Source organism: Picosynechococcus sp. NKBG042902, assembly GCF_963864045.1.
Lineage (GTDB): Bacteria > Cyanobacteriota > Cyanobacteriia > Cyanobacteriales > MRBY01 > MRBY01.
The window spans coordinates 1-56,049 of record NZ_CAWLTV010000059.1 but is presented as its reverse complement, the minus strand read 5'-3'; the positions used below and the strand labels follow the sequence as shown (position 1 = coordinate 56,049).

56 protein-coding genes, 2 tRNA genes and 2 pseudogenes are annotated in these 56,049 nt (G+C 50.4%); 30 read left to right on the top strand and 30 right to left on the bottom strand.

What is annotated here, in order from left to right:
• Positions 1–543: 543 nt before the first annotated feature.
• The 3 genes from AACR41_RS03815 to AACR41_RS03805 all read left to right on the top strand — a co-directional run bounded on the left by AACR41_RS03815 (position 544) and on the right by AACR41_RS03805 (position 3,631).
• Positions 544–2,505, top strand: a complete 1,962-nt coding sequence (locus AACR41_RS03815) for a LysM peptidoglycan-binding domain-containing M23 family metallopeptidase (RefSeq protein WP_030007756.1) — start codon at positions 544–546, stop codon at positions 2,503–2,505.
• 148 nt (positions 2,506–2,653) lie between these two features.
• Positions 2,654–3,391, top strand: coding sequence for a dienelactone hydrolase family protein (locus tag AACR41_RS03810; RefSeq protein WP_030007755.1), 738 nt, complete (start codon positions 2,654–2,656; stop codon positions 3,389–3,391).
• A 24-nt stretch (positions 3,392–3,415) separates the two neighbouring features.
• Positions 3,416–3,631: an RNA-binding S4 domain-containing protein gene (locus AACR41_RS03805; RefSeq protein WP_012308354.1), complete on the top strand. Its 216-nt coding sequence runs from the start codon at positions 3,416–3,418 to the stop codon at positions 3,629–3,631.
• Between the two features lie 16 nt (positions 3,632–3,647).
• On the opposite strand, the gene AACR41_RS03800 is transcribed toward AACR41_RS03805, so the two are convergent.
• The 8 genes from AACR41_RS03800 to AACR41_RS03765 all read right to left on the bottom strand — a co-directional run bounded on the left by AACR41_RS03800 (position 3,648) and on the right by AACR41_RS03765 (position 9,787).
• Positions 3,648–4,892, bottom strand: coding sequence for a vWA domain-containing protein (locus AACR41_RS03800; protein WP_030007754.1), 1,245 nt, complete (start codon positions 4,890–4,892; stop codon positions 3,648–3,650).
• Between the two features lie 137 nt (positions 4,893–5,029).
• Positions 5,030–6,031: an EAL domain-containing protein gene (locus AACR41_RS03795; RefSeq protein ID WP_052349707.1), complete on the bottom strand. Its 1,002-nt coding sequence runs from the start codon at positions 6,029–6,031 to the stop codon at positions 5,030–5,032.
• 23 nt (positions 6,032–6,054) lie between these two features.
• Positions 6,055–6,687 (bottom strand): CBS domain-containing protein, encoded by a 633-nt coding sequence (locus tag AACR41_RS03790; protein WP_052349706.1) that lies wholly within the window; start codon positions 6,685–6,687, stop codon positions 6,055–6,057.
• 142 nt (positions 6,688–6,829) lie between these two features.
• On the bottom strand, positions 6,830–7,507 hold the full coding sequence (locus AACR41_RS03785) for a cupin domain-containing protein (RefSeq protein WP_339367623.1): 678 nt from the start codon (positions 7,505–7,507) through the stop codon (positions 6,830–6,832).
• Positions 7,485–8,696 carry a M20 metallopeptidase family protein gene (locus AACR41_RS03780; RefSeq protein ID WP_030007752.1) on the bottom strand — a complete coding sequence of 404 codons (1,212 nt, stop codon included), beginning with the start codon at positions 8,694–8,696 and terminating at the stop codon, positions 7,485–7,487. The genes AACR41_RS03785 and AACR41_RS03780 overlap by 23 nt, the downstream gene beginning before the upstream one ends.
• A gap of 92 nt (positions 8,697–8,788) precedes the next feature.
• Complete coding sequence (locus AACR41_RS03775) at positions 8,789–9,076, bottom strand: TMEM165/GDT1 family protein (RefSeq protein WP_030007751.1); 288 nt, start codon at positions 9,074–9,076, stop codon at positions 8,789–8,791.
• A 79-nt stretch (positions 9,077–9,155) separates the two neighbouring features.
• Positions 9,156–9,473, bottom strand: coding sequence for a TMEM165/GDT1 family protein (locus tag AACR41_RS03770; protein WP_012308349.1), 318 nt, complete (start codon positions 9,471–9,473; stop codon positions 9,156–9,158).
• An 89-nt stretch (positions 9,474–9,562) separates the two neighbouring features.
• A complete protein-coding gene (locus AACR41_RS03765) occupies positions 9,563–9,787 on the bottom strand; it encodes a hypothetical protein (RefSeq protein ID WP_045442321.1) in 225 nt (74 codons plus the stop codon).
• A gap of 53 nt (positions 9,788–9,840) precedes the next feature.
• Between AACR41_RS03765 and AACR41_RS03760 the strand changes: the two genes are divergently transcribed.
• Entirely contained in the window at positions 9,841–10,884 is a 1,044-nt protein-coding gene (locus AACR41_RS03760) for a fatty acid desaturase (protein ID WP_030007750.1), read from the top strand.
• Positions 10,885–11,088: 204 nt separating this feature from the next.
• Here the strand turns inward: AACR41_RS03760 and AACR41_RS03755 are convergent, their stop codons facing one another.
• Positions 11,089–12,543, bottom strand: coding sequence for an ammonium transporter (locus tag AACR41_RS03755; RefSeq protein WP_030007749.1), 1,455 nt, complete (start codon positions 12,541–12,543; stop codon positions 11,089–11,091).
• Positions 12,544–12,839: 296 nt separating this feature from the next.
• On the opposite strand from AACR41_RS03755, the gene AACR41_RS03750 reads away from it, so the two are divergent.
• Positions 12,840–13,457, top strand: a complete 618-nt coding sequence (locus AACR41_RS03750) for a response regulator (protein ID WP_030007748.1) — start codon at positions 12,840–12,842, stop codon at positions 13,455–13,457.
• Positions 13,458–13,520: 63 nt separating this feature from the next.
• The gene (locus AACR41_RS03745; protein ID WP_030007747.1) at positions 13,521–14,006 is read left to right on the top strand and encodes a GNAT family N-acetyltransferase; all 486 of its coding nucleotides are present in this window, start codon (positions 13,521–13,523) and stop codon (positions 14,004–14,006) included.
• A gap of 16 nt (positions 14,007–14,022) precedes the next feature.
• Here AACR41_RS03745 and AACR41_RS03740 read toward each other — a convergent pair whose 3' ends face one another.
• The 5 genes from AACR41_RS03740 to AACR41_RS03720 all read right to left on the bottom strand — a co-directional run bounded on the left by AACR41_RS03740 (position 14,023) and on the right by AACR41_RS03720 (position 17,264).
• Positions 14,023–14,946 (bottom strand): hypothetical protein, encoded by a 924-nt coding sequence (locus AACR41_RS03740; RefSeq protein WP_052349705.1) that lies wholly within the window; start codon positions 14,944–14,946, stop codon positions 14,023–14,025.
• Positions 14,947–15,117: 171 nt separating this feature from the next.
• On the bottom strand, positions 15,118–15,642 hold the full coding sequence (locus tag AACR41_RS03735) for an NAD(P)H-quinone oxidoreductase subunit J (protein ID WP_012308342.1): 525 nt from the start codon (positions 15,640–15,642) through the stop codon (positions 15,118–15,120).
• Between the two features lie 3 nt (positions 15,643–15,645).
• The gene (gene ndhK / locus AACR41_RS03730; RefSeq protein WP_012308341.1) at positions 15,646–16,377 is read right to left on the bottom strand and encodes a photosynthetic/respiratory NAD(P)H-quinone oxidoreductase subunit K; all 732 of its coding nucleotides are present in this window, start codon (positions 16,375–16,377) and stop codon (positions 15,646–15,648) included.
• A complete protein-coding gene (gene ndhC, locus AACR41_RS03725; protein WP_012308340.1) occupies positions 16,368–16,730 on the bottom strand; it encodes a photosynthetic/respiratory NAD(P)H-quinone oxidoreductase subunit C in 363 nt (120 codons plus the stop codon). Before ndhC ends, ndhK begins: the two co-directional genes overlap by 10 nt.
• A gap of 219 nt (positions 16,731–16,949) precedes the next feature.
• Positions 16,950–17,264, bottom strand: a complete 315-nt coding sequence (locus tag AACR41_RS03720; protein ID WP_030007745.1) for a GIY-YIG nuclease family protein — start codon at positions 17,262–17,264, stop codon at positions 16,950–16,952.
• A 69-nt stretch (positions 17,265–17,333) separates the two neighbouring features.
• Between AACR41_RS03720 and AACR41_RS03715 the strand changes: the two genes are divergently transcribed.
• Complete coding sequence (locus AACR41_RS03715) at positions 17,334–17,564, top strand: hypothetical protein (protein WP_152551021.1); 231 nt, start codon at positions 17,334–17,336, stop codon at positions 17,562–17,564.
• A gap of 69 nt (positions 17,565–17,633) precedes the next feature.
• Positions 17,634–19,034, top strand: coding sequence for an ABC transporter substrate-binding protein (locus AACR41_RS03710; RefSeq protein ID WP_030007744.1), 1,401 nt, complete (start codon positions 17,634–17,636; stop codon positions 19,032–19,034).
• Here AACR41_RS03710 and selD read toward each other — a convergent pair.
• Positions 19,031–21,226, bottom strand: coding sequence for a selenide, water dikinase SelD (selD, locus tag AACR41_RS03705; RefSeq protein WP_030007743.1), 2,196 nt, complete (start codon positions 21,224–21,226; stop codon positions 19,031–19,033). The genes AACR41_RS03710 and selD overlap by 4 nt on opposite strands.
• Positions 21,227–21,336: 110 nt before the next feature.
• On the opposite strand from selD, the gene AACR41_RS03700 reads away from it, so the two are divergent.
• A complete protein-coding gene (locus AACR41_RS03700; protein ID WP_030007742.1) occupies positions 21,337–21,786 on the top strand; it encodes a hypothetical protein in 450 nt (149 codons plus the stop codon).
• A gap of 56 nt (positions 21,787–21,842) precedes the next feature.
• Positions 21,843–22,340, top strand: coding sequence for a YchJ family protein (locus tag AACR41_RS03695; protein ID WP_045442314.1), 498 nt, complete (start codon positions 21,843–21,845; stop codon positions 22,338–22,340).
• Here the strand turns inward: AACR41_RS03695 and mutY are convergent.
• The 3 genes from mutY to AACR41_RS03680 all read right to left on the bottom strand — a co-directional run bounded on the left by mutY (position 22,337) and on the right by AACR41_RS03680 (position 24,632).
• Positions 22,337–23,386 (bottom strand): A/G-specific adenine glycosylase, encoded by a 1,050-nt coding sequence (mutY, locus tag AACR41_RS03690; protein WP_030007740.1) that lies wholly within the window; start codon positions 23,384–23,386, stop codon positions 22,337–22,339. The two genes, AACR41_RS03695 and mutY, sit on opposite strands and share 4 nt — an antisense overlap.
• Before the next feature lie 67 nt (positions 23,387–23,453).
• Positions 23,454–23,526: transfer RNA gene (locus AACR41_RS03685), tRNA-Glu, on the bottom strand.
• Between the two features lie 116 nt (positions 23,527–23,642).
• Positions 23,643–24,632: a methyltransferase domain-containing protein gene (locus tag AACR41_RS03680; RefSeq protein ID WP_030007739.1), complete on the bottom strand. Its 990-nt coding sequence runs from the start codon at positions 24,630–24,632 to the stop codon at positions 23,643–23,645.
• Between the two features lie 238 nt (positions 24,633–24,870).
• Between AACR41_RS03680 and AACR41_RS03675 the strand changes: the two genes are divergently transcribed.
• Entirely contained in the window at positions 24,871–25,968 is a 1,098-nt protein-coding gene (locus AACR41_RS03675; RefSeq protein ID WP_030007738.1) for a mechanosensitive ion channel family protein, read from the top strand.
• A 127-nt stretch (positions 25,969–26,095) separates the two neighbouring features.
• The gene (locus AACR41_RS03670; RefSeq protein ID WP_030007737.1) at positions 26,096–27,295 is read left to right on the top strand and encodes a glutathione S-transferase family protein; all 1,200 of its coding nucleotides are present in this window, start codon (positions 26,096–26,098) and stop codon (positions 27,293–27,295) included.
• On the opposite strand, the gene AACR41_RS03665 is transcribed toward AACR41_RS03670, so the two are convergent.
• The 5 genes from AACR41_RS03665 to AACR41_RS03645 form a co-directional block, all read right to left on the bottom strand.
• The gene (locus AACR41_RS03665; RefSeq protein WP_030007736.1) at positions 27,292–29,223 is read right to left on the bottom strand and encodes a S9 family peptidase; all 1,932 of its coding nucleotides are present in this window, start codon (positions 29,221–29,223) and stop codon (positions 27,292–27,294) included. The two genes, AACR41_RS03670 and AACR41_RS03665, sit on opposite strands and share 4 nt — an antisense overlap.
• Positions 29,224–29,292: 69 nt before the next feature.
• A complete protein-coding gene (locus AACR41_RS03660; protein ID WP_012308328.1) occupies positions 29,293–30,909 on the bottom strand; it encodes a protein kinase domain-containing protein in 1,617 nt (538 codons plus the stop codon).
• Positions 30,910–31,081: 172 nt separating this feature from the next.
• The gene (locus AACR41_RS03655) at positions 31,082–31,522 is read right to left on the bottom strand and encodes a hypothetical protein (RefSeq protein WP_030007734.1); all 441 of its coding nucleotides are present in this window, start codon (positions 31,520–31,522) and stop codon (positions 31,082–31,084) included.
• Positions 31,519–33,471, bottom strand: a complete 1,953-nt coding sequence (locus AACR41_RS03650) for an FHA domain-containing protein (RefSeq protein WP_030007733.1) — start codon at positions 33,469–33,471, stop codon at positions 31,519–31,521. Before AACR41_RS03650 ends, AACR41_RS03655 begins: the two co-directional genes overlap by 4 nt.
• 33 nt (positions 33,472–33,504) lie before the next feature.
• Positions 33,505–34,032: an FHA domain-containing protein gene (locus AACR41_RS03645; protein WP_030007732.1), complete on the bottom strand. Its 528-nt coding sequence runs from the start codon at positions 34,030–34,032 to the stop codon at positions 33,505–33,507.
• A 408-nt stretch (positions 34,033–34,440) separates the two neighbouring features.
• On the opposite strand from AACR41_RS03645, the gene AACR41_RS03640 reads away from it, so the two are divergent.
• From AACR41_RS03640 to AACR41_RS03630, 3 genes are all read left to right on the top strand, one after another.
• Positions 34,441–34,941 carry a pentapeptide repeat-containing protein gene (locus AACR41_RS03640; RefSeq protein ID WP_030007731.1) on the top strand — a complete coding sequence of 167 codons (501 nt, stop codon included), beginning with the start codon at positions 34,441–34,443 and terminating at the stop codon, positions 34,939–34,941.
• A 149-nt stretch (positions 34,942–35,090) separates the two neighbouring features.
• Positions 35,091–35,729 (top strand): cofactor assembly of complex C subunit B, encoded by a 639-nt coding sequence (locus tag AACR41_RS03635; protein WP_030007730.1) that lies wholly within the window; start codon positions 35,091–35,093, stop codon positions 35,727–35,729.
• Positions 35,730–36,264: 535 nt separating this feature from the next.
• A complete protein-coding gene (locus tag AACR41_RS03630) occupies positions 36,265–36,918 on the top strand; it encodes an ABC transporter ATP-binding protein (RefSeq protein ID WP_030007729.1) in 654 nt (217 codons plus the stop codon).
• Here AACR41_RS03630 and bioD read toward each other — a convergent pair.
• Positions 36,878–37,591, bottom strand: a complete 714-nt coding sequence (bioD, locus tag AACR41_RS03625) for a dethiobiotin synthase (RefSeq protein ID WP_030007728.1) — start codon at positions 37,589–37,591, stop codon at positions 36,878–36,880. The genes AACR41_RS03630 and bioD overlap by 41 nt on opposite strands.
• Before the next feature lie 278 nt (positions 37,592–37,869).
• On the opposite strand from bioD, the pseudogene AACR41_RS03620 reads away from it, so the two are divergent.
• From AACR41_RS03620 to AACR41_RS03595, 6 genes and pseudogenes are all read left to right on the top strand, one after another.
• A pseudogene (locus AACR41_RS03620) lies at positions 37,870–38,863 on the top strand (ribose-phosphate pyrophosphokinase).
• 165 nt (positions 38,864–39,028) lie between these two features.
• Positions 39,029–40,327 carry a TldD/PmbA family protein gene (locus AACR41_RS03615; protein ID WP_030007727.1) on the top strand — a complete coding sequence of 433 codons (1,299 nt, stop codon included), beginning with the start codon at positions 39,029–39,031 and terminating at the stop codon, positions 40,325–40,327.
• 31 nt (positions 40,328–40,358) lie between these two features.
• Positions 40,359–41,096, top strand: a complete 738-nt coding sequence (locus AACR41_RS03610) for a DUF3153 domain-containing protein (protein WP_030007726.1) — start codon at positions 40,359–40,361, stop codon at positions 41,094–41,096.
• Between the two features lie 51 nt (positions 41,097–41,147).
• Positions 41,148–41,942: an ABC transporter ATP-binding protein gene (locus tag AACR41_RS03605; RefSeq protein ID WP_030007725.1), complete on the top strand. Its 795-nt coding sequence runs from the start codon at positions 41,148–41,150 to the stop codon at positions 41,940–41,942.
• Positions 41,943–41,999: 57 nt separating this feature from the next.
• The gene (locus tag AACR41_RS03600) at positions 42,000–43,253 is read left to right on the top strand and encodes an MlaD family protein (protein ID WP_030007724.1); all 1,254 of its coding nucleotides are present in this window, start codon (positions 42,000–42,002) and stop codon (positions 43,251–43,253) included.
• A gap of 127 nt (positions 43,254–43,380) precedes the next feature.
• Positions 43,381–43,462, top strand: a tRNA-Leu gene (locus AACR41_RS03595).
• A gap of 59 nt (positions 43,463–43,521) precedes the next feature.
• Here the strand turns inward: AACR41_RS03595 and AACR41_RS03590 are convergent.
• Positions 43,522–44,418, bottom strand: coding sequence for a LysR family transcriptional regulator (locus tag AACR41_RS03590; protein WP_030007723.1), 897 nt, complete (start codon positions 44,416–44,418; stop codon positions 43,522–43,524).
• A 121-nt stretch (positions 44,419–44,539) separates the two neighbouring features.
• Here AACR41_RS03590 and AACR41_RS03585 point away from each other — a divergent pair.
• A pseudogene (locus AACR41_RS03585) lies at positions 44,540–45,240 on the top strand (pirin family protein).
• A gap of 44 nt (positions 45,241–45,284) precedes the next feature.
• The gene (locus AACR41_RS03580) at positions 45,285–45,521 is read left to right on the top strand and encodes a CDGSH iron-sulfur domain-containing protein (protein WP_030007722.1); all 237 of its coding nucleotides are present in this window, start codon (positions 45,285–45,287) and stop codon (positions 45,519–45,521) included.
• Here the strand turns inward: AACR41_RS03580 and AACR41_RS03575 are convergent.
• Positions 45,516–45,698, bottom strand: coding sequence for a hypothetical protein (locus AACR41_RS03575; protein ID WP_152551020.1), 183 nt, complete (start codon positions 45,696–45,698; stop codon positions 45,516–45,518). The genes AACR41_RS03580 and AACR41_RS03575 overlap by 6 nt on opposite strands.
• A 279-nt stretch (positions 45,699–45,977) precedes the next feature.
• Here AACR41_RS03575 and AACR41_RS03570 point away from each other — a divergent pair, with 279 nt between their 5' ends.
• The 7 genes from AACR41_RS03570 (at position 45,978) to AACR41_RS03540 (ending at position 51,277) form a co-directional block, all read left to right on the top strand.
• The gene (locus tag AACR41_RS03570; RefSeq protein WP_030007721.1) at positions 45,978–47,189 is read left to right on the top strand and encodes a DNA cytosine methyltransferase; all 1,212 of its coding nucleotides are present in this window, start codon (positions 45,978–45,980) and stop codon (positions 47,187–47,189) included.
• Positions 47,165–47,848: a Bpu10I family restriction endonuclease gene (locus AACR41_RS03565; protein ID WP_229364890.1), complete on the top strand. Its 684-nt coding sequence runs from the start codon at positions 47,165–47,167 to the stop codon at positions 47,846–47,848. Before AACR41_RS03570 ends, AACR41_RS03565 begins: the two co-directional genes overlap by 25 nt.
• Before the next feature lie 252 nt (positions 47,849–48,100).
• On the top strand, positions 48,101–48,400 hold the full coding sequence (locus AACR41_RS03560) for a hypothetical protein (RefSeq protein ID WP_030007720.1): 300 nt from the start codon (positions 48,101–48,103) through the stop codon (positions 48,398–48,400).
• Positions 48,387–49,001, top strand: a complete 615-nt coding sequence (gene coaE, locus AACR41_RS03555) for a dephospho-CoA kinase (RefSeq protein ID WP_030007719.1) — start codon at positions 48,387–48,389, stop codon at positions 48,999–49,001. The genes AACR41_RS03560 and coaE overlap by 14 nt, the downstream gene beginning before the upstream one ends.
• 33 nt (positions 49,002–49,034) lie before the next feature.
• Positions 49,035–49,244 carry a hypothetical protein gene (locus AACR41_RS03550; protein ID WP_012308307.1) on the top strand — a complete coding sequence of 70 codons (210 nt, stop codon included), beginning with the start codon at positions 49,035–49,037 and terminating at the stop codon, positions 49,242–49,244.
• A gap of 72 nt (positions 49,245–49,316) precedes the next feature.
• Positions 49,317–50,192, top strand: a complete 876-nt coding sequence (locus tag AACR41_RS03545; protein ID WP_030007718.1) for a hypothetical protein — start codon at positions 49,317–49,319, stop codon at positions 50,190–50,192.
• 71 nt (positions 50,193–50,263) lie between these two features.
• On the top strand, positions 50,264–51,277 hold the full coding sequence (locus AACR41_RS03540; protein ID WP_030007717.1) for a VOC family protein: 1,014 nt from the start codon (positions 50,264–50,266) through the stop codon (positions 51,275–51,277).
• A 17-nt stretch (positions 51,278–51,294) separates the two neighbouring features.
• On the opposite strand, the gene mnmA is transcribed toward AACR41_RS03540, so the two are convergent.
• The 4 genes from mnmA to metG all read right to left on the bottom strand — a co-directional run bounded on the left by mnmA (position 51,295) and on the right by metG (position 56,046).
• Positions 51,295–52,356 carry a tRNA 2-thiouridine(34) synthase MnmA gene (gene mnmA / locus AACR41_RS03535; protein ID WP_030007716.1) on the bottom strand — a complete coding sequence of 354 codons (1,062 nt, stop codon included), beginning with the start codon at positions 52,354–52,356 and terminating at the stop codon, positions 51,295–51,297.
• A gap of 151 nt (positions 52,357–52,507) precedes the next feature.
• Positions 52,508–53,662, bottom strand: coding sequence for an LPS export ABC transporter periplasmic protein LptC (gene lptC, locus AACR41_RS03530; protein WP_223209947.1), 1,155 nt, complete (start codon positions 53,660–53,662; stop codon positions 52,508–52,510).
• Positions 53,663–53,671: 9 nt separating this feature from the next.
• Positions 53,672–54,286 carry a LabA-like NYN domain-containing protein gene (locus tag AACR41_RS03525; protein ID WP_012308301.1) on the bottom strand — a complete coding sequence of 205 codons (615 nt, stop codon included), beginning with the start codon at positions 54,284–54,286 and terminating at the stop codon, positions 53,672–53,674.
• A 167-nt stretch (positions 54,287–54,453) separates the two neighbouring features.
• Positions 54,454–56,046, bottom strand: a complete 1,593-nt coding sequence (gene metG, locus AACR41_RS03520) for a methionine--tRNA ligase (protein ID WP_030007714.1) — start codon at positions 56,044–56,046, stop codon at positions 54,454–54,456.
• Positions 56,047–56,049 lie beyond the last annotated feature (3 nt).

The following is a 56,049-nucleotide window of genomic DNA, read 5'->3' as shown; positions in this document are numbered from 1 at the left end:
AGTGGGGAAAAGTGCAACTAAATATTAACTGAAATCACCCTTGTTCTGTATCCTGGACTACCCATTGATCCCAGTGTTTTTCCCCCAGAAAAATCAAAATATATCAACCCAGACTTGTTAAAAAGAAGAAACCAGGGTAACCTTTCCTAGACATTCACCAAATGTCCAATTCAAGTGATCTCAATCACGAGAAGTCGGTAGAATTGTTACTTCAATTGTTTCAGTTGAAGCAGAATGAAACCACTGCTCGACACAAGTAGGAGGTTGTTTTTGAAGGACGTATCCCAAAAGCACCGCATTGTATCCCCTGAAGGTACTGCAGCTTTGGCAACGTCGGTAAAGTCGAACCAAGCATCTGTTTTCCCATCAGCCTGCTCCCCCTGGAGTCTTGTTGGTTTTCTGGAAAACGTGCCTCACTTCTCACATTTTTTGTCTTCCCATTGAGGGCTACGAAAAATTTCACCGATTTCGGTGTTGACCACGGAAGTAACGGCTTTGCCCAATTCACGAACAGACCGTCTTTTTTCCCAAGGAGAAACATTTATGATTCCTGCTCCAGTTACTTTAGCAACGGCTCCGGAGGTCGAATCCCCCCAACTCGTCGCTGCTGTAAGTTCAAATTCTGTCAGTAGGGTTGAGCCTGAACTACCCGCCATCAAGCACATTGTTGCTGAAGCTGATACGTTTTGGTCCATTGCTCAACGGTATGGCGTGGCCCCTGAGGCGATCGCCACCTTAAACGATCTCACTGTCGAAAGTACTCTAGTGGTTGGGCAAGCACTAAAAATTCCGGCCCCTTCCCAACAACCGATCGCCCGTTATGAGATTGACTCTCCGGCGATCGCCCCCAGTGAGCAACCCACGCTCCCCAAGCCCAGCGTCGAAGTTGCCGCCCTTGAGCTTCCTTCCCAAGCCCTCATGGATGCCGATTCTGCCCGCCTTGAGGCCGACGCACCTACCGCTACATTACGCGCCGAACAGGACAAACTCGTCGAAAGTATTCAAGCCCTAAAAAGCCAGCCTGTGGAAAAGGTGATTTTTGAGGCCAAAACAGAGGCACCTCAACCCGAAACCTTGGTTAGCTCCACTGCTTTGACTCCCCAGGCACCCACCGCTGCCCCCAAGGGCGTTGTCACAATTCCTGTACCGAAACCCCAGGACTTCAGTGCGCCCACGGCCAAAGCGGAACACACACCGGAAACCTTAATCGCTAACAATGCGGTTTCTAGCCCCCAGCGTTTACCGGAACCCCCCCAGCTCCAATCTCCTACCCCTGAATTGGTATTGGAAGCGAAAAAAGAAGAAAAAGCAGAACAGGCCCGCTCTGTCACCCTGACTGTTCCGCCAGCCCAGAGCAATGCCTCAACGCCTCTGGTGCGTCCCCAAGAAAAGGCCGCTACTCCAGCAGCCCCAGCGGAAGTCTTGGTTGCAGCAAACACCAATGCCGTGCCCAAAACCCATGTGGTTCGTCCCGGGGAAACTTTATATGCGATCGCCCGTCGTTATGGCATCTCAGGGCGTGAATTGATTACCGCCAATAAGCTGCTCAATCCCAACGTAATCTACGTCAACCAAAAGCTAGCGATTCCGGCTCGCGCCCAGCAACCCCAGCCCCAAAAAGAATTTGTGGCCCTTGTTCCCCAAATGGAGGTAACCCAAGGCGTGAATCGTAATAGTGCAACCCTAGCGAATGCCGTTTCTCTGCCGCAGCCCAAATTACAGGCAGAAACTAGTTCTGTAACCGCACCGGACAGCGACCGAATCACCACGGAAGCCGCCGTAGAAAAGCTTAAAACTGACATCGCGCGGCTACGTCGGGAATATCAACAGCAATCAACGCCCATTGCCCTCAAGGTTCCGGCTCCCAATGTCGAATTCACCAGCAATGAGCGCGCTGCGGCACCGGCCCCGGTAGTTAACCCAGAATGGCAAGGACAACCTGAGCCTTCTGCTGCGGCCCCCCGCACCGTGGAAGTGCCCGAAGCGCCCCAGGAAATTGCAGCGGCTTCTCCTGGCAACGTCGCCAACTACAACGCGCTTCTGCGTCTCTCTGTTGGTGAAACCGTGAGCCCGGATCTGCCTCCCCTGGCCTCTCCCGATGAATATTTACCGGGCGCTGAAATCTTCAATGGTTATATTTGGCCGGCGAAAGGAACCTTTACCTCTGGTTATGGCCCCCGCTGGGGTCGGATGCACCGGGGGATTGATATCGCTGCCCCCACAGGCACCCCCATTTTTGCAGCGGCCAATGGTGAAGTGATTACAGCTGGCTGGAACTCCGGCGGCTATGGCAACCTCGTCAAGATCCGCCACGGTGATGGCAGTGTCACGCTATATGCCCACAATAGCCGGATCATGGTACGCAAAGGCCAACAGGTCAAGCAAGGCCAACAAATTGCAGCCATGGGGAGCACTGGTTTTAGCACTGGCCCACACCTCCATTTTGAGATTCATCCGAAGGGTCAGGGAGCAGTTAACCCGATGGCCTTCTTGCCGAAGCGTTAGGGCAAAATATTTAACTTTTAAGTTCAATACATGGATTTTTTAAGAGAGGGAGTCTTTCCCTCTTTTTTTGTGACTATGGGCAAAGCAATTTCGCAGGGAGCACCTTCTAAAATGGGAACGACGAAGTTATTTATCCAGTGTTTTTGTGATGTCCCCACTCCAAACAGAAACGGTTCAAATTCCCAATGGTGATCTGCAGATTGCGGCTTACTTGAGCTATCCAGTTAGTGCGGAACCCTTGCCCGCTGTGATTGTGGTGCAGGAAATTTTTGGGGTTAATGGCCACATTCGTGATGTCACTGACCGCATTGCCCGCTTGGGTTATGTGGCGATCGCCCCGGCGATTTATCAACGGTTGGCCCCAGGATTTGAAACAGGGTACACCCCAGAAGACGTGAAAGTCGGACGGCAATACAAAGAACAGACTAAGGCCACAGAACTACTTAGTGATCTCCAGGCAACCATTGATTATCTTTATGATCTGCCCCAGGTGAAGCCCACGGGGGTTGGTAGCATTGGGTTTTGCTTTGGTGGTCATGTGGTCTATTTGGGGGCCAGTTTGCCGGAGATTAAGGCAACAGCGTCTTTTTATGGTGCTGGGATTACCACCTGGTGTCCTGGGGAAGCAACCCAGACAACCCTGGACTATACCCCTGAAATCCAAGGCAAACTCTACGGTTTCTTTGGGATGGCCGATGCGTCGATTCCGGCGGCTCAAGTAGATCAGATCGAGACGGCTTTAAAAACACACCAAGTCGAGCACAAGATTTTTCGCTATGAAGGGGCAGGCCATGGCTTCTTTTGCGATCGCCGTGCCAGTTACAATGAACAGGCCGCCCAAGCAGCATGGCAAGAGGTACAGACTCTCTTTGCTGAAACCCTCTAAATTTTTTATTTTTGTCTAACTCCGATGACCCAGATGCCGACCGACGACCCCACAATTCAGCTTGATCAATTTCTGAAAATTATGAACCTTGTGGCGACGGGGGGTCAGGCCAAAATGGTCATCCAGGGGGGCTTCGTGGAGGTCAATGGAGAAACAGAAACCCGCCGCAAACGGAAATTACGCCACGGGGATTTGGTCAGTTTTGAAGGGACAACGCTCCAAGTTGAATTTGACGAGTAGGGTGGTTTCCTAAAGATTAAGGTTGAATCATTGTCTTTGCGGCGATGCGGGTGCGTTTGCGATCGCCTTCGGAGAGGTCTTGGCCCCCTTGGAGTTGGGTGGCATTTTGCTGGAGGACGGTGGCGGCATTGGTGTCGCCCAATTGGATCGCCGTTTTTGCCGCCGTTTGGAGGAGGGTTGCGGCCCCTTGGCGATCACCCGCCTTGAGCTTGTCTTCGGCCAGTTGGGTTTGTCGGTATTTAGCAAGGGCGAGAATCGATTGCTGCACCACCGGATTCGGGGCTGGTTGATAGTTTTCTTGGACGTCTACGGTGATCGGAATCGCTTCCGAAATGAGCCGGGTTCGGCCCGTGGCCGGGTCATCGTAGCGGACTTGGGCCTGGGCGATGGCTTGGTGGCCGGGGGGCAGTTGGTCGATATAGAGATTGGCCAAAATAATCCGGGGCGCTTCGGTTAAGAGATCCCCAAGGCGGACACCGTAAAAATCGCCTTCCTTGACCACGGGCAACTCGATGGTTTCTGGGGCCACCTGGGCGAGGGGTTTGAGGTCTGCCAAGCGACTACCGGGAGAAAGTTGCAAAAGCAGTTGAGCATTGGTTAAACCAACCGATTGGGCGCGCTGGAGGAGTCGTTCAAATTCGGTGAGGGCCTGATTGGGGGTTTCAATATAAGCCAAGCTGCCATTGGCCGCATCAGCAATTTTTTCGAGGACATCTTGGTTCCAATTTTCGCCAAAACCGAGACTATTGAGGGTGACGCCATGTTCGGCAGCAACGGCGGCAATTTCCAAGCAGCGGCCATTATCGCCATGTTCATTTTCGCCATCGGTGAGCATAAACACCTGGGCGGCGCGTTTACCGGGGCTATTGGCCAGCTCCTGTAACCCAAGCTTAATACCATCGTCGATACAGGTGCCCCCGGCGGCCTCAAGGCGATCAATCTGGGCTTTAATGTGGGCTTTGTCCGTGACGTCTTGGTTGGGGACAATCACCTTTGCTTTGTGATCAAAGGCAATCACCGAGAGGCGATCGCCTTCCCGCAGTTGGTCAACCAGTTGTATTGCGGCTTCTTTAACGGTGCGGAGGGGTTGCCCAGCCATTGAACCACTGTGATCGAGCACTAAACAAAGATTGAGCGGCAGGGTGGCGTCTTGGAAATCACTGGCGATCGCCCCAATGGAGAGGGAGAGTTGCCGTTGACTCTGGGCCTGGGTGGCATCCAAATGGGCATCACTAAGGAGCGCTTGCAGTCCGACTTGCATCATGGCTATTTCTTGATAAGGCGTGAATTATTGGGGGCAAACCCCGCAGACAGAGGCAAATATTTTCGCAATTTCAGCATAACTGTTTCCCTCGGGGAACGGGCAACGACGACTGGGTTTCGTAATGATTCGGAGTTTTAGGCTGGATAATTTGCTAAAAATGTTTCGAAGGCCGCCGTCGGCAGGGGGCGACTAATGAAAAACCCCTGGAAGGTGTAACAGTGATGTTGGCGCAAAAATTCCATTTCTTCAGCCGTTTCTACCCCTTCAGCGACGACCGAAAAGTTAAGCTGCTGGGCCATGTTGATCAAGGCTTTGGTGATGGCGGCATTTTTAGGGTTTTGGTGAATATTTTCCACAAAGCAGCGATCAATTTTGAGGGTATCAAAGGGAAAATGTTGCAGGTACCCCAGGGAGGCATAACCCGTCCCAAAATCATCAATGGCGATCGCCACGCCTAGTTCCTTAATCAGCCGAAATTGGGCCATCGTAAAATCAACATTCTCCACTAGGGCACTTTCGGTCAGTTCTAGTTTGAGCCAGCGGGCCTCAAGCCCCGTTTCCGCCAAAATTGCCTTGAGGCAGGGCACCAGTTGGGGGCTTTGTAGTTGCTTACTCGAAAGATTGACCGAAATTTGCAAGGGAGTCAGGCCCCGTTGTTGCCATTGGACGGCTTGGGTACAGGCTGCTTTGAGGATCCATTCCCCCAGGGGCACAATAAAGCCTGTCATTTCGGCGAGGGGGATAAACTCCCCCGGTGAAACCAAACCCTGTTCTGGTGATTGCCAACGCACCAACACTTCCGCCCCAATGATCCGCTGACTTTCGATGTCGAGTTGGGGCTGGTAATAGAGTAAAAATTCGCCGTTTTTCAGGGCCTGTTGGAGGTGGAGATTTTTGTGGGGTAAGAGGCGATCGCGGTCTTCGCTCAGTTGTTTGACTCGATGCTGCAAAATTTCCAACATCCCGAACAGTTCTAGGGGATCGAGAATTTGGGAGAGATTACTTTCTGTCAAAATACCCCGTAATGCCCCGTCTTTTCCGGTAACAACGATCCGCCGCACCCGATGCCGTTGGAGTTTTTCTTGGGCGATCGCCAAGGAATCCCCAGGATGCAACTGGATGAGGGGCGCACTCATCACTTCCCCAACACCCAAGGCCTCTAAATCAGCACCAGAGCCTTGTAATTTGACGATATCTCTTTCTGTGACAATACCGATGGGCTTGAGAAATATCCAGCTTCGATGGCCACCACTATGCAGCTAATCCGTCGCCTCGCCATCAATTGCGCGACTTCGAGGACAGAGGTTTCTGGTGGGGCGGAAATCACTTGACTAGACATCACCTCCCGCACTTCCCGAAACCGGAGAAAATAGCCCAAATGTAACGCCTGCCGCAACAGACTAAGGGTTGTAACCCCAATCACAAGCTGCTGTTCATCCACGACGGGCAAATGGCGGATCTGATGCCGTCGCATTAAGTTATAGGCCGAAAAAACGTCGATTAAATTTTTCTGCTCAATGGTCACCACCGGGCTAGTCATAATTTCCCGCACCAAGGTTTGGTGGAGCGCTTTCGGTGAAAGGGACAGCCGCACCAAGTCCCGCTCCGTTAAAATTCCCACCATTTGTTCCTCCTCCGTAATGATTAAGCAACTTTGGGGAGAATCTTTTTCCTGGCCTGTCATGAGGGCGATCGCCTCGGTGAGGGACGTCTGACTATTCAGGAAAATCGGCTGCTCAAAGCTGATCCCTTGACCCGTAGCCAGGTCATCATTCTGCCAAAAAAAAGTCATATGGCTCCGGGGAAAATTACCTATGGTTTTACGGGTTAACGCTACTCAATGATAGTGTCTGCACCTATGTTGGGTTTTAGCACAGATTTTCAAAGCGAGATCCCACAAAAACGCAAAAATCCCCTGGTATTTGATGAATGCCTTACAAATGGCCCGTTTTCACATAAATAATGCAGCCTGCTCGACTAAAGGGAGTATGAATACTATCGGGGGGATTGCGTAACCAACTGCCGGCGGGGTAGCTGCCCTGCTCATCCTCAAAAGTCCCTTCCAGGACAAAAATTTCCTCACCCCCCCAATGGCGATGGGTTTGGAAATAAGTACCCGGTTCCCACCGCACCAGGGCAACATTTTCCCCCTGGAAATTATGCAACGGCAACACCGATAAACCTTTCACTAAGCCGGGTACCCAGGGCTGCACTTGGGTATTCACCCGCACAAAAGTTTGATCCGCCGGATCCATTTGCCAGAGCTTCACGAAAATCGTACAACCCGTTTTACTGTGGGGACGGTGACTGGAACCCACGGGATTACGCACATAGGTGCCGGGAGGATATTCCCCATGTTCATCGGCAAAGGTGCCTTCTAGGACAAAAAATTCTTCCCCACCGCCGTGGGTGTGTTCCGAAAAATAGCTATCGGGGGCATAGCGTACCAGGGAAGTGGCACGGGCCACTTCGGCCCCATCCCGGTCTAACATTCGCCGTTCGACCCCGGCCATGGGTGAGGCTTGCCAGGGTAAAGCGTTGGTATCGAGGACGACTCGTTCTTGTAAGTCAGCGTGGAGTTGCATGGGCTTAGGCGAGGTATTTTTCGACACAACGGACAAACATTTCCACCCCCATTCCCAGGGCTGTTTCATCAAAGTTAAAGCGGGGATGGTGGTGGGGATAGGCGAGATCAAAGTAGGGATTGGCTGAACCAAGGAAGAAGTAACAACCGGGCACTTCCCGCAGGAAAAAGGACATATCTTCGCTGCCCATGGTTTGACATTCGGGCATCACGCCTAGGGGCGTTTCGATGGTTGCCTCGGCGACGGAACGCACCAACTCAGCCATGGCGGGATCGTTGATCGTCGGTGGGTAAAGATGTACGTGGTCTAATTTGTAGCTGGCCCCATAGCTTTGGCAAATGCCGCTGACGATGGTTTCGAGGCGATCGCCAATGGTTTTTTCCAGTTGGGGGTTGAAGTAACGGATGGTGCCCTTGAGATCTGCATAATCGGCGATCACATTCATCGCGTGGCCCGCTTTAAATTCGCCCACCGTAACCACCGCCGCATCGAGGGGATTAACAATACGGGACACAAGGGTTTGCAAAGCACCGACAATTTGCGCCCCTACCACAATCGCATCGACAGTCTGGTGGGGGAGAGCACCATGGCCCCCTTTCCCCTGTACCCGCAGGTCAAAGCTTTCGACCGCCGCCATCAACGCCCCTGGCCGTACCCCCACCGTGCCCAGGGGAAGATTATTCCACAGGTGCAGGCCAATAATCGCATCCACATCGGGATTGTGAAGCACTCCAGCTTGGATCATTGGTTTTGCGCCACCGGGACTTTCTTCAGCGGGTTGGAAAATAATTTTCACAGCCCCCCGGAAACTGTCGCGGTTTTCCTGGAGGTATTTGGCCGTCCCCAAGGCGATCGCCACATGGCCATCGTGACCGCAGGCGTGCATTACTCCCGGATGTTGGGAGCGGTAATCCACCTCATTTTCCTCTTGGATCGGTAGGGCGTCCATATCGGCGCGAATGCCCAGCACTTTCCCCTTTTGATGACCCTCGATGAGGGCGACAATACCGGTTTCAGCGATGCCCGTTTGGTGGGGGATGCCCCATGCCGTGAGCTTATGGGCAATAAATTCTGCTGTCAGATTTTCCCGAAATGCCAGTTCTGGTTTCTGGTGGATCTGGCGACGCCACTGGACAATTTCTGATTGGAGCGCTTGAATCGTGGGACGAATCCGGTGTTTGTGGAGAACGGCATCTAAGCTAACGGTGGCAACCATGGGAAACCCAACGCAAGGGCGTAAAAATCTGCCCTTCTAGTGTAGAAGATTCTTTTTTCTCCCGTCGATCTGCGGACTGGGGAAATAGAGGCCTAATCTTCGTCTGCTGGGGTCGGGTGCCACAACAACCGCACGGCGAGGGTCGCAAAACCGATGGCCGCTAGACCCTTGAGAATTTGGGCAGGGATAAACGCAGCGAAAGCTCCCCCGGCAATGACACCCAAAAGACTGGTGGTAATCAAAGCCGTCACAGAGCCAAAAAATACAGCAATGGGTGATTTGGAACTGCCTCCTAAGGCGATCGCCGCCAGTTGACTCTTGTCACCAATCTCCGCCAAGAAGACGGTAATAAAAGTGAGACTTAGTAATTGCCAATCGATATCTACCATGGGTGAGAAAACTGTTTTATCGGTGAATCACGTTAATCAAAAACCAGGAACGGTCGCCTGGGAAAAGGCATTAGGCTGCCAGCATATCCACAATCAGAAGACCCGCAATCACGAGCAGCAGCACGCCAACAAACATGTCTAAAATATCGGGGGCCAGTTTCCGGGCGAGCCAGTAGCCAATGATTACCCCCAGTAAGCTCGTACTGACCAGGGCAAGGGCGGCCCCCAAAAAGACCACCCAGGGAGAAGCCGCTTGGGCCGAAATCAAGAGGGTGGCTAACTGGGTTTTGTCCCCCATTTCTGCAATGAAAATCGTCAAAAAAGTGGAGCCGAAAACAGTCCAAATACTCCAGGGTCTTTCCTGTTTGGGGGGGTGACTGGCCGTCATATTACTTGGGGAAAATCTCGCTTAAAACCATGGCTTAGTTTATCAGGTATGTTTCGTGAATATGAAACAAAAGTGAAAGTCTAGGGAAGCTAAAGGGGATGGTTCGGCGGACTTTTCTCAGGATCGGTGGGGGAATTATGAGGCGATCGCCCCAGGGCAAAAATGAGCGTTGGTGTCCCTCCCAAGAGGCCCCAACCCAACCAACGCCGGAAGCTGTAACCCTTGCGCCAAGAGACCAATGCCGCCATCACCCCCATCAAACAATGGAGGCTTGCCAAGAGCCAGACCCGGTAATCGAAAAAAAACGCTTGCATAGTGATCGTGGTATAACCTTTAGAAACCATGTTACATTTCGCAAACAATATCAATGACATCAGTTACTGTGCGCCCTAGTGCCACAACTCTTTTAGAAAAGCATCCAAATCTACGGCTCCGGGATATCCTCGATACATTGCCCCGGTCTGTCTACGAAATAAATCCGCTAAAAGCTTGGTCTAGGGTGCTGTTAAGTGTGGCGGCGGTGGTGGGTTGTTATGCCCTCTTGGCGATCGCCCCTTGGTATTTACTTTTACCCGTTTGGTTTTTAACTGGAACTGCCCTAACGGGTTTTTTTGTGATTGGCCATGATTGCGGCCACCGCTCCTTTTCCCGCAAAAATTGGGTCAATAATTTAGTCGGTCACCTGGCTTTCTTGCCGCTCATTTATCCTTTCCATAGCTGGCGCATTCTCCATAATCATCACCATCGCTACACCAACAACATGGATGAGGACAATGCCTGGGCTCCCTTTACCCCTGAGCTATACGATGACTCTCCGGCCTTTATCAAAGCCGTTTACCGGGCGATCCGGGGCAAACTCTGGTGGCTTGCTTCGGTGATTCACCAACTGAAATTACACTTTAACTGGTTCCAATTTACCGGGAAGCAACGGGAACAAGTGCGTTTTTCGGCCCTATTTGTGATTATCGCTGGGGCGATCGCCTTTCCGGTTATGTTCTACACCCTCGGCGTTTGGGGCGTCGTGAAATTCTGGCTGATGCCTTGGCTTGGCTACCATTTTTGGATGAGCACCTTCACCCTTGTGCACCACACCGTACCGGAAATTCCCTTTAGCTACCGGGACAAATGGAATGAGGCGATCGCCCAACTGTCTGGAACCGTCCATTGCGACTATCCCAAGTGGGTTGAAGTCCTTTGCCACGACATCAATGTCCATGTGCCCCACCACCTTTCTACCGGGATTCCCTCCTACAATCTCCGCAAAGCCTACGCCAGCATCAAGCAAAATTGGGGTGAATATCTCTACGAAACCAAATTTTCTTGGGAGTTGATGAAAGCAATTACTGAGCAATGTCACCTCTACGACGCTGAGCACAATTACATTTCCTTTGCGCAACATCAAAAACGCTAATTTCAGTAAAACAATTTTTTAAAAACGAAAATATTGCCGACTGAGCTTTTGTTTCGACACCCTAGGTTTTAGGGTGTTTTTTATGTAAAAAAAATCCCCTCTAAAGGAGATTTTGTTGGTTATGCTAAAGAGCCTCCTAACATTCTCTCTGGAGGGAGGTGCCGAAGGTGGCGGGTGAGTCCCTAAGGAAAGGAGGTGCTGAAATTACTCCCGGAAGAAGCGGTGGTACGCTTCCATACCATGTTCACCAATATCGAGACCTTCTAGTTCCTCTTCTTTGCTCACCCGGAGGCCCATACTCAGTTCTAGGACTAACCAGATGGCAAAGCTAAAGCCAGCGGTAAACATACCCACCACGACAACACCAATAAATTGACTGAGCAGTTGGGCAACGCCACCCCCAAAGAATAATCCGGCACTAGGGCCAGCATCGGCGGCATACCAAGGGTAAACATCGCCCCCCACACTGAATAAGCCCACGGCCAGGGTGCCCCAAATACCACAGACGAGATGCACCGAGAGAGCACCAACGGGGTCATCAAAGCGTAAACCCTCGAAGGTCAGCACCGAAAAAACCACGATCACCCCGGCGATCGCCCCGATCACGATGGCTGAAGGAACATTCACATAGGCACAGGTGGCAGTAATTCCCACCAACCCAGCCAGGACACCGTTAATGATCATCGAGAGGTCTGGTTTCCCAAATTGAATCCAGGAGGTAATGGTCGCGGCGATCGCCCCAGCGGCAGCAGCCATATTGGTCGTAACGATGATATGGCTAATGGCATCGGGATCAGCGGCCATCGTCGAACCTGGATTAAACCCAAACCAACCCAACCAGAGGATTAATCCCCCTAAAGTGGCGGTACTCATGTTGTGACCCGGAATGGCATTGATGCGATCGCCAGCAAATTTTTCGAGGCGTGGCCCCAAGAGGATCACCCCCATCAAAGCAGCCCAACCGCCCACCGAATGCACCACCGTTGATCCGGCAAAATCATAGAACCCGAGGGTCGCTAACCAACCGCCCCCCCAAACCCAGTGGCCGGTAATACCATAGGAAAATCCCACTAAGAACAGGCTAAAAATCACGAAAGAAGCAAACTTAATCCGTTCCGCCACGGCCCCAGAAACGATGGTGGCCGCCGTTCCCGCAAAGGCCAATTGGAAGAAAAACTTGGTGTAAAGGGGAATCCCCGCCCAGCTTAGGGACGAAAAAATCCCACTGTAGGCTGAATCCGTGAGGGGACTATTATCTGCCCCAGTAAGAAAAAAGCCATTCCAGCCTAAAACGGCATTGCCATCGCCAAACATCAGGGCAAAACCGATCGCCCAAAAAGCAAGGCTCGAAAGGGCAAAGACAATTAGGTTTTTCGCCAAAATATTGACGGTATTTTTCGCCCGACAAAAGCCGCTTTCTAACATCGCAAACCCCGCATTCATAAAGAACACGAGCATCGCCGCGAAAACCACCCAGAGGGTATCTAGGGTGACCTGAACGGCTGGGGGAATTTCACCAAGGCTCCCTTGGGCGATCGCCACCCCCTGCCAAAGGAGCGGTAACATACAGGCCAAAAGCAATAAGCGGCCCTGGCGGCGAAATGGGTAGCTAAGCCGAGGGGAAAGCCCCCGAAACCACGAATCAAATGAAAAAGTCATAGCAAAATAAAAATGAAGAACCCATAATTATGGTCCATGAGTGTATTGCCGTAATAATCTTGTATTACGTCATTAAAGCCGCGCAAAATGTAGCTTTCGTCACTAAGAAAAAAATTTATACTCCTTAAGATGAACCTTGGACTCAAGGATAATTTTTAATGAGCTGTATCTCCCCAGGGGATGTTGTTACCCACCAAGCCCTCAGCGGCCGTTGAGTCATATCCGTTGCATCACTTGGGTTTCTACCCTGTGGCGATCGCCCCTCCGCACACCCCTATGGATATTCATAAAAACCAATGCTGATGAACATTGCCGATAAAATCGTGATTCTCCATCAAGCGGAGTTGCAGGGGAACATCTGGGAAAAAATCCTCCATTCCCAAGGGCTACAGTCTGTGATCTTGCCCTTCAGCGTTGATCTGCAGGGAGAGCTCCTGGATTTGGCGGCGGCCCAACAATCTTTACCCAACTTGATTTTATTAGAGCAACAACTACCCAGTTTCGATACGGCGAAGTTTTGCCAGTGGATGCAAAGCTTTGAGCAACCAATTCCGGTGATTTTAATTGCGGCCCAAACCCGTAAGGTGGCCCCGGCTGATCGAGAAACGGCGATCGCCAATGGAGCAGCGGATCTTCTACCTCAATTTGATCTCAATAGCATTGCGATCGAAGCCGTCAGTGGCCTCAAAACCGTCGCCAAGGTGTTGGGAAATATCAACATCGTCAACAATACCCTCGTCACCTGCATCATGGAACTGAAACGGGAGCTAGAAGCGGGTCAAGAATTTCCCGTTGCTCCCCCTGTCGTGTCTTCAAATACACCTGAACTAAAACCGCCCGCGCCGACCGTTGCCTCACCACCACCGGAAGCCCCTGCCCCGAAAACCCGTAAATATCGAGGCCGCGATTATTAAACTCCAGAGCGATCAATAAAAACCATGGCATAATAGCTTCGCCTCAGGTTAAGGCTTTGCACTATGGATCAAGTTTGGCGAGATAAATTTTGGGTACGGGATTGGCAACCAGGCGATCGCGCCGATGCGGCCAAGGTCATTGAACAGGTTTTAAAAGAGTACGGTTTACCCTGGGAACCGGAAGGAGCCGACGAGGAATTATTTAATATCGAAACCTATTATTGGCAGCAGGGTAGTGAATTTTGGGTTATCGAGCAGGCCGGAACCATTGTCGGCACCGCCGCCTACTACCCCATTCCCAAAGGCAACAAGGCCGTCGAAATCCGCAAGATGTACCTTCTGCCTGAAGTGCGGGGCCAGGGTTTAGGAAAATATCTCCTGGAGGAACTCGAAAAGGCGATCGCCAACCGGGGCTTTGCAGAAATCTGGATCGAAACTGTTACTGTTCTCAAGGAAGCGGTTCAACTCTATGAAAGCCAAGGCTATCAACCGATCACCGATGTCGAAACCGCCCGCTGTGACCTCGCTTACATTAAATATTTACCGTGAGTTTTTCCCAGAAAAATTACTTGATTTCTCCTGCTGTTAAATAATTTGCTTCTTCTAGGAAGTCTTTGAGGGCTGCGGGGAAAGAATCATAGGTCAATAAGCTCCCCTCGCAATTGCCCTGATCATCAAAATTGCCCCGGCATTCTTCGAGGCCCCAATCACTGGTTCTGTCGTAGCGATTGAGCATTAAATTCCAGCCCGCTTGGGTTTCACCGAGGATGGCCTTTGTCGCCACATAGCCCGCCAGCATCCCATTCACTTCATAGCCTTCTGTTTCTGCATTTTGAATCGCGGCCCACATCGCTTGGAGTCGTTCCCGGTGGAGAGGGTAAAACCGTTCTTCTTGGGAGACATCCCGCAAGATTAAACCGTCTAGCTGCCAAACTTGCACGGGCGGAAAACTGCCAGCATAGCTGCTGTAGCGATAGAGAAACCGATTATCACTGGTGACATATTCATAAATACCGTTGTCGTCAGGATCTTCGACGGGAATTGGCCCCCCATCAAAGGCCCCTAAATCGACCACTTCCCAGGTATTGTTGTCGGGATTTTGGGTGAAAATTTGCACCATGGCACAGCAATGGGCACCACCGGAATATTGGGAAAAAATCACCTCTGGGAAGTCATTATTCGGATCCATCTCCGCGATTTGCACCAGGCTATACATCATAAAGGAACTGTCTTCTGTCCGCCGTAACACTTCTCGCTCATCCACCTGAATGGTCAAAGTCGGGACATAGTTGCTCCAGCCCTCTGGATTGGTTTGTTCGGCATAGCTGAGATTCGCCGTTACTCCCTGGCTGGTAATACTTCCAGAGTGATCGGGAGTTTCGTAATCAAATTCTAGGGTTGCGACCTTGGCCTGGGCACCACTGCTGAAGCCTAGGGGAAAAAGTGCTGTGCTAATAAAAAAAGTGGCGATCGCCTTTTTGATACCCATTGCTATCTCTAAATTCTCAGGAGTTTTCTTTCAAATGGTAGGCAACGCCGTTGGGCCACTGACCCAAAAGTTCAGAAAATGTTGTAGTCTCCCCCAAGCTACAAAATAAAAAACACCCCCATCTAGGAGGTGCCACCATAAATTCCAAGCCGTCAATGCGTTCGGTAGACCTTAATAAGCGTCCTGGAGTTCGTAAAAATCAGGGGAAACATAGTCTTTCCGCAGCGGCCAGCCGATCCAATCTTCCGGCATCAAAATCCGCTTAAGGTTGGGGTGTCCTTCATAGACAATGCCGTACATGTCATAGCTTTCCCGCTCTTGCCAGTCGGCCCCTTTCCAAATCCAATACACCGAAGGTACCACTGGATTTTCTCTCGGTAGAAATACCTTAACGCGGACTTCTTCTGGGTCGGTCACGTTGTCTCCGACCTTCAGCAAATGGTAAAAACTCACCAATTCTTTGCCTGGCCCCAAATCATAGGCCCCTTGACATTGGAGATAATTAAACCCAAAAGCATAGAGGGCAGTGCAGAGGGGAATTAGGAGATCAGCATCGACTTTAATAATCTCGATACCAGAGTGATCTCGCTCTAAGGATTCGTGGCTAAAACCGTTTTCTGTCAACAATTGGGAGACAGCACCCGCCTCAACAATGGCGGCTTCTTCGGGGGTGGGGTTTTGATTTTCTTCTGCCATCGCTTAGGCCTCCTCTCTTTGTTTCGCGGTCAGCAGTGCAGGGGGAACAGGCATTCCCATCGCTTCGGTGAGTTCTTTCGGCGGGTTGTTCCAGGTATCCATACCCAAATATTTCCCAGTGAGAATTGGCTCTACCACTTTCATGCTGTGGGCGGTGCTGTAGTAGCGGTGAGTCTGTTCTGTTTTTAAAGACCGCTCTTGAATGGTTTCGTTAGAAACTTTTTTGCGCAATTTGATAATGGCATCAATGATGGCTTCTGGTCTGGGGGGACAACCGGGAATATATAGATCCACCGGAATCAGCTTATCAACGCCCCGGACAGCGGTGGTGGAGTCGCTACTGAACATCCCGCCGGTGATCGTGCAAGCACCCATGGCGATCACATATTTCGGTTCGGGCATTTCTTCGTAGAGACGCACCAAGGCCGGAGCCATTTTCATGGTGACGGTACCAGCGACCAAAATTAGATCTGCCTGACGAGGACTAGAACGGGGCACGAGGCCAAAGCGGTCGAAGTCAAAGCGGGAGCCAAGGAGGGCGGCAAATTCGATAAAACAGCAGGCTGTCCCGTACAAGAGCGGCCACAGACTAGAGAGGCGCGCCCAGTTGTAGAGGTCATCAACGGTGGTGAGGATGACATTCTCCGAGAGATCTTGGGTGACCTGCGATCGCCCCATGGGGTTGAGCAGTTTTTCGGTTTGCTGTTGTTCAAAGGATGTCGGATTCATGACCATTCAAGGGCTCCTTTTCTCCAGGCGTACACAAGGGCAATCACGAGGATTGCGATAAAAATGAGGGCTTCAACAAAGGCAAGGAGGCCGAGTTGGTTAAAGGCCACCGCCCATGGGTAAAGGAAAACGGTTTCCACGTCGAAGACAACGAACACCAAGGCGAACATATAGTAGCGGATGTTGAACTGAATCCACGCGCCGCCGATGGGTTCCATCCCTGATTCGTAGGTGGTTTTGCGTTCAGGCCCGCCCCCTTTAGGACGCAGCAGTTTCGATGCGGTGAGGGCAAGGATCGGGACTAGGCTACTGACGATGAGAAAGCCTAGGAAATATTCATAGCCGGAGAGGACAAACACTGGTGTTGTAATACCTCGCAGTTTTTTGACTTGGAATTTTTATGTCCTATCCAGTATAAAACCTATCCCGGCGGGATCATAGGTAGATGCTCCTAATCAATGACATAAGTGAGAGTTGAGGATTGGAACGCTCTTGCACTGGAGGCGATCGCCTTTACTGGCTAAGCGGAGCCAAAACCAGCGACCGGGCTTCGACAATGCTCAACCCTCATTAATTTGTCAGCCCTCGTTAATTCTTCGTTTTTGGTAATGTGACTCGTTTTGACATTCCGCCAAAACATGAAGACGATCCCAGTCGCTATTCATCAAAGCTAACTTTTTCGCCCGACTCCAACCCTGCACCTGCTTCTCCCGATAAAAAGCATTGGCCACATGATCATAATATTCCGCATAAACCAATTTAACAGGCAAACGTTTCTTCGTATGATTAGCCCCCTGCCCATTTTGATGCTGCCATAAACGCCGCTCCAAATCCTTTGTACTACCCGTATAAAACGATCCATCGGCACATTCCAAAATGTACATATGGGACATAGTTGAACTCCTTGTTGTCAAAAGATCGGGCTTCGACTCCGCTCAGCCCTCATCCGTCTTAAAAGCTGGTTGAGCGAAGCCGAAACCAGCGACAAACCCAACATCGACCCAATACTAGCCAAATTTTCTTCACTCTCTTGGTCAAGCTCCGCGATCGCCTTTAAAGTATCCTCTGGTTTGCGTAATGGTTCTTCCTCCGGTGCATTGGAATTTTTGCCGACAGATCAAACGATTCCAGATCAACTGGATAAGAGGCAAAAAGACGTCATTCAAGAAGATTTATGGTTTCTTCGGCTATGAAAAACGTTTTGAGGGAATTTTTCGGCACAATCACAGTAGAGGCATTCGGCAGTAGAGGAGAAAAAAGCCATGGCGAAAAAGAATGATACGGCGGCATTGTTGGGAGCCTTGGTGATCACCTTGGGATTACTAGGCGCTGGGGGCTGGTGGTTTCTCCAACAAAATCAATTTCTCCAGTTACCGACTTCCCTGGGAGATGTGATTGGCCAGGGGGAAATAGCAAGTCACCTTAGTCGAGGGGAAAAGTTACTGCTACAAGGCGATCGCCAACCGGAAAAAGAACAAGGGATTGCGGCCTATGGAACAGGAGATTTCCCAGAAGCAATTCGTTTATTTCAAGCTTCTCTCCAGGCGAGCCCCAATGATCCTGAAACTTTAATTTATCTGAATAACGCCAAAATCCGCCAGCAAACTGCCAATCCCCAGGCGATCGCCGTAGTGGTTTCTTTACCAGTGGATACCGATACAAGCGGCGCAAAGGAAATTTTGCGGGGCGTAGCCCAGGCTCAAAAGGAAGCCCTTGATGGGGGTCGCGGATTTTTGGTGGTCATTGCCGATGATGATGGGGATCCGGCGATCGCCGCTGAGGTGGCCCAAGCCCTCGCGGATCAAGCGGATATTTTAGGGGTGGTGGGTCATTTTAGTAGTGATACCAGTTTGGCGGCGGCCCAAATCTATGAAGCCGAGAACCTGGTGATGATTTCCCCCACGAGTACGGCGGTGTCTCTCTCTACGGCAGGGGATTATATTTTTCGGACAGTACCGAGTGATCGCTTCACGGGGACAGCCCTGGCCAACTATCTTTTAGAGCGCCTGAATCAGCGGCAGGTGGTGGTGTTTTTTAACAGTGCCAGTGGCTATAGTAATTCCCTCAAGGACAGCCTCGCCACAGAACTCTTTACCCGTGGTGGCACCGTGGTGGCCGAGGTGGATGTGAGTCCAGGGGGATTTAATGGTGCCCAAGCTCTCACGGACGCGAAAAATAAAGGGGCAACGGCGATCGCCCTCGTCACCGATACCCCGACCCTCAACCAAGCGCTCCAGATCATCCAGGTGAATGAAAATCAGCTCCCCATCGTCGCTGGGGATAGTCTCTACAAGCCAGAAACCCTACAAATTGGTGGGCGCGATGCCTTGGATATGGTGGTGGCGATTCCTTGGCACATTTTGAACCATACCAATGGCACCTTTCCCCAGGTTTCCCGCGCTCTGTGGGGGGGTGATGTGAACTGGCGCACGGCCCTAAGTTACGATGCGGCGATCGCCCTCATGACCGGGATTCAACAAAGCCCCACACCCGATCGTCAAGGTTTGCAACAAATTCTCGCTAATCCAAATTTTTCCGCAGCGGGGGCGGCCCAAACGATTCAATTTTTGCCGTCGGGTGATCGCAACCAAGCCCTAGAAATGGTCACCGTCCAACCAGGGGAACGGTCGGGCTTTGGCTATGATTTTGTGCCAGTGCCCTAGGAAATACTGATCTGGGCTTGGCTTGCTGAGGACTTAACAATCCGGCCAATGATTGCACTTTGGGCATAGCCGCTGTTTTGTAGGACTTGTAGACAAGGCTGGGCTTTTTCTGGGGCGATCGCCGCCAAGAGTCCGCCGGAGGTCTGGGGGTCAAAAAGTAGTTCATAGTCTGGTCGTTGCCGTTGGGCTGGGGTGACTTGAATAAACTGTTCGGCGGTGTGGTTTTGGGGTGCGAGGGAACTGGTTAAACCCCGTTGCAGAGTCTCCCTGGCCCCCTCCAAAATAGGCAATTGATCAAGGTAGATTTCAGCCCCTAAACCGCTGGGTTGCAACATTTCCAGAAGATGGCCTGCTAGTCCAAACCCGGTTACATCGGTACAGGCCGTGGCCCCATGGCTTCGTAAAATCTCCGCCGCTATTTTATTGGACTGCACCATTGAGGCGATCGCCCCATCGAGCCAATGTCCTTTTGTTTTTCCTTGCATTTCTGCGGCGAAAAGAGTGCCTGTCCCTAAGGATTTCGTTAGAATTAATACTTGACCTCGCTTTAGCTCAGTTTTGCGCCAAATTGCGTCTTTTTGCAACAAACCATTGCAGGTCAAGCCCAGCCCCAGTTGATCCGCTTCATTGGTATGGCCGCCAATTAAAGCAATGTTGTCCCGATTTAAAATTTCGACAACCCCTGCGAGCAATTGTTGCAACATTCCCTGTTGTACCCTCGCTTTCCCGTGGGGCAATGTGGCAAGTACAAGAACACTGTGGGGAGTTGCGCCCATACTGTAAAGATCACTCAAGCAATGATGGGTGACAATTTGGCCGAGTAAAAAAGGGTCGTTGATTAAGCTCGGAAAATAATCAATAGTTTGGACGAGGAGTTGATCCCTGGGAATTTGGATAATCGCCGCATCATCGGGTTGATCTAGACCGACGATCACATCAGCATGGGTGGGTAAATTTAAGCCCTTTAAGCTGCTCGCTAAGATATCTTTGCCGACCTTAGCACCGCAACCAGCACAATACATTTTGGGTTGTTCTTGGGCTGGAAATTTGCTTGTCCGGGACATCTGAGGCAAGTCGGCAAATTGCGCCATAAATTTGCGATCAATGTGATCTTTCCAGCGCCACAACAGAGGCGATCGCCAACTCAATTTTCCCCAGGTTGCAAAAGCCTGTTTGTCCCCCGTGCCAATGAGCGCAAGATAACGTTTTTGGGGATGGTAGGCTTCTAATGTTTCGCCCAGGATAACCCGCTGTAAATTCCGCAGTAATGGTTTCCCCTGGCGCACCGCAAAAACCCCCGCTTTGGGTCGCGGTTCGTCGCGCATGGTGGCAATATCGCCAGCGGCAAACACAAAAGGATGGGAAGGCGATCGCAGGGTTTGATCTACCAACACAAAACCGCGGTTATCAGTTTGCAGACCGCTTTCTTTGATCCAAGAGGGGGCTGCTGCCTGGGTCACCCAAATCACTTTGCCTGTCAGCACCAATCCCGACTGACACCGTACCCCCGTAGGTGTCACTTCAACGACCGTTTCCTGGAGATGGACTTGGACATTCCGCTGTTGCAGCAGCTTTTGCGCTTGGCGACTGACTTCAAGATTTTGGTTGGTGCCCATAAGTTGCTGGCCCCGGTGGACGAGGTGCAACTCTAATAATTCGGGCAAAGCTAAACGTTGGCTGAGGGCATGGTGAATATTAAAGGCGAGTTCTGTGCCCCCAGCCCCGCCCCCGACAATGATGATCCGTTGGGGTTGATCAGGCGCTTGGTTTGCCGTGTCGAGAATTCGCTGCCAAGCGTCGAGAAATTGGGGGACAGGTTTCGCGGCGATCGCATAGGCTTTTACCCCAGGAACCGTTTCCGTGGCCGGGGTACTGCCAATATCCAGGGAAAGGTAATCAAAGCGTACTGGCGGCCGATTTTCACAATGGACAACTTTTTGGTCAAGATCAAGGCCAATTACTTGATCTTTTAAAAAATCTGCCTGGGCGAAGTGGGCCAAGCGCCGTAGATCGATGTGGGTTTCTTCGTAGCCATAAAAGCCCGCCACATAGCCCGGTAACATCCCAGAATAGGGCGTATAGGTGACATCACTGATCAAGGTTAACCGCGCCTTGGCTCGCGGCTGCATCCCCCACATTTTTAAGGCGATCGCATGGCTATGACCTCCCCCAACAAAAACAACATCACTCATTTTTTTGATTCTCAGGCCCCGGAAACGATGAAAAAGCTGCTGCTTGCTACCCTACCGCAAGCCAAGGTCAGAACGCTTAAAATCAAGAAAAATCACCGCCATTGACCCCCATGACAACTTCTTCTCGTTTTTCTGCTGCCGAACGCATTGCCTCTTTAAAAACGGCGATCGCCGGTGGTGTGACTGCTGGATTACTGAGCTTCGGACTTTTGCTACTCCATCGTTTGGTTGGTTCTGAAGGATTGCCCCTAAATTTTGGGGGCGGCCTTGGCACCCTCACCTTGCTGGTTAATCTGGGTACTTCCGCCTTATCCGGTGCCTTGTTTGCCCTGACTTACCGTTATGCGGTGCGCACCGATGACAATCTCCAATTGAATGCTGGGGTGATTGCGGCGTTTGCCCTGGTGCGGGGGGTAGCCCTGGTGGATGCGGGATCGGCGATCGCCCAAAAGGGTTGGCCCTTTGTGGCGGCCTGTGGCGAAAATTTTGTGGTCTTTGGTTTGACGGCTTTGGCGTTGAATTTTGGGAGGCAACAGGGCTGGCTTACACCGTTTAAATAAACTTTTAGAATTCGGTAGCTCGGTAAAATAAGACCGTTCTTTCCCATTGTTTGCCTGTGTTGATTTCTGGCGATCGCCCGTCCCGTCTTTGTCCCTGCGGCAGTCAAAAGCTTTTGGCCCAATGTTGTGCCCCTTATCTTCAAGGTCAACTGGCTGCCCCCACCGCCGAAGCCCTGATGCGATCGCGCTACACCGCCTACTGTTTTCGGGATGTGGATTACCTCCTGAAAACAGAACATCCCAGCCGCCACACTGCCGATAGTCGCCAATTGATTACAGCAACGGCGAATAGCATTTCTTGGTTGGGTTTAACTGTTCTCGCGACGGCAGCGGGACGCCCCCAGGACGAAACGGGCATGGTAGAATTTGTCGCCGTGTACCAGGAAGGAAAAATCATGGGACAACTCCACGAGCGATCGCAATTCATTAAAGAACAAGGCCGTTGGTTTTACCTCGAAGGGGATATCTTGCCACCCCTACAACCGAAGAAAAATGAACCCTGTTGGTGTAACAGTGGCAAAAAATTCAAACAATGCCACGGCAAAAAACGTTAGATCGGCAAGCTTAATTGAGAATCTTGCAACTGTTCAATGATTTTCAAATGGGCTTTTGAGAAAGGATAATCCTTAAGATTTTGGAACGATACCCAACCCGACCCTGATAAATTTACCCGATAAATTTGCGGTTCCACCTGGATTTTAAAATGGGTGTAGGCATGGAAAACCGTGTTTAAACTGCGTTCGTATTGCGCCCCTGGAAATAAATCCGTGAGTAAGGGCTGAATATTGCCTTCCTGGTTCGGAAATTCCCACAAGCCTCCCAAAAGTCCGTCCTGGGGCCGCTGTTGAATAAAAACTTGATTCTCCAGATTAAAGGCGATCGCCGCTACTATTTTTTTCGTGGGAATTTGTTTTTTCGGGGCCTTGCGAGGGAAATCCGTCGGTTGATGCTTGAGATAGGCAGTGCAATGATTTTGCCAAGGACAGCGGGGACAATTTGGTTGTTTCACCGTGCAGAGGGTCGCCCCCAAATCCATCAAGGCTTGGTTAAAATCCCGGGGATTTTCTGGATCGAGCAAGGTCTCTGAAGCATCCCATAGTTCATCCAACGCTTTAACGGGCGGCACCTCTAGGGCGATGAGCCGCGCCAAAACCCGTTTCACATTGCCATCGAGGATTGCAAGGGGTAAATTGCGAGCCGAACTAAGAATGCCTCCAGCCGTCGTCCGCCCGATTCCCTTGAGGCACAGAATCTTGTCTAAATCTTCAGGAAACTGCCCTGCAAAATCCGTCACCACCTGTTGCGCGGCCTGGTGGAGATTCCGCGCCCGGGCATAATATCCCAACCCTTCCCACTGCTTTAAAACAGCCTGTAAATCCGCTGCGGCTAGGGCTTCCACCGTCGGGAACTGTGCTAACCACCGTTCGTAATAAGGAATCACCGTTTTTACCTGGGTTTGCTGGAGCATAATCTCCGAAACCCAGACCCGATAAATATCCGGTTCGTTGCGCCAGGGTAATGTACGGCCCGCCTGTTGGTACCAATCCAAAAGCGATCGCCGCATTTCCGCTAAGATTTCTGCTGTCCACAGGGCTACCATGGTCAAAAAAATTCTCCCTTAATGCAAAAAGAGCCTCAGCCAAAACTGAAGCTCTCTTTAGGTTTAGTACCCCCAAGGGAATTCGAATCCCTGTCGCCTCCGTGAAAGGGAGGTGTCCTAGGCCACTAGACGATGGGGGCTTGCGGACTGAGCAGAAGCGTTTTTGTTTGTTTCGCTTGCGACTCACAGTTATACAATCTAACTGAAGAATTTTGAGATGTCAACCCTTTTTCCAAAACTTTTTGAGGGGATTCATCTAACGGGAAATGGCCTGCTGGGTTGTCCGATTTTCAGCCACTGGGTTGCCCTCGCCCCGCCCCGCCTGGAACATCCCAAACCGACACAGGCCCGTACCAAAGGCTAGGCGCATGAGCAGAATGGTCGGAATTTCCCGTACTGACTTGATAAAACCGGGTAGACCATATTGCAGCCAACCCCAGGGCCGAATTGCGCCGACCCAAATTGTGTGCAACCAGGAAGGAAGGGTTTCTCGGCTCCAATCAGCGTTAATTACGTGATCTTGAACAAGACCTGTCTCCTCTAGCAGTTCCGAAAAGCCTTCGATGCTCGAAAATTTCGGGTGAGCCCATTGGTCAAGGAGTTGGGTCATCACGGGTTTTTCCCACCAGTTGAGGGGAGTTTGGCGATCATCCCGTTGGTTCCAGTCGGCGACAACTAATTTTCCGCCGGGCTTCAGTACCCGGAGCAGTTCCTGGGCAAAAATCGCCTTATCGGGCATGTGGGGGCCAGCTTCTACAGACCAAACCACATCAAAGCTACCATCGGCGAAGGATAAATTCATCGCATCATCAACGGCAAATTTCGCAGTCAATCCTGGGGGCGTAAGTTGGGTTGCCCGCTCCACTTGCTTGGGACTGATGGTGATCCCAGTCACGTCAAAGCCATAGTCTCGCGCGAGGATGCGGCTACTGCCACCGATGCCACAGCCCACATCCAGCACTTTGGTTCCAGGGGGTAATTGATCCAAACCGCCCCAGCGCACCATCTCATGGACAAAATCAGCCTTGGCTTTGAGGAAATTTTTCGCCTTCGGGGGGTTGCCGTAGTGACCAAGGTGAATGTGTTCGCCCCAGTAATATTCAAGGATGCCGTCCTCGGTCCATTCGTCGTAGGAGTCGGCGACGGTGTCGGCAGATTGGTAACGGCGGGCTGTCAGCAGATAGCTAATGAGGGCGATCGCCAAAATTGTGGCACTAATCCCCAGGGCAAGGAGCAAGATATTCATGGGTTGAGTTTGCGTGAACTGCGGCAAAAAGGGCTCAAATTATCCTAACTGATCCACGCCGGGAGACAGGCGATCGCCTTTTTTAAAGCTTGGAGAATCAAAAAATCTATCCCAGGGAAGATTGCTTTTACATCGTTGACTAGAAGCGGATTCTATATATTTTTGTTAAGTTAGACGGGCATCTACTGCAAAATATTCACTTTTTTTGATTTTTACGCAGCTTCAAGCATCTTTTTTTATGAATTTAGACTTTCTTACCCGAAGTATTTTGGGGAATACCCTCGCCGCCTATGCCATGGCGATCGCCGTGCTGGTGGTGGGCTTTCTCTTAATCAATGGGTTCAGGGCGCTCATTCTCAGTTCACTGCGGCGCTGGGCCAAAAAGACCCAAACGACCCTCGATCCGCGCATCACAAAAATTCTCAGTCAGTCTTTAGTGCGTCTCCTCTATGTGGGGAACGTTTTTTTGGCGATTGGGAATCTCAACTTGCACCCCATTTTGAACCAAGCGGTGCGGGCTTTAACGGTTATTGCCACGACGGTGATCGGCATTCAGCTCATTTCCCAATTGGCAGAATATGCGATTCGCTCCTACCTCCTGCGCAAAGGCGACATTGAGCTAGAACAGAGTTTTAGTGCGCTGATGCCCATTTTGCGGGCCATACTCTGGGCTATCGGTGCGGTCTTCCTCCTGGATAACCTTGGCTTTGATATCTCTGCTGTGGTCGCCAGTCTGGGGATTGGGGGTTTGGCGATCGCCTTTGCGGCCCAGGGGATTTTAACGGATTTATTCAGTTACTTTTCCATCGTCCTCGACCGTCCCTTTGCCCTGGGAGACTTTATTATCGTGGGCGATTTTATCGGTACCGTGGAATATATCGGCATCAAAACTACGAGGCTCAAGAGTCTCAGCGGCGAAGAAATCGTCATGGCCAACACCGACCTCACAGGCTCCCGCATCCGCAACTTTAAGCACATGAAGCGGCGTCGGATCGTCTTTAGCCTCGGTGTACTTTACGAAACGCCTAAAGAAAAATTAGAAATTATTCCGGCCCTCATCCAGGACATCATTAGCGCCCAGGAACAGGTTAGTTTCGACCGGGCTCACTTTGCCAACTATGGCGATTTTAGTCTGAACTACGAAATTGTCTACTACGTTGAAAGTAGTGACTACGCCCTCTACATGGACACCCAACAGAAAATTAATCTAGCCATCTTTGAGGCTTTCAGTCAGCGGAATATTGAATTCGCTTACCCGACGAATGTGACCTATGTCCAAGGCTTAAATACCAACGCCGAAAAGGCGATCGCCCCAGAAACTGCCACGAACAGTTAATTCCTTGAATTATTGATCACAGTGCTGCCCCCAAGTTTTAAATTTGGGGGTTTTTTCTGACCAGATATCGCCCCCAGCCACAAAATTTCGTCATAATAATCAACTGTTGCGTATTTCCCCAAAAGCGATGACCCTTGCCCCCCTCAGTTGGCCAGAACTCGAAGCCCTCACCGATTTTCAGCTTGACTACGAAAACGGCCCAACCAATGCCCAATCCTGTTTACGGCTCTTTGGTCAGTCAGAAAGCGATATTCGGGTCACTCTCTACCGCGATAATCATGCCTGGTGTCCCTACTGCCAAAAGGTCTGGCTCTGGCTAGAGGAAATGCGCATCCCCTACCGCATCAAAAAAGTAACCATGTTTTGCTACGGCGAAAAAGAAGCCTGGTACAAACAAAAAGTCCCCTCTGGCATGCTGCCAGCCCTGGAACTCGATGGACGCATGATCACCGAGAGCGACGATATTTTACTCGCCTTAGAACAGGCATTTGGGCCGCTTACTTTCAGTCTGACGGATCCCAGAGTTTTGCCCCTACGCCGCTTAGAGAGATTACTATTCCGCGCCTGGTGCAATTGGCTCTGTCGGCCACCGCTATTCCCCGGACAAGATAAAGAAGGTCGCCGCAAGTTTATCCAAGTGGTGCAACAGGTAGAAGATACTTTAGCCGCTACCCCAGGCCCTTACTTCCTCGAAGAATTTAGCGTTGTTGATGTGATCTTCACGCCCTACGTAGAGCGGATGAATGCCAGTCTCTACTACTACAAAGGCTATTCCCTGCGGGAGGAAAATCCTGGGTTTGCCGCCTGGTTTGATGCCATGGAAACTCGCCTAACCTATCGGGGTACCCAGAGTGATTTCCATACCCATGTCCATGACCTTCCCCCACAAATGGGCGGCTGCTATGCCAACGGCGAACCCCAAGCTTTAGAGAATCAGCTCAAAGTTGATGAAGGGGATTGGTTCGGGCTGCCGGATGTCGCTTACCCTGAGCCAGCCAACGCCAAACAAGAAGCCCTTTACCGGGTGATTAAACATCGTCGCAATATCGTGAAGGTTAATCCCGCCAACGATCAATTTTTTGACCAGGCGTTGCGCTGTGCCCTGACCGCCATGATGACGGGAGAAGTTTGTGAACCGCCTAAGAATTCTGACAAAGCCTTGCGGTATCTGCGCGATCGCCTGAATGTACCGAGAGATATGTCGATCTATGCGGCAAAACATTTACGAACAGCTTTGGAAAATACCGCGAAACTGGCTGGGGAAAGACAGGGGGAACCGATCCCCGTGCGCCACCGCCACGACCAAGATCCGGCCAATTTTCGTTAGAGATTGATAATTTCCACAGGGTCGAGGGCATCGGCCGGAGTAAAGCCAAAGATTTGACTGTAGAAATAAAATTCGCTGTCGAGGGCTTTTTTGATATTTTCGGCCTGGCGGAAACCGTGCTGCTCTCCTTCAAAGGGAACATAGGCAACGGGTAAACCTTTGGTTTTAATCGCTTCTACCATCATTTCCGCTTGGTTGGGGGGGACGACTTTATCCTCTAAGCCCTGGAAGAAAATCACGGGACAGGCGAGTTTTTCGGTGAAATGGATCGGCGATCGCCCGACGTATTTTTCCTTTTCTGCGGGATATTTACCGATGAGGCGGTCGAGGTAGCGGGCCTCAAATTTGTGGGTATCGGTGGCGAGTACCTCCAGGTCAGAAATGCCATAATAGCTGGCCCCGGCCTTAAAGACATCATGGAACGTGAGCGCGGCTAAGGTTGTGTATCCCCCGGCACTGCCCCCGGCGATCGCCAATTTTTCCCCGTCAGCTAACCCCTTTGCCACGAGATATTTCGCGACGTTGACGCAATCCTGCACATCGACAATGCCCCAATTCCCATCAAGGCGTTGGTGATATTCCCGACCATAGCCCGTGCTGCCGCCGTAGTTCACATCCACAAAGGCAAAACCCCGACTCGTCCAATATTGAATCCGCAGATTTAAGCTCGCTGCAGCCATCGCCGTGGGGCCACCGTGACTTTTTACCAAGAGAGGTGGTGCCGTGTCCGCAGGGGCTTGGAAATCTTGGTTCGTTGGGGGGTAATACCAGGCGTGGGCGGTGAGGCCGTTTTCCGTGGGAAATTCAATCGCCTGGGGTTGGGACAGATAATCCGAATTAATTTTTAACGTGCTGGCTTCCTTGACCCGTACCGTTTCCCCCGTAAACAGATCCAGGGTGACGACGGCAGTAGGTTGGGTGGCAGCACCGCCGATAAAGGCAATCATTTCCCCCTGCACCTGGAGATCACTAATGCTGCTGTAGGGAACGGGGATTGGGGTGAGGGCGCGGCGGTCGGGGTTGAGGGTCGCCAGCTTCCAAGTGCCGTGGTCGTTGTAGGTGCAGACTAGGGTCGTTTCATCGATAAAGCCGAGGATCGATTCCCCAAATACCCAGTGGGGATAGCCAAATTCCGCTTTGGCAGGATAGACCGCTTGGGCAGTACCCTCAACGTAGCGATAGAGGTTCCAATAGCCGCTGCGATCGCCACTGAAATACAACACACCACCGGGCGACCAACGGGGTTCAACGACGGATTCACCATTGCCCCCAGCCACTAAAAATTTTTCCCCTAAAGTGCCATCGGCTTGAATCTCAGCAAGCCAGAGTTGGCTGTTGTCCCAGGGCATATCGGGGTGATCCCAACTAACCCAGGCGAGGGTTTTACCATCGGGGGAAAGACGGGGCGAAGTGTAGAAATCATTGCCTTCAATAAGGACTTGAATGTCGCCAGAATCGAGGGCGATCACCACCAAATCGTTTTTGGGTTCGTGGTCTGGGACGCTGTGGTCTTCGCTAACACAAATTAAACGGTTGCGGGCTGCATCAAGAATGAAATCAGCATAGCGGCGTTGATTTTCTGGGGTGAGGGCTTGGGGTTCCTGGTTTGGCTTTTGGACATAAACGCGGCGATCGCCATCGTTGGAAAAATAAACGGTGCCAGTTTCCGTAATTAGAAAAGCACCACCACCATACTCATGGACACGGCTACGCACATTAAAACCCAGCGGCGTAATATCAACTGTCGTTCCGTCGCTATTGCGTTTTACCAGGACATTGCGCCCTTTTTCCTGGGGTCTGCCCTCAAGCCAGTAAAGATCTGTGCCAGCCCAGGCCACTGCCCCCAAACCAATGCTGCTCGAAACAATCAGGTCGGAGGTAATCGGCGATCGCCAAGTGCCGTAGGGGGCGGTTTGTGGAGTGGCCATGGTAGAAAAAACCCAAGAAAATTCAAACTGACTATTACTCTACCCCTTGGGAAGCCAGGCCCACAATGGTTATTGGCTCGTACAAATGGAATCGACCACCTCACAGCCGGAGCCAAAATCACTACATACATCGAGGGCTGCTGCCTCGGCGCTCTCAATATCAGCCCCCCAGCCGCTGCCATAGGCCTCTGGCCCCATGGCGATCGCCCCACAGGCATTGCGGAACCAGACCAGGGCTTGGCAATCACCAGACGCAGCAAAAAATTCACAATCTTCCACAGCGGCTTGCTCGGCCTCTGCTTGGGTCGGCACATCAATCACATAGCCATATTCCCCGGTGGCCTCCGAAAAGGCGATCGCCCCAAAAAAGACGCCATCAGTCGGGGCGGTAATAACCGGATCGGGTGTTGTTGGTGTGGGAGTTGTCGGGGTTGCTGGCGTGGTCGGATTAGTGGGGTTAGGATTTGGGTTTTCTCCATTTCCCGGTGGCGTTGTCCCCGGATTTGGATTACTGGGCGTTACCCCTGGTTGGACTTCCCCGGCAATTTGACGTTGTTGCACCACTTGATAAAGTTGGTAGCCACCCAGTCCCAGTAGCCCTAAACCCAGGAGTAATCCCCAGGGAGCGCCGCGTTTTTTGGAACTGTTCTGTTGTAGATCTGCCGCCGAAAAAGAAAGCTCTTCGGCCACGTGATAGGTCGGTGGGGCTTGGCCTCCCCCGGTAATCTCTGTTGGCGGTGTGACCGGCGTACCAGCCGCAGCATTAGCATTGGAACCCGTGCCAACTGGTGCTGTGGCAATGGTAGAGGCAACGATGGTCGGTAAAATTTCTGGCATGACCTCCGTGGCTTGATTGTTGGGCATCGCCGCTGTAAGGGCTGCCCGCATTGCCTTAGCCGTCATAAACCGTTCTTTTGGATTAGGCTTAATGGCAAAATTCAGCACCGCCACCAGATGTTGATCCGCGATATTTTGACTGGGCCAGGTTAATTCGCCGGTGATGGGATCATGTTGAAAATCTTGGGGCATCATTCCGGTGAGGAGATAGACCATCGTCAGGGCGAGGGCATACAAGTCACTCGAAAAAACGGGCCGACCGGATGCCTGTTCCGGGGGCATAAATCCAGGGGTACCGATCACGATGGAGCTTTTTGGGGTGGCACCACTGCTCATCATTTGGGTGCCCATAATTTCCCGGACTGCGCCAAAGTCAATCAGCACCGGTTTTTTGTCCGCCTCGCGCAGAATGATATTTTCTGGCTTAATGTCCCGGTGGATAATTTGTTTGGTTTCGATAAATTCCAAAATATCGAGGGTGTCCACCAAGATTTGCCGGACGGTGGCGGCGGACTGGGGCCCTTCATTTTTTAAAAGTGCCTCTAGGGTTTGACCTTCGATGTACTCCTGGACGAGGTAAAATTTGCCATCTTCTTCGAAATAGGCATAGAGGCTCGGAATTTGGGGATTGCTGCCGAGTTCTTCTAGTAATACGGCTTCCCGTTGGAAACGTTCCTGCACCAGACGATAGATTTCGGATTGATCCTCAATGGGCCGAAGCTGTTTTGCGACCCGGATGGGCTGAGAGGGCATGTAGCTGTCTTTTACGAGGTATGTGACGCCAAATCCTCCACTACCCAACTCACGGAGAATTTGATATCGACCAGAACCGATTGTCTGTTTCGTCATGGCTTCAGGTTATATTTCGCGATGTCAAAGGAGTACTTGGGGCCTTTGATGCTTTCATCATAAACGGAGAATCTCAAAAGTCTGGTTAGAGGTGAGAAATTCCCACTGCAAAAAGGCGATCGCCCTCTACTTACCGTCAAATATCAAGGCCGCCCCTGGGAAAATTTCGTTTCTAAAACCAACGTCCACCATGGAAACGCCACAGGGGAAATAAGATGCGCATCAAACTCTGGGACACCACAAAGATCCCCAGCCAAACCGAGCCGTAGTGAATCACAAACCAAGTTAAAGACAGATCTGCCGTTAGGGGTAAGGCGACGCCCGCAAAATTCGGTAAGCCAGCCCACAAAAATAAAAAGAATATCCCTTCCCAGAGGGCCGCCAGCCATTGTAGAATCGCCGGCCAATCTTGATCCCAACGGTAATTTTGTAAATAGATGTAAAGACAGTCCCAGCCAAGGCCAAAAACGGTGATGTAACCCCAAACCGCCCAATAGACAGCACCAACGGGATTACCCCAGAGTCCCTCTGCAAAGCAGACTGTGAGGAGGGCACCCACCGTACCCATCAAAAGAAGTCGAGTTTGCCAGCGGCCAAGGAGTGTTGGGGTCATGGGGCTTGATTGTTAATCCATTTAAACCATTGAGATAGGGAAGCCAAGGGATGCAAAGGGCGCACCTGGGAAGCATTTTCCTGAGCCAAGGCTTCTACTGATTTTAGGGCACAGTATTGCAACCCCAAAAAGCTATCGACGGCGGCATGGGGGCCACCAAAGGTAATGGCTCCGGCGGCGTACATTCGTCCTGAGCGGTTACGCATTTCCGGCATTTCAAAATCATTGTTCACCTGGAAGCGGCCAAGGGCATTCAGGGTCAGTTGGTAATGGGTCACGAGGTCATTGAGCAGGGGGGTGGATTTGACTTTACCATCGAGACCCGTGGCGTCAATGATGTAGTTGGCGGTGAGGGTGAGTTCCCCTGTGATGCCTTTTTCGCGAATCCGCGTCACCGGACGTCCTTGGGCATCGGGTTCGACGGCTACGACATCCCCAAAAACGATTCGATACCAGCCTTTATCTAAACCCGTTTGGATAATATCGCGCCAGTCGTGGCGATCGGCGGTGGTGGTGCCGCCCCAATCGGCCAGGAGGTTAGTGCGTTCCCTGGGGGCAGCGTTTTCTAATTGTTCGCGCAGGGTGCCGCCCCAACAGGCCTTAGGCCAATTAAACGGTTGCAGTTCAAAATGGTTGCTCACGGGTCGCTGGGCCAGGCCAAATTTATTTCCCACGGGTTTTGGCGATCGCATTAGGTGCAAAATCGAAATGTTGGGGTTACGGCGGCGGGCTTCGTAGATGCGCTGGATCACCCTAGAGGCGACAATCCCCCGACCCCGAATCAAGACTGTCCCCCCCTGGCGTTCGAGGGTGCTATAGACGTGGTCATGTTCCTCGTAGGCATTGACGACCGTTTTAAAATCCCCTGTTTTTTCGCGGTAGTCCTGGAGATCTGGCAAAAATTGGATCACCGGATATCCGGTACACAGATGAACATAACGGCCAATGACAAAGGCATGGCGGCCCCGTCCCGTAGAATAGGCGATCGCATAACGACCATCATCGGTTTTCCGGATTGCCCGTACCCGCCCAAAGCGATAAATATGGTGCCACCCAATCCGTGCCGCCTCCCGGTCGATAGATTTGAAGACATTGCCAGAACGAGGCGTATAGGTTTCCGTCAAAATCGGTTCCGTAAAGACTTGCCAGAGATGCCGTAGAGCTGCCTGGAAATGTCCCCGCAAAAAATCGCCGTAGGCTTCCCGTAGCGCATAGCTCGGCCAACCCCAGAGATTATCCGGACAAGAATCCGAGTTCGACCGCAACCGCTCGTGGGCAGGAATTTGCGAGTTTAAGCAGAGCCGTTGGTAGCGGCCATAGGGTTTTCCTTCTAGGCCCAAAGCACGAACTTGCTGGGCCGGCACCCCGTAAACCCGTAAAAAATCAACCCAGATATAACTGCCAAGCCCGGCCCCAATGGCCACATAGTCTATCTCTTCGACGGGTAATCCGGTGGCATATAACTGTTGGGGGCTGACATACTGCGCTTGAAATTCTGCGGGGGGAAAGGTTTCTACTGGGGAACTGCTGCTGGGGGGATCCGGCAGTTGTTGGTCTGGCACCTGAATAAAAGAATCGCTGGAGCGGCGCTGGGTCGCAGGTTGGTTGGGGGCGGTGGTGGTAATCGAAATTTCATAGGGGCCAATCCGCACCACATCCCCAGATTTCAAGCTCCTTTGGGTTTGGCGCTGGCCATTCACAAACACGCCATTACTACTATTTTGATCCCCAATCCACAGTTGATCGGCCTGGAGAAAAATGAGGGCATGGTACCGAGAAACTTGGGAGCTATTGAGGGTTAATTTGGCGACAGGTTGTCCATTGGCGATCGCCGTCGGCATACTGTTGGCATCACGACCAATGGCAATGGGTAACCCCAGGGCTAAGGTTTGAATGTCACTTGTGAGGGGATCTTTCCAGCTTAACCAGACCTGCTGCAATGTTGTCATATCAATGAATTCTGAGGAAAAACAAGAGAAACCCTAGGACTGTGGCCGCACCATCATCACCGTATTTGCGGCGGCTAAGGAAAATCCACACCAAGGACATCCTTGTTTAAGCACCTGCTCATCATATCGAGAAACCTTGCCACAGGACGGATTAGGGCATTTTAAACCGTAGGCTGAGGCCGTATTGGGTACTTGGGGTTGGGGTGGGGCTGCCACCTGAGCCTGGCCTGGTAGGACTAACTGGGATACCTGCAATTGAATGCGACCCAGTTGAATCTGGCTGCCCTGGGATAGATTGGCTGTTCCTTGGGTCAGTTGGAAGCCATCAATGAGGGGAGGATTAGAGGGACGCAGATTCTGAATGAGCGCAGCATCTAAGGCCGCACTAAAAAATAGCTCAACATGGAGGGAAGAAACACTGCGGTCAGCAAAGATAATGTCACACTGGGCTGGGTCTCGGCCAATCCGCAATTTTTGGGCAACTTTTGTGGTTGCAGCTTGGTGGAATGTGTAGTGGTGTAGATGATTTTGTAACGACCACGCTAGGGTTAATTTTTCCATTGTCCTCAAGACTGACTGCGCGTAGCTGTCTAAGTATAGATTGGCTTTGTCTTCTGTCAAATTATAATAATCATCCGCTAAAAAGAAGCAGAAACTTTATGGTTTTTAATGGCCAGATGTTAGCTTTGTTCATGCCGATTTAGTGATGCTCTTTGTCAAAAATTTAGTTTTTAAATCAATAGTTTTTTGAACAAATCAACTCTTTTCTATGGGAAATTGATCGACATTTAAAGGTGAATCTATTTTTCAACGACTGTCCTCAAGGATTTCTAAAAAGCGAATTATTTTTTTGGAGAAAAGACACTTTTTTTGATCCAGGCCAATGCTGCGGACGTATTTTGTTGGGGTCGATTCCCGATAAAATAGGCTTGAGTGAACTTTACGAAAAGAGCTTGGGAGCTGACTGGTATGCTAGCAATGTGCAAACGGCTAATGGCGATCGCCTTGGTTGTGGGGATTATAAGTTTCGCCTGGGGCAATTTTGACCCACCAAAGGCCTGGGCCGTAGACTACAACAAGCGCACCTTTATTCAAGAAGATTTTTCCCACCAGGACTTGCGGGACAATAGTTACGATCTCTCCAGTCTCCGGGGCTGCGATTTTAGTTATTCAGACCTGCGGGGGGTGCGTTTTTTCTCGGCTAATCTCGAATTCGTCAACTTTGAAGGGGCTGATCTCCGGGGAGCCGTCTTAGATTCTGCCCGCATTGGCCACGCGAACTTTAAAAATGCCAACCTAGAGGGGGCTTTCCTCGCCAGCGTCAAAATTACGCCATCCACAGTTATTGAAGGGGCCGATTTTACTGATGCCCTGATCTTGGCGCGGGAAAATGACAAGCTTTGCGAACTGGCCAGCGGCACCAATCCCACCACAGGCCGTGATACCGCGGCAACCCTATACTGCCCCTAGGTTTTCTGCGCGATCAAGTTTCATCAAAATATTGAATCACTGCCCATTGACCACCTGAGCGACCCTGGCGAGGTGGTTTTTGTTTGGGGTTTTATTGACTTTCAACGATCAATTCAGGGAAGCTGAAACAAAATATCTTGGGGTTTACCATGGCTGATTCTGGGCGCAATCCGTTGCAATATCTACCGCTTACCGTCGGGATGATCGGGGGCACTATGTTGATGGTTAACCGTTTACTGACTCCCGCCCTCAGCGATTCCCAGGCCCGTTCCGACGTGGTGGGGGTAATTCTCAGTGCTGTTTTGATTTTGACCACCTTGCTATGGGAACAGATCCAGCCCAAGGCTCCAGAAGCGGTGATTCTAGAAGGAGAAGAGCAGTTTGAATTGGCCGAGGATCTGCCGGACGCTGTCAAAACAGAGTTGGCTTGGGCATCCCACCTACTCTTGACCAATACGGTGACGAAATCGGTGGTGGTTTACCGTGATGGCGAGACAATTCTGCGGCGGGGCATTTTTGGGGCGAAAAAAGATTTTAATGTTGGGGCGATCGCCAAACGGGTTCTTGAAACCCAAAAGGCAGTGTATCTGGTGACCTTAAAAATGTATCCGGGGCGGGTTGAATTTGATTATTTGCCAGAAAATACCCAGGGCATTATTTGTCAGCCCCTCGGTGAAACAGGTCTCTTAGTTTTGGGGACAAATATTCCCCGTAGCTATACAAAACAAGATGAAAATTGGGTCGCAGCTCTTGCTGAGAAATTGGCGATCGCCCTTGCGGAGGTTTAGGGATTTTTGGGTGAAGAGTTTCCCATACAAATTAAATCTTAATAGAACAAAACCACCCAGAACCTACTTTCCTCAGAACTTCCGGAACCCTTTAACTAAGACTCTCTGGAGACATTAACTGAATCATCTTGCTGCCCGACTTGACAGTTTATTCAGTTAGGTTGCTCCCTGTTGCTACAGGTGGTTGGAAGTATGGATTTCGCGCTTGAGTGGTTTTGTTTCGTTCGACGAGACAGATATGCAAAGAAACAGCTTGGTTTATCTCCTTAACTAACTTTACTTTACTCAGACAGTGGCTGTTTTATCTGCCAGGGAAGTTAAGTTCTACCTAACTTCAATTCTTAATTTAACAGGGTTTCTTGACCAAAACAATTACTTTCAATGAAAGTTTATTCTTCACTGAGTAAAAACAATTTTTTCTGTGAAGAAAAGTAAATACTTAGCCTCAAGTTTACCCGGTCGATTTTCCAGGCGATCGCCCCCTTACACAAACGGCTATGGTAGCTTGGGAAAAGATTTCTCTTTGGGCCTGTCAATGCTCTACATCCAAGATTTGGTGTACCATCCTGCGGCAACGCCTGAGCCGATTTTGCAGCAGGTTAACCTCAAGTTAGCTCCCCAGGAAATGGGAATGATTGTGGGGCCGAGTGGCTCTGGGAAAACGACGTTACTCGAAATTTTGGCGGGCTTGGCCCAGCAGACCCAGGGGCAGATCCGCTGGCAAGAACAAACTTTAACAAATCTCCACTTGCAACAGTTGGCGGGCCTCGTGTTTCAATTTCCGGAGCGTCACTTTTGCGCTTCGACGATTTTAGAGGAAGTCCGGTTTGGCCATCCAGAATTACGCCTAGAACAAATCCAAGATGCTTTGGCAGAGGTGGGCCTCGAAAATTTGGATCTCAAGGCTTCACCCCATGCCCTGAGTGGCGGCCAGCAACGGCGTTTATCCCTCGCGGTGCAATTAATTCGCCAGCCAAACCTGTTGATGTTGGATGAGCCGACGGCGGGCTTGGATTGGTCGATGCGATCGCAGTTGGCAAAATTACTCGCAAAGCTAAAACAACATTGGACGTTGCTCATCGTTACCCACGATCCCCACGAACTAGAGGCGATCGCCGACCGTTGTTGGCATATTGATCGGGGCCAAATTACCGTGACAAAGGAGCCTGGGGCCGCAAATGTTCCTTAGAAACCAACTGTTCCAAGTGCCAATTGGCGGCGATTTTTGCCAGAGCTGACGCGTCTAAAAGGTTTTCCAAGTGGGGCATGATTCCAAGCACCGGGATTTGGGTGAATTGTTGCAGGATGGTCGGCGGCGTCAAAGCCTCGATTTGTCCCATGGCTTCGGGGGTACCGCAACTGAGGATGATCCCCTTGAGGTTAACCTTCCGTTCCCGCGCCAAACTCACCTGGGCGATCGCCTGACCAATAGAACCCAATTTCACCGGCACTACCAACAGCGTCGGCAACTTCCACTGCCCTGCCAAATCTGCCACCGTCAACTCGTCAGTTACAGGCGATCCTAAGCTCCCCAGGGACTCAGCAATGACAAAATCTTGAGCATTACTCAAATCCTGTAACTCCTGCCAGACGATCCCCAGATCAATGGCTTTTCCCTCTAAGCGGGCAGCCACCGGGGGCGCAACCGGGGTTTCATACTCCAAAGGCACCTTGAGAACTGTTCCCCCATCACAGAATTTTTCGTACCATTGGCGATCGCCGATCCCTGTCTGGAGTAGTTTGATTACCCCTAGCCGAGAAAAAGGAAGAAAATGACGCCAATAGGCAATCAGGGCCGAGCTGACCACTGTTTTCCCCACTTCCGTGTCTGTTCCCGCGATTAACAAGCAATTTTGCAGCATAGAAAAATTTCAAATTGAATTTAAAGGTTTATTGAGTACAATAGACCCTGAAGATCAGCACCTTCCTTAACAATTTTTTATTTTCTATTAACCCTAATCCTTTCCAGTGGCGATGATTGCCCCCAATGGTTTTACCGTATCTATCCAGTCTAAAAAATGGGGCTAAGTAATTGTACTTTGGTAACACATATCATCGAAACGACCAAAAGGAGGATTATGGTGTCTGCACTGATCCCTTGGATGTCCTTTATCAAACCGAAAGAGAGGTTTATTCTGCTGTGAGCCACTCCGCCACCCTCGCCTTACAATCTGTTCTGCAAACCCCCACCGATAGCAACCGTCTCCGGATTTTTTCGGGATCGGCGAATTTGCCCCTAGCCAACGAAGTGGCCCGTTATCTGGGCATGGATCTTGGCCCCATGATCCGGAAGCAGTTTGCCGACGGTGAAATGTACATCCAGGTGCAAGAGTCGATCCGGGGTTGCGATGTTTACCTCATTCAACCCTCCTGCCGTCCGGTCAACGATCACCTGATGGAACTGTTGATCATGATCGATGCCTGTCGTCGGGCTTCGGCACGCCAAATCACAGCGGTGATCCCCTACTACGGCTATGCCCGCGCTGACCGCAAAACCGCTGGTCGCGAATCCATTACAGCGAAACTGGTGGCTAACTTGATTACCCAGGCAGGGGCCGGTCGGGTATTGGCGATGGATCTCCATTCGGCGCAAATCCAAGGGTATTTTGACATTCCCTGTGACCATGTCTACGGTTCCCCGGTGATCATTGACTATCTCAAAAGCAAAAATTTAGAGGATATTGTGGTGGTCTCTCCCGATGTGGGCGGGGTGGCGCGGGCGCGGGCCTTTGCCAAAAAGTTAGACGATGCGCCCTTGGCCATTATTGATAAACGTCGCCAGGCCCACAATGTCGCCGAAGTGATGAACGTCATCGGGGAAGTCAAAGGAAAAACAGCGATCCTTGTTGATGACATGATCGACACCGCTGGGACGCTCCAGGAAGGGGCCAGATTACTGAAGAAGGAAGGGGCCAAGGAAGTGTATGCTTGTGCGACCCATCCAGTCTTCTCTGGGCCTGCGGTGGAACGCCTCTCTAGTGGCCTGTTTGAGGAAGTTATCGTAACCAATACGATTCCGGTGCCTGCCGATAAGCAATTTGAAGAACTGACGGTGCTGACGGTGGCCAATCTCCTCGGTGAAACCATTTTGGCGCATTCACGAAGAAAGTTCTGTGAGCAGTATGTTTCGGTAAATTTTGGCTTGGCTAGAACAATCAATTGATTTTGGGGAGGGAAAGATCATTTGTCCCTCTTTTTTTTAGGCAATTTTCAACCAAAGGCGATCGCCCTCGGTGATCCAAAAGAATCTTCTACAATGGGGAGCGGCCGTTATTTTCAAATTGTGTTTAGAAAGTTTTATGGTAGTTGAGCAAATCCTGGATCTCGCCAAACAAAAGGGTATCGAAGCGGAGGTGTACTACCGCAGTAGCCGTGATACTCCCATCGATTTTGAGAATAATCGCCTCAAGTCCCTCGAAACGAAAGCGAGCCAAGGGGTTGCCCTGCGGGTGGTCGTCGATGGGAAATTGGGCTTTGCCAGTGCCACGGATTTAACGCGCCTCGAAGATGTCGTTGATGCGGCGATCGCCACGGCAGAAATCGGTGATCCCGTGGATTTTGAGTTTGCCAAGGATTTTCAAGGGGTTGTGCCTGAAAGCGATTATGTGCTGCCAGAAACCGCGAAACTGGTAAAAATTGGCGAAACCCTCATCGAAAAAGTACGGGCTTACAACGACGATATTCTCGTCAGTGCGGGATTTCATATCCGCTCTGGTCAGACCAAACTGGCCACTACCAGCGGCGTCTATGGCGAACGCAACAGCAAAATTGTTAGTGCCAGCCTGGGCGGAAATCTTGTCCAGGGGGAAGATTTTCTTAATGCCTACGGTTACGATGTCGCCAAGGATGGAGAACCCGATTACGACAAAATCCTCGCTACCCTCATCGAAAAATACACCAACGCCGAAAAAGCGGCCCAAATTTCCAGCGGCCAATACCCGGTGCTGTTTACCCCCAGGGCGGCCCTCAGCGCCATTGGCGGCCTGTTTGATACGATTCTCTCCGGTCAAGTGGTGGTGCAAAAAGCCTCGCCCCTCGCCGGAAAAATTGGCGAACAACTCTTTGGCGATCGCCTAAGCATTTACGAAGATCCGACCATCGGTGTTTCCGCCTGTCCCTTTGACGACGAAGGCACCCCCACCCAGAAAAAAACCTTTATCCAGAACGGTATTGTCCAGCAATTCTATTGGGATCGCCAGTGGGCCGCTCGCGGCAACGCCGAGGCCCAGGGGAATGGTTTCCGGGGCGGTCTTTCTCGTCCCAGTCCCGACATGGTGAATTTTTGTATGGGGGCCGGGAAAACCCCGTTAACGGAGCTGATCAAGGGCATGAAGGAAGGCGTGATCGTTGATCAAGTGTTAGGAGCGGGTCAATCTAATCAGCTAGCTGGGGAATTTTCCGTGAACCTCGACCTCGGTTACAAAGTCGAAAATGGCGAAATTGTTGGTCGCCTGAAAAATACCATGGTGGCGGGCAGCATCTTCGAGGCCTTTGCAGATTTAGTTGATTTTAGTGACACCTGCGAATGGGTTGGTGGTAGTGCTTATATGCCAGCGATTCTGTTTGGCAAGTTGGGGGTTGCGTCCAGGGCAGTTTAAAATTGCCATACTTGCCCCTGCATTGTGAGCGATGATGCCTGTGAAATCTTTGATCCGATTGCTGAGTCTCTGTTGTGTGTGTGTCCTCTGCCTGGCGGGTTGTGTGGACTATGATGTGGAGATCGCCTTCGACCACCAGCACCATGGCGAAATTCACCAGCATCTCCAGTTGGGGGATGAGTTTACGAACTTTAATCAGCAAGAAGCAAAGCACTGGCTCAAAAGTGTGGAAAAACGCGCTAGGGGGCTCCATGGTTCTGCCCAGCGGCTCTCGACCCAGGAGTTGGATGTACGAATTCCCTTCCACAATGGGGCAGATTTAGTAGAAAAGTTCAATGACTTTTTTAACCCGGAAGGACAAAATCTCCAGGCCACGGATCTCGATTTGGTACAACTCAAATCGGCGATCGCCCTTGAACAAAAAAACTGGCTTTTGTTTGAACGTAACCGAGCCACCCTGGACGTAGATTTGCGGGCCTTGGGCGTTTTGTCCCAGCGGGGCAGTTTGATCCTCAGTCCCGGTTCCCTCCTGGATTTAGACGTCAGCCTAAAAACGCCTTTGGGAGCACGGGTAATTAATCGCAACACGACGACTGCGCCTGTGACTCGCAAGGAAGGCGATCGCCTAATTTGGACATTACAACCGGGGCAGCTCAATCATCTGGAAGTGGCCTTTTGGGTGCCCAGTTGGGTAGGTCTTGGCTCCGGGGGTCTAGTGGCGTTGTTATTCCTGGGTTATTACCTAAAATATCGCCGTTTGCCAGTGTAGTTGCTGATCCATCGCTATTGTTAAATCAATTGCCCTTATCTTTTGCGTCCTATGGTTGCCACCCAAGCCGAACCCTTGATTGAATTGCGGGGAATTTCCAAGGCCTTCGGGTCAAATGTCATTCTCGATGATGTTGATCTGAGCATTTATCGGGGAGAAGCCCTCGTGATTATTGGCCCCTCCGGTACGGGGAAATCCACCATCCTGCGAATTATTGCGGGACTACTGGCAGCAGATGCGGGGGAAATTTATATCAATGGCATCAAGCGCCGGGGACTGATTGAGGATGGCAACGATCCCATTGGGATCAGCATGGTCTTCCAGCAGGCGGCCCTCTTCGACTCCCTCACCGTGGCGGAAAATGTCGGTTTTTTGCTCTATCAACATTCAAACCTGTCTGCGAGAACCATTCGCGAATTGGTAGAAGAACGGTTGGACATGGTGGGGTTGTCAGGGGTCGGCGATCGCTACCCATCCCAACTCTCTGGGGGGATGCGCAAACGAGTTAGCTTTGCCCGGGCAATCATGGCCAACCCCGATAATCCCAAGGACAATCCCGAAATTATTTTGTACGATGAACCCACCGCTGGCCTTGATCCCATTGCCTCAACGGTGATTGAAGATCTCGTGCGCCATCTCCAACAAATGCAAGGGGTTTGTGGCACCTACGTGATGGTCAGCCACCAGGACAGCACGATTCGTCGCACCGCTGACCGAGTTATTTTTCTCTATGGCGGTAAGATCCAATGGACGGGGACAGTGGCAGAAATTGACCAGACCGATAATCCCCTCGTGCGCCAGTTTTTTGACGCGGCGGTGGAAGGCCCGATTAAAGTTATCGGCTAAAATTCATCCTCCCCCATACAATAAAACGTAAATTTATCCCCCCTACTGACGAATCCAATGCGATCGCGTACCCTCAAAGAAGGCTCCCTCGGTTTATTTATTTTCGCTGGACTCTCCCTGCTCAGCGTCGTGCTCATCTGGCTGACAGGGGCAACCCTGGGGAAACGCACCTATTCGATTAATGTCCGCTTTGACAATGCCAATGCGATGCAAGAGGGGGCGATCGTCCGCTACCGGGGTCTGGAGGTGGGGCGCATCATTGACGTACAACCTTCCAGCAATGGCGTTGAGATCCAAATTCAAATCCAAACCCCCGATCTGATCATGCCGCGAGAGGTCGTGGTCGAGGCAAACCAAGGGGGACTTATCGGAGAAACCTCCCTCGAAATTATTCCCCAAGCAGAATTAACCCAAGCAGAAATGGCCCAGAGCCCCTTCGCAGCGGACTGCCCGGAAAAAGGAGCAATTCTCTGTGATGGTACAACCCTAGAGGGGGTGATCGGGGTGAGCTTCGAGCAGGTGCTCCGCAATACCACCAAATTTAGTGAACTGTATGGTGATCCAGAGTTTTTTGAAATTGTGCGTACCTTGGCGGACAATTCCAGTGATGCGGCGGCCCAGGTGGCAATCCTCACCGAAGAATTAGCGCTGCTATCTCAGGAAGTGCGGGGAGAAGTGGATAATTTTGCCGAGAATGCCCAAGCTATTAGTGATGCGGCAGTGACCAGTTCCAATCAACTCAACCGCACCCTTGAACAGGTGAACACCCTAACAGGGAATTTTAATAGCCTTGTGGTCGAAAATCGCCAGGCTCTGGTGGGTACCCTCAATAGCATTGGGCGCACCAGTGATCAAATGCAGCGTACTTTGGCTTCCTTTGATACGACCCTCGATACGGTCAATCAAAATCTCAGTGCGGCGAATACCGAGGAAATTTTGGATAATCTCACGGTGCTAACGGCCAACGCGGCAACGGCTTCGGAAAATCTCAAGGATATCTCAACGGCCCTGAACGATCCAACCAATGTGTTGATGTTGCAAAAAACCCTTGATGCAGCCCGGGTCACCTTTGAAAATACTCAAAAAATCACTTCAGACCTGGATGAGCTAACCGGAGATCCGCAGTTTCGGAAAAATCTGATTGATTTGGTGAATGGCCTCAGTCAGTTGGTTTCCTCGACGGATCAACTGCAACAACAGATTCAGGTGGCTAATCGCATTGAGCAACAACGTCCTATTTATAACCAGCAACGACAAATCTCGTTACGCTCCAAGTCCCAAAACCCAGACCAAGGTCAGTCCAGAAATTAACCAGACAGAAATCGGCTGGAGACTTTCGGCAAAGACAAGAACCATTTTCAGAGATTGGATAATTTTTTTCTCAAAAACTCTTGGCGATCGCCAAATGAGTATGCTATATTCGTTCAAGTCAAAACGAGCGGATGTGGTGGAATTGGTAGACACGCACGCTTGAGGGGCGTGTGGAGCGATCCTTGCGAGTTCGAGTCTCGCCATCCGCATACCATAAAAAACAGAAAGCCTTCCCAAACCTCAGGGGGAGGTTTTTTTGTGTTTAAAGTTAGCCTGAAGGATCAGCAGCAGCAAGGTGTTGCTGGAGAAATTCGCACAGGAGTTTTACCTTGGTGGAAAGATGGCGATTGATGGGATAGAGGACGTAGGTACTGAGGGTGCGGTGATTGTATTCAGGCAAGACCACCGTGAGTTGTTCTGTCCAGGGGGCTGCATCGAGGATAAATTGGGGTAACTGGGCAATGCCTAGGCCCGCCGCCGCGGCGATCGCCAATGCTTCACCGTTGTTCGCACAAAAAGAGCCGGACACGTTAACAGAAACTTCCCCCAGGGGGCCGACCAAATGCCAGGTATTGCCCGTGGGGCCGTAGCGCAGACAGTTGTGATGAACTAAATCCCCAGGACTTTGGGGGATACCATGGCGTTTCAGGTAGCTGGGGGCCGCACAGAGGACTAATTTTGTCTCACAGAGGGGATGACTAATGAGACTGGCCGATTCGACGGGTTCAGCGATCCGAATCACGAGGTCATAACCTTCGGCGATCGCATCCACAAACCGATCCTCTAGGGTGAGTTGGATTTGCACCTGGGGATATTGGGCCATAAATTGTGCCACGAGCGGAGCCACCTGCATCCGGCCAAAGGTCATCGGCGCGTTTACCCGTAACAGTCCTTTGGGTTCCCCGTGTAGCTGCGAAGCTGATAGCTCTGCCTCCTCTAAATCTGCCAAAATCTGGACGCATTTTTCATAGAAGGCGAGGCCCGTGGGGGTCGGTGTCACCTTACGGGTACTGCGGTGGAGGAGTTGAACTTGGAGGTGATTTTCGAGGGCAATCACTAGCTTATTCACTGCTGATCGCCCCACATTCATCTGTCGTGCCGCCGCCGCAAATCCCCCTGCTTCCACTACCTGGGTAAATGCATACAAACTGGCTAATTTATCCATGGCCTATTGTTTCTTTTCAGGATACATTCTGTATATAAAATAGCTTATTGTCTTTTATTTGGCGGCAATCTACAATAGAAGCAATCACCTAAACCCGCTAAAAAACGCCTCGGAGGTTTTTATGATTCAACTCCGTCCCTCTGCTGAAAGGGGTCGTGGCAAACTAGATTGGCTAGAGAGCTACTTTAGTTTTCGTTTTCCCAGTACTACGATCCGGCCCACATGAATTTTTCTAACCTGCGGGTGATCAATGAAGATTACATCGCCCCAGGCAAAGGATTCGCCACCCATGGCCACCGCGATATGGAAATCGTCACCTATGTCCTCGAAGGGGAACTGGCCCACAAAGATAACATTGGCAATGGTTCGATTATTCGTCCTGGGGATGTGCAACGCATGAGCGCGGGCACAGGCATTTTGCACAGCGAATTTAATCCTTCGTCAGAACAGCCTGTGCATTTACTGCAGATTTGGATTACCCCCGATCAACTGAATGTAGAACCGAGCTACGAGCAAACCTACTTCGCCCCGGAAGAAAAAGAAAATCAATTGCGAATTGTTGCTTCCCCCGATGGGCGCGATCACTCCGTAAAAATTCACCAGAATGCCTCGATTTATGCGGCGCTGTTGTCTTCTGGAGCCACGGTCACCCATCCATTGGCAGAGGGCCGTCGGGCTTGGCTACAGATTGTCAAAGGAAGCCTCACGGTGAATGGCGTTACGATGGAAGCGGGCGATGGGGCTGGCATCAGTGGCGAAACAGAACTCATTTTTGTAGGTCAAGGGACCGAGACGGAATTTCTATTGTTTGATTTGCCCTAGGTCAGCCGAGTTTGTTGCCCAAAGTTTATAGAGGAAAAATGAATATGGCTAAACCAACGATTGCGGCGAAAAAGCCCATGACGCTGGAACTTGAGGCCGGCGATTATTTCTGGTGTGCCTGCGGTAAATCTGCGGATCAACCCTTTTGCGATGGCAGCCACAAAGGTACAGAATTCAAGCCCCAAAAGTTCACCCTAGAAGAGAAGAAAAAAGTGACGCTGTGTCTTTGTAAACACACCCAGGATGTGCCGTTTTGTGATGGCAGCCACGCCAAACTATAGGATGATCCACACACGGTGACGCAGCCAGGAATCATCGGTTTGACGGGGGGCATTGCGACGGGAAAAAGTATAGCAAGACTTACTTGGCCCACCGCGATCAGCTCCCCATTTTTGATGACGATATTTATGTCCGTAAGGCGATCGCCAAAAATCGCCAAAATGAAAAACAATTAGCATATCTGTTTTTTCTGGGATGACTTGTTGGAAAAGGCAGCGGCGCTCATTTGTAAGCAACGGCGACTGAGTTAAATGATTTGCAAGCTATCTGTGATTATGGTATTTACCTCTTGACTGCTATTCTGTAGCCAAAGTCTGCGGTAATATTCTGGTGGACTTGGGTTGTTATGCTGCAAGTGCGGTATGACTTCTAGTTAGCTTCTCAACCACCAACATTCTGCCCAATAGTGATTTTTGATATAATATTGAACCTTTGTTGAAGAAAACGAGCAAAAATCAATGAAAGTTCTTGATACATTCGCTGGAGCTGGTGGGTTTAGCCTTGGCTTTGAGATGGCAGGTTGTAAAATTGTTGGTGCAATTGAAACAGACGCATGGGCATGTGAGACATTCCAATTCAATCATCCAGATGCAACTGTAATAAAGGGAAATATTGAAGATCTGTCGGATGCAAAATTATTAGCATTGTTTGAAGGCAATGAGCCGGACATTATCCTTGGTGGCCCACCCTGTCAGGGTTTTTCAATATGTAACAAAAACAATGGTGATCCAAAAGACCCAAGAAATAGTTTATTTGAAGAATTTGTAAGATTAGGTAAACTGTTTAAGCCTAAAGTGATGGTCATGGAAAATGTCCCTAATTTAGTAAAAGCAAAAACAAAATCAAATGAATTAGTAATAGATATTATTAGGAGTGAACTGCACAACCTTGGATATTTTGTGTATTCAACAATACTAGAATCTGTTGATTATGGAGTCCCCCAAATCAGAAAAAGGCTATTTGTTATAGCCTCTATGCAAGAGCTTTGTAATCCGTTTCCAAAGCCAACCCATTCACCAAATCAGAGTGACTTGTTTTCAGTGTCGTTAAAGAAAACGCCAACTCTGTGGGATGCAATATCAGACTTACCTGAAATTGAGGCAAGAGAAGGCGCTGAAGAAATGGAATATGTATCTAAGCCACTAAATGACTTTCAAAAGACTTTGCGTAACGGTAGCATGAAATTACACAACCATCTAGCAATGAAACACTCAAAGCGTATGGTGGAAAGATTTAGCTCAATGAAATGGGGACAGTCAGGATCAGATGTTCCTGACCATCTAAAACCATATAAGCGTAATTCAAACGGAGTTTTTAGTGATAAGATTTACGACCAAAATAATCGACGAATGCACCCAAATAAGCCTTGCCATACAATTCCTGCATCTTTCTATGCTAACTTTGTTCATCCATACAAAAATAGGAATTTTACTGCTAGAGAAGGCGCTCGCATTCAAACCTTTCCTGATACATATGTATTTAAAGGAAAGCCAACCGTAGTTAGCCATAAGCTATTAGCAAGAGAAGGGCGTTTTGATGAAAAGTATTTATGCCAATACAATCAGATAGGTAACGCAGTGCCTCCTCTTTTGGCAAAAGCTGTTGCAGAGAATGTGTTGAACCAGTTTATTGAGGAAAATGAAGAATGTTTGTACATGGCAACAATTTAGAACAAAAAGAAAATCATAGGACAAAATACCGTGACAGAGAATCAAAGTGCTATCTTGCAGAAATAAGGAGCCGATACGATAAATGGAAAGATAATAATGAAAATCTAGTCGGCCCTATAAAATTTCATGCGGATAATGATGATGATATTCTCAAGAAAAGAGTAGAGTTGCTAAATAATTACAAGGAGTTCTTGGATCAGCAACATTATGCAGAAAAGTTTGACTCCCGTTCAAACTTACATTCTTCTGTTCTTGAAGAATTTTTGTATTATCTGTTTAGAGATTTAGTAAGTAGCATTTCAGAACATGCACTTATAGGAAAATCACATTCATTCAAAGATATATTTTTTAGATCATCGAATTATGCAGATATGTTGAAAAAGCCAAATGCTCTAATTGAGATCAAAGATCATGATTTTTCGATTGGGTGCAGCATAACGTCAGAAATGCTATGCAAAGGTTCTGAAGAATCTGAAATTCATAAATGGGACATTCCAGCAGTTGCGATTGAATGCAAGACATATCTTGATAAGACCATGCTTCAAGATGTTTCTACCGCTGCAGAACAATTAAAACAAAAGAATCCAAATGCGATGTATATGGTAGTAGCCGAATGGTTAAAGCTAACTGAGTCAGTCAATTTAAAAAATATAAAATAGATCAAATTTACGTATTACGAAAGCAGAAAAACACCGACCGCGAATTTCGATATCGCGAAGGTTACGTCAAAAACCCAATTTATGATGACGTTGTAATCCACTTGTTCAATTCTGTTCGTAACTATCTCACATCAGACTGGGAAGGTGGTATTACACACGGTCTTGAGAAAGGTTACTTAATATAAAGCTAACAATCACATGCACTCGGACAGCAAAAAGCGGGGGCCTGGAGCGTTATGGTGCTGAAAGAAAATGAACATATCTGAAATATTCGAAGACGAACCCAAGCAATGGGGATTCCGAGGGGATCCATATCTTTGGCGTGAGTTGAAAGAAAGACTAGATAACGTTGATATGCCAGACACACCCGAACAACTCAAAAGCATCATCGAGAAGGAATACGAAGTAGCGACAGGTCACTCCATAAACTATAGAGAACATTTCACCGTCGAAAGATTTATGCATGGCGGCATGTCTAGCGGCGGGATAAGCCCTGAATTTTGGCATGACTGCGGGATTCCACTGTTGGTGAAACGTCATGTCGCACCATAAAGTAACAAAACCAAGAATCATTGGTCTGACGGGGGGCATCGCGACGGGAAAAACTACAGTAACGACTTACCTGGCCCAACGTTACCAACTCCCCATTCTTGATGCAGATGTTTATGCCCGTGAGGCGATCGCCCCGCCCTCGGCAATATTGACGCAAATTTTTGCCCGCTACGGTGCAGGGATTCAAAACGCCGATGGTTTCCTCAATCGCCAAGCTTTAGGGGACATTGTTTTTAACGATCCCGACGAAAAACTGTGGCTTGAAACCCAGATTCATCCCTACGTGCGCCAGCGTTTCCGTGAAGCCTTAGCAACCATTCAGGAGACACAAGCCACGGTAATTTGCGCGATCCCACTGCTGTTTGAGGCGCAGTTAACGGATTTTGTCACGGAAATTTGGGTGGTCACCTGTACTTCTGAGCAGCAGTTGGCGAGGCTCCAGCAGCGTAACCAGTTAAGCATTGCCCAGGCCCAAGCGCGGATCGCCAGCCAGATGCCCCTCGCCGAAAAAATCCAGCGCGCTGATGTGGTGCTTGATAATTCTTTGGATCTTGCAACACTCCATCACCAAGTTGATCGAGCCCTCAAAAGAGGTTGCTAGAATGAGCGGTGAAATCATTTTAAGGTAGCTGCGATGACCATTTGGGTAAATGAACAAATTGATCCGACGGGCATTCTTCAAGCTTGTATCGCTTGTCAAAATGAAGAAGCCGCGAAGGATTGCCATGAGCAATGGAAACAAAAACTCGCCACGGATAAAACCACCATCGGCTGGGAAGCAAAGATCCGCACCGTTGATTCTTGGGATGATGTGCCCGTTAATGCCCTAAAGCTTAGTTTTTAAAATGTATTTCAAAGGCGATCGCCTTTGAATTTTTCGTGACAAATTTTTCGTTGTAACCCGCCCCGAAAAGCCATGAGCCCAAAACGACGGATGCGCTGGAGTTGGTGGAAGGACGCGCCGCGCAATGTCAGTGAAAATGAATATGCCAAATTTGAATTCCTCGTGCTGGGGGCGATCGCCAGTGGTGGTTTAGCGGTGATCTCTTTACTGATGGGGCTAACGGGCCAAGCTCTCAAAACATCCCAGGAACTTGCCCAGGTGGAGTCGCTTTCGGTACAGGCCGCCAGTGAAGCAACGACGAATCGTGATCTCGTGAAGCTCGAAGGCTACCTTGTGGCGGACAATCCCCCAACGCTGCCCGATGATCCCGCCCTACAGATCATTCAGGGCAAAATTGAACTGGTCGCCCGCAATGGCCCCAGCACTGCCGAAGACACAATTCAAAAGGTGCTGTTTACTTGGGAAGCCGCCGTTGAGCAGGTCTTTTTGAGCGATGGAGAAACACGTATTCCCTTGGCGATCGCCCTGGAGCAATTTCTCCTCCCGGCAGCGCAACCAGAGCCTGAGCAACGCCCCAAGATTGAACGCACCGGAGAATCGGCCCGCTTAAGTAAACCCAAAGCCATTACCTACGCCGATCAAACCTTCCCTCTCACTGCCGCAGATTGGGGCAGACTTGATTACATTACGACGGATTTAGATCGTCGCGTCCTACCCCACGGCCAAACAGTCACGGTGGTGGCCGCCCTGCGCGATCAACAATTGGTCGATCCCCTGGGAGGTCGCTTAAAAATTGCCCTCGGCACCGAGGCAGACATTCGCCGCACTGGGGAACGCTTTGGTCGGCTGTTGACGGTGATTTGGCTGCCCTTGGCGATCGCCAGTTACCTCTGTGGCAAAAAAGCAGCCCAGCTCAACCAAGACTTTCTCGAACGCTCCCAGCAGTAACCCAAGCCATCGGTCAATCCTGAGAAAGTACGCTAAGTTGAATAGGAGCTGTTGTTTATCTTTCCCGACACATGGCAAACCAGAGCCCCCCAAATTTGGCGATCGCCTATGTCCATTTCTATGTAGACGATCTGGATTATTGGCAGACCTGGTTTCAAACAAAATTTCAACTCAACATCAGCAATCCTCAAGCAACATTTCCGTTTTTACCTCGAAACACCATTCAACTTAATAGCCCAGAGTTAACCCTGATGCTCTCGGCGCCCCAAACCCCTGCCGATCCCGTCGCCCAATATTTAACCCATCATCCCTGTGGTGTTGCGGATGTCGCCTTTTATATTGACCAAAAAGCTTTTTTTCAGCCAAAAAATACTGATCAATCTGTTACTGTACTACGCAATAATGTCGGGTTTCAACACACCCTTATTTATCGAGATACAGTTCCTAAAACGAATACCCAAATCGATCATTTAGTGCTTAATGTACCAGTAGGAAAACTTCAAGAAACGGTGCAATGGTACGAAGATAAATTTGGGTTTAACCGTCAGCAAACTTTTACGATCAAAACCAATTATTCCGGTCTCGCTTCCCAGGTTCTTTCCCATCCCAGCGGAATTCAACTACCCATTAATCAACCGGGAGACTGCTGTGAAAATCCAGAAACGGCACAGCGTTCCCAAATCCAAGAATTTATCGAGTTTAATCGTGGTGCCGGGATTCAACATATCGCCCTGAAATACAAAAACTTACCGCAGCAAATCGGGCATTTTCGCCGGACAAATGTGGCATTTCTCGACGTTCCGGCCACCTATTACAAAAATCTCTGTGATCGCTATCCCCACCTAGAAACATTACCCCATTGGCCCCAAATTCAGCAGGAAAAAATCCTTGTGGATGTGGTGCGATCACCCAAGGAAATGCTCCTGCAAATTTTCACTCAGCCCATTTTTAAAGAGCCGACATTTTTTTGGGAATTTATCGAACGCAAACAACAGGCCCAGGGCTTTGGCGAAGGGAACTTTCAAGCATTGTTTGAAGCCATTGAACAGGCCCAACGGCAACGGCTGGTTTCCCCTCGCCCCTAAATGTCCGGCCAATAGAACTAAGCCGCTTCGGGATGTTCGATAATGCCGCCCCCCAGCACCCGATCGCCGTCATAGAGCACAGCCGCTTGGCCAGGGGTAATGCCAAATTGGGGTTCTTCGAAAACGAGTCTAAGGCGATCGCCTTCTAGCGGAATCACCGTCACAGGCACCGCACCACTGCGATAACGCACCTGCACCTCTGCGCGGATGGGGCTTGTAATGCCTGGGAGTGCCAACCAATTCATGCGCTGCACCGTACATTCAGACTGACCAGCACGATCGCGGGTACTTACTACCACCCGATTCATCACATTATCTAGCTTCACCACATAGAGGGGTTCCGGGGCGGCAATGCCCAAGCCCTTTCGTTGGCCGATGGTGTAATGATGGATGCCTGTATGGTGCCCCAGCACTTTCCCGTCGAGATCGACGATTTCTCCTTCCCGCTGTTCAATGTATTTGTCTAAAAAAGTTTTCATCGAACCATGGGCTTCAATGAGGCAGAGGTCTTGGCTTTCTGGTTTTTTCGCCGTCGAAAGCTGCATTTCCGCCGCAATTTGCCGGGTTTCGCCCTTGGTCATTTCCCCCAAAGGAAACAGCGTCCCCGCCAGCATTTCCTGGGTGAGATCATAGAGAAAATAGGATTGATCCTTATGGCGATCCACCGCCCGCAACAGTTCATAGCGTCCCGTTTGGTCGTTGTAACGAATTCTGGCATAGTGGCCCGTCGCAATCTGATCAATGCCCAGCTCTGCCTTGGCCCATTGCAACATTGGCCCAAATTTCACCATCCGATTGCATTGGGAACAGGGTAAAGGTGTCACCCCCGCTTCATACCCAGACACAACATAGTCAACAATGTATTTCTGAAACAAATCGCGGCTATCCACGATGTGGTGGGGAATGCCTAATTGCTCACAAATATCAGCGGCATCCACCATCCCCTCCGAGCAACATTGACCTTTGCCTTTCATCAGCCAGAGGGTGACCCCTTCGACGGTATAGCCCTGGCGATGGAGAATCCCTGCGGTGACGGAACTGTCTACGCCCCCTGATAACCCAACTGCAACTTTACCCATGGCCTTGTCTAATCTCAATATCCTTTTTGGTGAATTGCCTACAACTAGATAAATGCACTGCCTGATGTGCCTAGCGATTTACCATTGTACTGGTATCCCCTCGCTGCTGGGCTGTGTCGTCCCCTAAGGATGTGCTGAACTTGCTGATCACTTAGGGGATGACTTCCGTGGTGACTTGTTTTTGGGCCGACCCTGTCACCACCAATTGATTTTGTCTAAATTTGCCCACGGCGCGATCGCCATTGAGTTTGACCCGGGGGTTGGTCTGTTCATAAACCACATTGCCCACGGCCACCACTTCCTCGGCGGTGAGATTCCAATCCACTTGGTTGGCCTTGAGAGAAGTGGGCGGATCTTCGCCCGTTCCCCTGACCGCGCCGCTCAGTTGTGCCTGTTGGGTCTTGAGATTGTAGCGTCCTTGGTTGCCCCGAAATTGGACTCGTTCGGCGGTTTGGGTGAGTTGTACAGAATCTTGACCTGTAATGATACCCGCTTGGATATCCCAGGTGGCGGCTCCGCTGGCAAACTGAATCTCTGGGTCAAGGCTATTTAACAAAACATTGCCACTGACAATAATTTTCTGGGCTTTGAGTTGGGCTTCACCTTGATCTGCCCGGAGGCGATCGGTGATCGTTTCTGCGGTGTAACGCTGGACAGTGAGGCCCTCGGCGGCGGTGATTTTATCTTCAGCTACGAGCCAATTGAGCTTGCTGCCCTGGAGTTGCAAGGGGGGCTCCACAATGACCACTTCGACGGTATCGGCGAGTTCTAAATCCTGGCGATCGATAAAATATTTGCCCTGTTTGGCGCTGAGTGTGCCGTTGGGATATTTGGCTTGGAGACCCGTGGTGATCTGGAGGATGAAATTGGCGGGTTCCCACTCGGCTTTCTCGGTTTCAAAGACGGCCCCCTGACGATTATCCGTGACCAAAACCCCTGATTCGAGGATAATGCGATCGCCATCGTTAATCACCTGGCCCTTGTTCGCTTGGAGACTGAGGATCACTTCCCCATCTTGGTAGAGGTTCCCCACGAGCTTGGTGAGAGTGGCGGCTTTGCGGTCTTGGCTATAGATGGCTTCTTCGGCCTGGATTTTCCAGAGAATATTTCCCTCGGCATCGGATTGTTCGAGGAGGGCATCTTCGACGATGAGGCGATTTTCAGAATTTTGGCTTTGGGGTTCTGTTTCCGTCGCTGGCGGGCTATTGCGACAGGCCGTTATTCCCCCAAGATTCCCCATCAAGAGTAGTGCTAAGGCGAAGATTTTTGGCGATCGCCCCCATTTCCATCGACACAAACGCACCATCACATTTACTTACTCATGACTGGGTAACTCAATTGTGCCACCACCACGATCTTCCATCAGCCTCGGTTCCGAAAACTGGCCCCGATGGAGCTTTTGGATATCCGTCTGGATTTGCTCTAGGTCAATATAACGGTCTGCTACATTAATCAAACTATCGCTAGTCATCGATCGCAGGCTAACCACCTCGACCCGTGCTCCCCGATAGCTGACCGCATCCACCGCATAGGCCAGATCCCCGTCACCACTGACGAGCACCGCCGTATCATAGGAGCCCACGAGGGCCATCATATCCACCGCAATTTCCACATCCAAATTGGCTTTTTTCGAGCCATCTGGCAGTTGCACCAAATCCTTGGCAATGACCCGATAACCATTGCGGCGCATCCATAACAAAAAACCTTGCTGTTTTTCATTGGCCCGGTCAACCCCTGTGTAGAAAAAAGACCGCAGTAGCCGTGACCCGCCCGTTAAACGATAAAGAAGTTTGCTGTAGTCGATTTCGATGCCTAATTGCAGCGCTGCATAGAATAGATTAGAACCATCGATAAAGATCGCAACACGACCTCGATTTTCAAGTACCTGTTCAGGCGAGAAAACCGGATCGCTACCAAAGTGATCCAGCATTGTGATTATGCCTCTTGAGATTTTATTAAAACGAAAATATTTATGAAACAGTTTTTATAAAAAAATAGATGCCCCATTGTAAAAAAGGGAAACCCAATAACTAAGCTTACTGAGAAAGCTGGAACTTCGTCAAAACTTTTATCATTCCCTCGGTTTTGGGGCTGCGCTTAAGCAGAGGCTTCAGGGACTTCAAGGCGGGCAAAGATAGGCTGGGCTTTCGTTAGGGTACGTTCAGACCAAGGCAGACCCCAGCGGCTATGGCTGGCAAAGGGAGCCAGATTTACAAGGTCATCCGAGCGATTGAAGTCGCCAGGGAAGCCTAATTGACGATAGATTTGATTGCTGAGATTGGGGATCACCGGAGAGAGTAAATAGGCCGCCAGACGTACGGATTCTAGGATCGTCAAGAGAATTTCTTCGACTTGGGCTTGTTCTCCCGCTTTAAATAAGGCCCAGGGGGCGCGGTCATCGATGTATTTGTTACTGGCTTGGATGAGTGCTAATACCTGATGACAGGCGGCGGTAAAGTTGAGATTGTCGTAGGCGGCACAGGTGCGATCGCCAAGGGTTTCTCCCAGGGCTTTGAGGGGGTGATCGGCGGGAATGGCAGCCAGATCTAGGGACGGAATTTCGCTTTTGCAGTATTTTTTCAGCATGCCTAGGGTGCGGTTCAACAAATTCCCCAGGTCATTGGCCAGGTCAGCATTGACCACATTCACGAAGCGAGTTTCGTTAAAATCACCATCTTTACCCAGTTCCACTTCCTTGAGGAAGTAATAACGCAGGGCATCGGCACCATATTGATTGACCAGGGCGATGGGGTCGATGGTATTGCCGAGGCTTTTACCCATCTTGAGGCCATTTTTGGTGAGAAAGCCGTGGCCAAATACTTTATCGGGCAGGGGCAAATTTGCCGACATGAGCATCGCTGGCCAGTAGACCGCATGGAAGCGCAGAATATCTTTACCAATTAAATGGAGGTTGATGGGCCACCATTTTTTCAGGGCATTTTCGAGGGTGGCTGCTTCCCCGTCTTCTAACAGGGCCGTGACATAACCCAACAGCGCATCAAACCAAACATAGATCGTGTGGTTCTCGTCGGTGGGTACCGGGAAACCCCAGTCGAGATTGACGCGGGAAATTGAAAAATCCTGCAATCCCTGTTTCACAAAGTTGATCACTTCGTTGCGACGGCTGGCGGGCTGGATGAAGTCGGGACTTTCCTGGTAGAGGGCTTCGAGTTGGGCCTGGTATTTAGACAGACGGAAAAAGTAGTTTTCTTCGTCCCGCCACTCGGCCTGCTTGTTGGTGTGGATCGCGCAGTGGTGGTCTTCGATCAGGTCTTTTTCTTCTTTAAATTCTTCGCAGGCAACACAATACCAACCCTGCTGTTGGGCGAGGTAAATATCGCCGTTGTCCCAGACCCGCTGGAAAAATTCAGCAACAATTTTCGCGTGGTTAGGGGCGGTGGTGCGGCTAAAGCGGTCGTATTGGATGTTGTAGTGCTGCCAGAGATCCTTGAAGCTGCCGATAATTTCGTCGCAGTGTACCTGGGGATCGACGCCTTTTTCCTGGGCGGTGCGCTGGATTTTTTGGCCATGTTCGTCGGTGCCTGTAATGAAGAGCACGTCATCCCCCTTAAGGCGATGGAAACGGGCGATCGCATCGGCCACCATCGTTGTGTAGGCACTGCCAATGTGGGGCACGTCATTGACGTAATAGAGGGGAGTTGTCAGGGCAAAACGAACGGGAGAAGTCATACA

Coding starts and splice junctions, on each gene's coding strand:
- AACR41_RS03815 (WP_030007756.1), top strand. CDS start 544: ATGATTCCTGCTCCAGTTACTTTAGCAACGGCTCCGGAGGTCGAATCC.
- AACR41_RS03810 (WP_030007755.1), top strand. CDS start 2,654: ATGTCCCCACTCCAAACAGAAACGGTTCAAATTCCCAATGGTGATCTG.
- AACR41_RS03805 (WP_012308354.1), top strand. CDS start 3,416: ATGACCCAGATGCCGACCGACGACCCCACAATTCAGCTTGATCAATTT.
- AACR41_RS03800 (WP_030007754.1), bottom strand. CDS start 4,892: ATGCAAGTCGGACTGCAAGCGCTCCTTAGTGATGCCCATTTGGATGCC.
- AACR41_RS03795 (WP_052349707.1), bottom strand. CDS start 6,031: ATGAGTGCGCCCCTCATCCAGTTGCATCCTGGGGATTCCTTGGCGATC.
- AACR41_RS03790 (WP_052349706.1), bottom strand. CDS start 6,687: ATGACTTTTTTTTGGCAGAATGATGACCTGGCTACGGGTCAAGGGATC.
- AACR41_RS03780 (WP_030007752.1), bottom strand. CDS start 8,696: ATGGTTGCCACCGTTAGCTTAGATGCCGTTCTCCACAAACACCGGATT.
- AACR41_RS03770 (WP_012308349.1), bottom strand. CDS start 9,473: ATGACGGCCAGTCACCCCCCCAAACAGGAAAGACCCTGGAGTATTTGG.
- AACR41_RS03765 (WP_045442321.1), bottom strand. CDS start 9,787: ATGCAAGCGTTTTTTTTCGATTACCGGGTCTGGCTCTTGGCAAGCCTC.
- AACR41_RS03760 (WP_030007750.1), top strand. CDS start 9,841: ATGACATCAGTTACTGTGCGCCCTAGTGCCACAACTCTTTTAGAAAAG.
- AACR41_RS03755 (WP_030007749.1), bottom strand. CDS start 12,543: ATGACTTTTTCATTTGATTCGTGGTTTCGGGGGCTTTCCCCTCGGCTT.
- AACR41_RS03750 (WP_030007748.1), top strand. CDS start 12,840: ATGCTGATGAACATTGCCGATAAAATCGTGATTCTCCATCAAGCGGAG.
- AACR41_RS03745 (WP_030007747.1), top strand. CDS start 13,521: ATGGATCAAGTTTGGCGAGATAAATTTTGGGTACGGGATTGGCAACCA.
- AACR41_RS03740 (WP_052349705.1), bottom strand. CDS start 14,946: ATGGGTATCAAAAAGGCGATCGCCACTTTTTTTATTAGCACAGCACTT.
- AACR41_RS03735 (WP_012308342.1), bottom strand. CDS start 15,642: ATGGCAGAAGAAAATCAAAACCCCACCCCCGAAGAAGCCGCCATTGTT.
- ndhK (WP_012308341.1), bottom strand. CDS start 16,377: ATGGTCATGAATCCGACATCCTTTGAACAACAGCAAACCGAAAAACTG.
- AACR41_RS03720 (WP_030007745.1), bottom strand. CDS start 17,264: ATGTCCCATATGTACATTTTGGAATGTGCCGATGGATCGTTTTATACG.
- AACR41_RS03710 (WP_030007744.1), top strand. CDS start 17,634: ATGGCGAAAAAGAATGATACGGCGGCATTGTTGGGAGCCTTGGTGATC.
- selD (WP_030007743.1), bottom strand. CDS start 21,226: ATGAGTGATGTTGTTTTTGTTGGGGGAGGTCATAGCCATGCGATCGCC.
- AACR41_RS03700 (WP_030007742.1), top strand. CDS start 21,337: ATGACAACTTCTTCTCGTTTTTCTGCTGCCGAACGCATTGCCTCTTTA.
- mutY (WP_030007740.1), bottom strand. CDS start 23,386: ATGGTAGCCCTGTGGACAGCAGAAATCTTAGCGGAAATGCGGCGATCG.
- AACR41_RS03680 (WP_030007739.1), bottom strand. CDS start 24,632: ATGAATATCTTGCTCCTTGCCCTGGGGATTAGTGCCACAATTTTGGCG.
- AACR41_RS03675 (WP_030007738.1), top strand. CDS start 24,871: ATGAATTTAGACTTTCTTACCCGAAGTATTTTGGGGAATACCCTCGCC.
- AACR41_RS03670 (WP_030007737.1), top strand. CDS start 26,096: ATGACCCTTGCCCCCCTCAGTTGGCCAGAACTCGAAGCCCTCACCGAT.
- AACR41_RS03665 (WP_030007736.1), bottom strand. CDS start 29,223: ATGGCCACTCCACAAACCGCCCCCTACGGCACTTGGCGATCGCCGATT.
- AACR41_RS03660 (WP_012308328.1), bottom strand. CDS start 30,909: ATGACGAAACAGACAATCGGTTCTGGTCGATATCAAATTCTCCGTGAG.
- AACR41_RS03655 (WP_030007734.1), bottom strand. CDS start 31,522: ATGACCCCAACACTCCTTGGCCGCTGGCAAACTCGACTTCTTTTGATG.
- AACR41_RS03650 (WP_030007733.1), bottom strand. CDS start 33,471: ATGACAACATTGCAGCAGGTCTGGTTAAGCTGGAAAGATCCCCTCACA.
- AACR41_RS03645 (WP_030007732.1), bottom strand. CDS start 34,032: ATGGAAAAATTAACCCTAGCGTGGTCGTTACAAAATCATCTACACCAC.
- AACR41_RS03640 (WP_030007731.1), top strand. CDS start 34,441: ATGCTAGCAATGTGCAAACGGCTAATGGCGATCGCCTTGGTTGTGGGG.
- AACR41_RS03635 (WP_030007730.1), top strand. CDS start 35,091: ATGGCTGATTCTGGGCGCAATCCGTTGCAATATCTACCGCTTACCGTC.
- AACR41_RS03630 (WP_030007729.1), top strand. CDS start 36,265: ATGCTCTACATCCAAGATTTGGTGTACCATCCTGCGGCAACGCCTGAG.
- bioD (WP_030007728.1), bottom strand. CDS start 37,591: ATGCTGCAAAATTGCTTGTTAATCGCGGGAACAGACACGGAAGTGGGG.
- AACR41_RS03615 (WP_030007727.1), top strand. CDS start 39,029: ATGGTAGTTGAGCAAATCCTGGATCTCGCCAAACAAAAGGGTATCGAA.
- AACR41_RS03610 (WP_030007726.1), top strand. CDS start 40,359: ATGATGCCTGTGAAATCTTTGATCCGATTGCTGAGTCTCTGTTGTGTG.
- AACR41_RS03605 (WP_030007725.1), top strand. CDS start 41,148: ATGGTTGCCACCCAAGCCGAACCCTTGATTGAATTGCGGGGAATTTCC.
- AACR41_RS03600 (WP_030007724.1), top strand. CDS start 42,000: ATGCGATCGCGTACCCTCAAAGAAGGCTCCCTCGGTTTATTTATTTTC.
- AACR41_RS03590 (WP_030007723.1), bottom strand. CDS start 44,418: ATGGATAAATTAGCCAGTTTGTATGCATTTACCCAGGTAGTGGAAGCA.
- AACR41_RS03580 (WP_030007722.1), top strand. CDS start 45,285: ATGGCTAAACCAACGATTGCGGCGAAAAAGCCCATGACGCTGGAACTT.
- AACR41_RS03575 (WP_152551020.1), bottom strand. CDS start 45,698: ATGCTAATTGTTTTTCATTTTGGCGATTTTTGGCGATCGCCTTACGGA.
- AACR41_RS03570 (WP_030007721.1), top strand. CDS start 45,978: ATGAAAGTTCTTGATACATTCGCTGGAGCTGGTGGGTTTAGCCTTGGC.
- AACR41_RS03565 (WP_229364890.1), top strand. CDS start 47,165: ATGTTTGTACATGGCAACAATTTAGAACAAAAAGAAAATCATAGGACA.
- AACR41_RS03560 (WP_030007720.1), top strand. CDS start 48,101: ATGAACATATCTGAAATATTCGAAGACGAACCCAAGCAATGGGGATTC.
- coaE (WP_030007719.1), top strand. CDS start 48,387: ATGTCGCACCATAAAGTAACAAAACCAAGAATCATTGGTCTGACGGGG.
- AACR41_RS03550 (WP_012308307.1), top strand. CDS start 49,035: ATGACCATTTGGGTAAATGAACAAATTGATCCGACGGGCATTCTTCAA.
- AACR41_RS03545 (WP_030007718.1), top strand. CDS start 49,317: ATGAGCCCAAAACGACGGATGCGCTGGAGTTGGTGGAAGGACGCGCCG.
- AACR41_RS03540 (WP_030007717.1), top strand. CDS start 50,264: ATGGCAAACCAGAGCCCCCCAAATTTGGCGATCGCCTATGTCCATTTC.
- mnmA (WP_030007716.1), bottom strand. CDS start 52,356: ATGGGTAAAGTTGCAGTTGGGTTATCAGGGGGCGTAGACAGTTCCGTC.
- lptC (WP_223209947.1), bottom strand. CDS start 53,662: ATGGTGCGTTTGTGTCGATGGAAATGGGGGCGATCGCCAAAAATCTTC.
- AACR41_RS03525 (WP_012308301.1), bottom strand. CDS start 54,286: ATGCTGGATCACTTTGGTAGCGATCCGGTTTTCTCGCCTGAACAGGTA.
- metG (WP_030007714.1), bottom strand. CDS start 56,046: ATGACTTCTCCCGTTCGTTTTGCCCTGACAACTCCCCTCTATTACGTC.